Source organism: Streptomyces sp. NBC_00259, assembly GCF_036181745.1.
Taxonomy (GTDB): Bacteria; Actinomycetota; Actinomycetes; order Streptomycetales; family Streptomycetaceae; genus Streptomyces; species Streptomyces pratisoli.
On the sequence record NZ_CP108080.1, the window covers coordinates 569,711 to 627,381 of the forward strand.

Consider the following 57,671-nt stretch of genomic DNA (forward strand, 5'->3'; position numbering starts at 1 on the left):
CGCGCCCGGCGTCTTCGCCAGCTCGCCGAGCTCGGCGAGCGCGTCGCCGATGCGCCGGTCCTCGTCCAGGTACTCGGGGAAGCCGGAGATGATCCGTCCCGCCAGGGAGATGTCACGGGTCTCCACGGCGACTCCGGCCGTCGAGGCGTACGCCTGGACCACCGGCAGGAACGAATACGTCGCCAGGGCCGGGGCCTCGTCAGTGTGGGTGTAGATGATGGTCGAGTCAGTCACCGGTGCTCCGCTCTCCACGTCTGCAACATTGCTCGACATCAAGATATCTCGGTACGGCTCCCCTCTCGACAGGGCCCTGCCCCTCGGGCCGTGACCGGCTCAGCGCAGGCGATCGGTGAGCGGCAGGGACTGCTCGGACCAGACGGTCTTGCCTTCACGGGTGTAGCGGCTGCCCCAGCGGTGCGAGAGCTGGGCGACGAGATACAGGCCGCGGCCGCCCTCCTCCGACGTCCGCGCCCGGCGCATCCTCGGCTGGGTGTTGCTGGGGTCGGACACCTCGCACGTCAGGACATCCGTACGAATGAGCCGGAGCCGTACGGGACCACCGGCGTAGCGGATGGCGTTGGTGACCAGCTCACTGGCGACGAGTTCGGTGGTGAACGCCAGCTCGTCGAGCTCCCACCGGGACAGCTGCTCCAGCACGAGATGGCGCGCCCGGCCGACGAGCGCCGGGTCGGCTTCGAGCTGCCAGGTCGCGGTGGCGTCGGGGGGCACGACCCTGGTACGGCCCAGCAGGAGCGTGACGTCGTCGCTGAGCCGGCCCGGCGGCAGATCGCTGACGATGTCGTGGCGGGCCTGCCGCAGCGGCCGCTCCAGCACCTCGGCGCGCACCAGGCGGTCGGCCAGGTCCCGCATGCCCTCGTCGATGTCGCCCTCTCCGCGTTCGATCAGGCCGTCGGTGTAGAGGGCGAGGACGCTGCCCGGGGCCAGATCGCGTTCCGTCGTCTCGAACGGCCAGCCCCCGACCCCGAGCGGCGGTCCGGGGCTCAGCTCGACGTACTCCACCGTGCCGTCGGGGCCGACCACCGCGGGCGGGGGATGCCCGGCGCTCGCCATGACGCACTGCTGGGCGACCGGGTCGTAGACGACGTACAGACAGGTGGCGCCGGCCGGGCCGGACGGCACGGGGATGTCCCCGTCGCCGCTCTCCGCCTCCCAGGTGTCCGCCTCGGCGGACACCTGGAGGACCAGGTCGTCCAGGTGCACCAGGAGTTCCTCGGGTTCCAGGTCGAGGTCGGCCAGGGCGCGTACGGCACTGCGCAGGCGCCCCATCATCGCGGTGGCGTGCAGACCGTGACCGGCCACGTCCCCGACGACCAGGGCGACACGGGCCGACGACAGCGGGATGACGTCGAACCAGTCGCCGCCCACACCGCTGTCGGAGTCGGCGGGCAGATACGCGCCGGCGGTCTCCATTGCGGGCCTCTCCGAGGTCGCCGGCGGAAGGAGACTGCGCTGGAGCCCCAGGGCCGTGCGGCGTTCCTTGGTGAACCGGCGGGCGTTGTCCACGGCGAGCGCGGAGCGGTTGGCGATCTCCTCCAGGAGGTCCAGGTCGTCCTCGTCCAGGGCCGGACGGCTTCCGGTACGCCACAGCAGGAGGCGGCCGAACATGGTGCCGCGTGCGTACAGCGGCGCGGCCATCGCCGAGTGCGCGCCGGGTACGGCGCCTGCCCAGTCCGGGGGCGCGCCGGACGCCGTCGTCGGGGCGTCCTGGTCGAGCCTGATCAGCACGCCCTGGCCGTCCCGCGCGGGGACGTCCGGGGCTGAGGTGCCCTGAGCGAGGGTGTCCGGGGCTGAGGGGTCCACGTCCGGGGCGGGGCGGGTAGGGACGTCCGCGACATGGGCGGTGCCCGTGCGCAGGGCGCCGGAATCCGCTCCGGCGACGGCCATCCTCAGCAGCACGAGCGTGTGCCGCCCGTCCGCCGGCGGTTCGCCACCGGTCAGCACGGTCTCCGCGAGATCCACGGCGGCGCAGTCCCCGAACGCCGGCGCGAGGAGGCCGGCCAGATCCTCCACGGTGCGCATCACGGAGAGGGACCCGCTCATCGCTTCGGTGGCGCGGTAGAGGAGCTCCAGCCGGCCACTGGCCCGCACGTGGTCGGTGACATCGGTGAAGACGGTCGCCACACCCATCGGACGTCCCTCGGATCCCTGGAGCCGGAAGGCCGAGAGGGACAGTTCACGGCCGCCCCGGGGGTCGTCCAGGGTGCGGGCGACGACGTTGAAGGCGATCAGCGGAGTCCCGCTGCGCAGGACTTCTCCGAGCCGCTCGTCGATGGCCCGGGCGTCCTCGGCGCGCAGGAAGTCGTCCAGGCGCCGGCCCGCCAGATCGACGGGCACACCGGTGAACGGCAGCAGGTGCGAGTTGGTCCGCTGCAGCCGCAGGCTCCCGTCGAACACGGCCAGACCCACCCTGCCCTGCAGGAACAGCTCCTGGGTGAAGGCGTGGTCCTGCCGCCACTTGGCGATCAGGTCGGCGGGAGCGCCGATCACGAGGCAGCGTGCCGCGCTCTCGCGCCGGCCGTCGTGCAGCGGAAGGACGCGGAAGCCGATCGCCAGGTCACGTCCCGAGCCGTGCCGGAGGGTGGCCTGCCCCTCCCAGCCCTCCCGCGTCCTGCGGGCCAGTACGGCTCCCCAGCTGCTCGCGTCCGCCAGCAGGTCCCGGACCGGGCGGCCGCACACGTCGGTGGAGCGCCGCTCCAGCAGCGCTTCCGCAGCCGGCGTCCAGGCCAGGATCGTCCCGGCGTCGTCCAGCAGGGCCGCGGCCGTGTTGGCGACGGCGAAGGGGTAGTCCTGATCGGTTTCCATGGCGCGCATGCGGGCTCGTCCGTCCACCGTTCCAGCCGGTCTCATGATGGTCCACGTCCCTCACCGGGGCCAGGGGCGCTACGCCGACCGGTGCGGGAGACGTCTGGCGAGCAGCACCGCCACGTCGTCCTGCGCCGCGGCGGGCAGCAGCCGACCGATGACCCGGTCACAGATCTCGTCGAGCGGACGGTCGAGGTGCGTCAGGGCCCGGGCGAGCTGGCGCATGCCCTCGTCGACGTCCCTGTCGCGGGCCTCGATCAGACCGTCCGTGTAGAGCACCAGCAGTGCCCCGGGGGCCAGCGTCACGCGCTCGGTCCGGAACTCCGCACCGCCCGCGCCCAGGGGCGTGCCGGGAGGGCCGTGGAGGAACACGACCTCTCGCCCGGCGACGACGGCCGGGGGCGGATGCCCGGCCCGGGCGATCAGACAGTCGCCGGACGCCGGATCGTGGACGGCGTAGACACAGGTCGCCATCTCGTTCTCGCCGAGGTCGGCCACCGCCGCGTCGAGGGAGCACAGCATCTCGGCCGGGGGGATGTGGTGCCGTGCGAGCGTGCGCACCGCTGTGCGCAGCTGCCCCATGACGGCTGCCGCGTGGATTCCGTGGCCCATGACATCGCCGATCACCAGCCCGGTCCGGCCGTCGGGCAGCGCGATGACGTCGAACCAGTCGCCGCCGACCTCGTGGTCACTGGCGGGGAGGTAGCACCCGTTGAGCTCCAGGCCGGTCACCGCGGGCAGCGTGCTGTTCGTCAGGCTGCGCTGGAGGGTCAGGGCCGCCTCCCGCTGGCTGGTGTACATGAGGGCGTTGTCGATGTTCAGCGCCGCCCTGGCGACCAGCTCGTCGATGAGTACCCGGTCCTGTTCGTCGAACGGTTCACGGCCGTGGGTGCGTGTCAGTACGACCCCGCCGAGGACCTTGCCGCGGGCGAGGAGCGGGATGAGCCGGGCGCAGGCGATGCGGTCGGCGAAGTACGTACGCAGCGGCTCGCCCTGCGGACCGGGAAACAGGGTGGGCAGATCGCTCAGATAGAGGTTCAGGGGGCGTCCCTCGGCGATGACCCGCTGGTACACCGAGCCGATCGGCACCTGGAAGGTCATGCCCACGCCCAGTTTCGCGGTGGGGGCGTCCGGGTCGGGGAACACGGCGGCCATCCGGCGCACCACGCCCTGGCTGGACGCGGCGGCCTCGTCGGGGCCGAGCACTTCCTCCAGCAGCTGTACGTCGGCCGAGTCGGCCACCCGTGGCACGAGCATCTCCACCACCTCCTCGGCGGTCTGCCGCAGGTCCAGCGTCGTCCCGATGCGCGCTCCGGCCTCGGCCAGCACGGCGAAGCGCTCCTGGGCCCGGTCGGCCCGGGAGCGGGCCTCCTCCTGGTCGCTGATGTCGATCAGGGAGGCGATCAGTCCCAGGCTCCGGCCGGAGCCGTCGAGGAGCGGGGCGAAGGAGCAGGACCACATGCGGTCGCGCCCGGGATCGGCCGGCGTACGACCGGTGCCCCGGACGTCCACCACCGCCTCACCGTGGTCCAGGACGTCGCGCATGAGTGCTTCGAGTGCCTCGACGCTGACCCCCGGGACGACCTCGGTGGGCCGCTTGCCGAGGTGGTGGGCGGCGGGGACGCCGTTCATGCGGGCGAGCGCGTCGTTGACCCGCAGATAGCGCAGATCGGGCCCGAGGATGGCGAGCCCGATGGGTGACTGGGTGAAGAGGCCCTCCAGGGCGGCCAGTGAGGACCGCATGCTCCGCACCGCGGAGGTCTCCATGGCGATGACCATGACCCCCATGTCCCCCTGCGGATCCACGGAGGGGCAGATCCACATCTCCATCGGGACGAAGTGTCCGTCGCGGTGTCGCACCGGGAGCGTCCCGACCACCGCCTCACCCGCCAGGACCCGCTGCTCGAGCTGCACGGCCAGGTCCCAGTTGGCCTCCGGCACCAGGGCCGGGACGACGTGCCGGCCCAGCAACTCCTCCGGTGTGTGGCCGAGCAGGTCCTGGGCCGCGAGCGACCACTCCACGAGACGCCCCTGCCCATCGGTCCGCCAGAGCGCGACGGGGAGCAGTTCACGGAGCACACCCGCGTACCCGACCGCCGTCAGCGGCTGGTCCGGCAGTTCGCTCGTCGGCTCCTGAGTGTCCACGCAACGGCCTAACGCATCACCGGTGCAGCGATCGGGTGTATTTACTAAGAAATCACCTTATCCAAGGCACTGGCGTGGGCAACAAGAGCCCAGGGGTCACCGGCTCAGGGGGCACCGGCCCGGCCCTGCCGCCCGCCGCGGCGGGCGGCAGTGGGCCGCGCCCCTCGGCGCCGTCCCGGAGCAGGCCCGAGCCGCTCGCCGGTCACACCTTCTCGAAGACCATGCGCAGCGCCGTGTAGCGCCGCTCGCGCAGGAACTTCAGAGCCGTGCGCTGCTCCCTGATGATGTCGGAAACCGCGTTCGCGCCGATGAGTTCGGCGCCCCGGACGCGGTTGGCCTGCGCCCGCTCCAGCCAGGCACCGACGGTCGCCAGGCCGTCCTCCGGGTCGCTGCGCACCTCCATGACGCTGAACAGTCCCCGGCCGGCCTCGGTCAGCTCGGCCCGCGTCGGAAGGAAGCACTGGGGGAACACCTTGCGGGAGGCGTGCATGCCCTCGCGAAGGTTGTTGAAGCCGTCGTGAATGTCCTTCAGGCCGAGCCGGTTTCTGGCGGCGCCCGGCTCGGCCTGCGCGGCCAGCACCCGCGGCGGCAATACGAGGGACGAGAGCCAGCCACTGCCGTTCCAGGCGTTGGCCTGCAACGAAACCCGTCCGCCCGGTCGCAACCAGGAATGGCAGCGCTCGAAGAATGTGCGATAGCGGGCAATGCGCTTGCTCCGCCACATGGTGGTGCCCGCGAAATGCTCGATCGCCTCGATGGCGATAATGGCGTCGTAGGAGGCGTCCGGTTCGTGGTCGAACCAGTTCTCGACGCGGATTTCGCAGTTCGGCCATCCCTTGTCGCGGATCCAGGCCGCCTGCCCCGGACTCATCGTGAGGCCCACGACATGGCCCACCTGGTGGTTCTCCACCAGTCGCTGCATGAGGCTGCCCCAGCCGCAACCGACGTCGAGCACCCGCTCGGCACCTGTGGCCCGGGCGGCTTCGGCATGGTGGTCGAGTTTGCGCAACTGGGCCGATTCGAGCGTGTCCCCGTCCTCCCACATCGCGTAGGAGTAGACGAGTTCCGGGCCGAGGGTCAGCCGGTAGAATTCGCCCAGGAAATCGTACTGATGGCGGATCGCCTCGGACGAGGTGCCCTTGTAGACGGAAGTTCTTTTCGACCCGATCAACACACTCACCTGCCTGCCGATTCGGTGCGCGAGGTCTGAATGAGCATTCAGAGCCGGCGCTCAGAAAGCGCGCGCTATCCGCTCATATTAGCTGCGGGCAACGAATCGGGCACGCTGAGTTCCGAGGGGCTGCGGAAGGAAACCCACTCGACATCCGCCGATGCGGCGGCGCCGCGGGAATCCCCGGGTGGTCGGCAGGGAACGTGCTGTGTGCGGCGCACTCCGCCGTGGTATTCGGCGACGCCACGACGGAGTGCCGCCCGTCCCCCGTTGCTCGGCCTGCCGGCTTGCCTAGGGCTGCCGGTCGCTCGTGCGCTCGCCCTGCGGGGTCTGCCGCCTCGTCCTGAGCACATCTCCCGCGCCACCACGGGCCCGTCGGCGTCCGGTCATGTCCGGCTCGGCATCCATGATCTCCTGATCCAGCTCTTCCTCTGCCTTGAGTACGGGCCTCCCGTGCTGCCTGGCTCGCTTCATGGCGACCTCCTTCACGACGACGTCCGAGGGTCTCCGCCGTGGCTACCCGGTCCTGGCTCTCCCACTCGTCCGAGCGGCCGCCGGACGGGACGCCCGTCGGCGGGCACACCTCACCACCATTGTCGCGGCTTCCCGGCCGGTCGGCGGCCCCGAGGCGCCGTCGGTACGCTTTTACGCAGCACACGGCAGGAGAGCGATGACGGCACTCCCGAGCTCCGGAACCACGTCCGCCTGGGTGGTCGAGCGGCCCGCGCCGATCGCCTCAGGACCGTTGCGGTACGTCGAGCGGGCGACTCCCGGCCCCGGCCCGTACGACGTGCTGCTGAGCGTCCGGGCGTGCGGGGTGTGCCGGACCGACCTGCACCTGGCCGAGGGCGATCTGACGCCCCGTGAGCCACGCCGCACTCCGGGGCATGAGGTGGTCGGCGAGGTGATCGCCGCCGGACCGTCCGTCGAGGGTGTCGGCGTCGGCGACCGGGTGGGAGCCGCCTGGCTGGCGGGCACCTGCGGGCAGTGCCGCTACTGCCGTACGGGACGGGAGAACCTGTGCCCCGCCTCCCGTTACACCGGCTGGGACATCCACGGGGGCTTCGCCACCCACACGGTCGTGGACGCCCGGTACGTCTACCGCCTCCCGGACGGCTGGGACGACGAGGACACCGCTCCCCTGCTGTGCGCCGGCATCATCGGATACCGCGCTCTCGAGCGGGCCGAGCTGCCGGCGGGCGGCCGGCTGGGCATCTACGGTTTCGGCGCCTCCGCGCATCTGACCGCCCAACTCGCCATCTCCAGAGGCGCCGAGGTCCACGTCGTGACCCGGTCACCGCAGGCGCGGCAGCTGGCCCTGGAGCTCGGTGCCGCGTCCGCAGGGGCCGGCGCGCCGCCCCGGCCCCTGGACTCCGCGATCCTGTTCGCGCCGGCCGGGAGCCTGGTGCCGACGGCTCTGGAGGCCCTGGACCGGGGCGGCACCCTGGCGATCGCCGGTATCCACCTGAGCGACATCCCCGCACTCGACTACGACCGGCATCTGTTCCAGGAACGTTCCGTGCGCAGCGTCACCGCCAACACCCGTGAGGACGGCCGCGCCTTCCTCGCCGAGGCGGCGCGGCTGCGTCCCACCGTGCGGGTGGTGCGCTACCCGATGCGGCGGGCGGACCAGGCGCTGGCCGACCTCGCGGCCGGGCGGGTCACCGGGGTGGCGGTCCTCCTCCCGGAGCGACCTCGCGGTAGCGACGGTTGCCGAAACGGCAAGAAGCATTGCGCCACGGCACCTCCGGCATCGGCCGCGCGGACCGCATAGCCACGTCTCCCCGGGCGGGGATCCGTCAGCCCGGGGGCAGCGACTGCTCCGTCCAGATGGCCTTGCCCTCCTTGCAGTAGCGCGTACCCCAGCGCACGACGAGCTGCGCGACGATGAACAGGCCGCGGCCGCCCTCGTCGTCGTCGGCGCTGTGGCGCAGATGGGGGGCGGTGTGCCCCGCGTCCGCGACCTCGCACACCAGTGTGCGGTCGTGGATGAGCCGCAGGTGCAGCGGCCCCTCCGCGTGTCGGACGGCATTGGTGACCAGTTCGCTGGCAATCAGCTCGGTGGTGAACACCAGCTCGTCCAGCCCCCATTCGGTCAGCCGGCCCGCGACCAGCTCCCGCGCCCTCCCGGCGGCGACCGGTTCCGCCGGCAGGTGCCAGGCCGCGACCCTGCGGTCGTCGAGCTCCCGGGTGCGGACCAGCAGGAGAGCCGTGTCATCGGTGGTGGTGCCGCCCGGAAGCAGTTCGGAGACGACCCGGTCGCACAGGTCCTCCAGGGAATCCGTTCCCTCGCTGAGCACCCTGCCGAGCGTTTCCAGCCCTTTGTCGATGTCCCGGTCCCTGGCCTCGACCAGACCGTCGGTGAACAGGGCGAGCAGACTGCCCGCCGGCAGTTCGACGTCCAGGCACTCGAAGGGCAGCCCGCCCAGTCCCAGGGGTGGGCCGGCCGGCAGGTCGGGGAAGCTGACGCGACCGCCGGGTTCCACGACCGCCGGCGGCAGATGGCCCGCGCGGGCCATGGTGCAGCGCCGTGACACGGGATCGTAGACCGCGTAGAGGCAGGTGGCCCCGGCGGCGACGTCGTCGTCACCGGCGAGTGTGCCGAGGGCGTCCGCGTTGTCCTGCGCCGACTGCCCCACGAGGTCGTCGAGCAGCCTGAGGAGCTCGTCGGGCGGAATGTCCATGGGTGCGAGCGCCCGTACGGTCGTTCGCAGCCGCCCCATGGTGGCCGCCGCGTGCAGTCCGTGGCCCACCACGTCGCCGACGACGAGCCCGACGCGCGTTCCGGACAGCGGGATGACGTCGAACCAGTCGCCGCCGACACCGCTCAGATCGTCCGTGGGCAGATAGCGATGGGCCACCTCGACGGCCGAGTTCGAGGGCAGATGCTGCGGCAGGAGCTGCCGCTGGAGAGCCAGCGACGCGGAGCGTTCGCGGGTGTAGCGGCGGGCGTTGTCGATGGACACCGCGGCCCGTGCGACGAGCTCGTCCGCCACCGCGACCGCGTCGCGGCCGAAGATGCCGGTCCCGCCGCCACCGGGGCCCCGCACGAAGGTGACGATGCCCAGCGCGCCTCCCCCGGCGCGCAGCGGCACGACCAGGGTGTCGTCCTCCAGCACCAGCCCGCCCGAGGCGAGGCTGCGGTGCTGCGGCGAGCCGTACGGGTAGGTCACCGGTCCGGTCGCCCCGCTCGGCGCCCCCGGGGTGTGCGAGGTGTCGAGGAGGGCGGACGACCGGGAGGACGCGCGGATCAGTTCCGGGGCCTCCGGGCCCGTGACGTCCGGCAGCTCACCCTCCAGCACGGCCGGAGCGAGGTCGACCTGGACGAGGTCGGCGAACTCCGGCACCGCCACGTCCGCCAGCTCCTCGGCGGTGACGATCACATCCAGCGTGGATCCGACGCGGCGGCCGGCCTCGACCAGCAGATTCACCTGACGCTGCGCCTCGTAGCGGTCGGAGATGTCGAAGGCGTCCTCGCACACCCCGAAGACATGTCCGTCGGTGTCCTCCAGCCGGTAGTACGAACACGACCACAGGTGGACCTTCCCGGGGTCGCTGGGCTGCTCCCCGCGGAAGTGCAGATCGAGGAACGGCTCCCCGGTCTCGATGACCTGGCGCATGACCTCGTGGAGGGTCTCCGGATAGCCCGGTGTGACGAATCTGCCCCGGGGGTACAGGTCCTCGGCGAGCCTGCCCCGGACGTCCTCCAGGGGCAGCCCGAGTTCCACCTCGGAGGCGGCGTTGCACCACACGAGACGGAACGCCGTGTCGTATATGGCGAAGCCCAGGGGCGACTGGGTCGCCAGCCCCTGCAGCATCGCCAGCCGGGACTCCCAGTCCCTGAGCCGCTCGCGGTCGGCCGCCACGAGAACCTGCGCGGCCGGTCCCTCTCCGGAGAGCCGGCAGACGGCCGTGACCAGGTACAGACGGTGACCGTCGCGGTGGACGGCGAGGTGCAGATCGTGTTCGGGGAGGGGCACGATCGGCGGTTCCCCGCCGGCTCCGGCAGCGATCAGGCCGGCAGGCCAGACCTCGGCCGCGGGTGCCGCGACGGACGACAGGAACGCACCGACGGGCCGGCCGATCACCTCGTCCGGCGGGTAGCCGAGGAGCTCCTGCGCCGCAGGACTCCAGCCGATGACGACGTCCTGGCCGTCGAGTACGAACGTGGCCGCGCTCATGACATCGAGCGGGCCACGGAAATCGGCGTCCTCGGAAGCCTTCCTCACCTTGCTCATGGCGCCTCACCGGCCGCTTGGTCAGGTCCAGAATCCGCCCGGGGCTGACCCTGCGCAACCGATCGGACCTCCTGTGCGCGCGGCCCCGCCGTCTCCTGGCAGTACCGCCGTACCGCTCACAGCCCCGGTTGAATACACATCCAGGATGCAAGTTTGATAGCGTGCGGCTGTGCGATTGACGAAGTTCAGCGATCTGGCACTGCGCGCGGTCATGCGCCTGGCGGTCACGGGAGACGGCGAGTCCCTGACGACCCGCGAGGTGGCCGAGGCGATGAACGTGCCGTACACACACATGGCCAAGGCCGTGGCGCGACTGCAGCACCTCGGCGTCCTCGAGGCCCGGCGCGGACGTGGCGGCGGCCTGGAGCTGACCGGCCTCGGCCGCGGGGCCTCGGTCGGCTGGCTGCTGCGCGAGCTGGAGGGCGAGGAGGAGGTCGTGACCTGCGAAGGCGACGCCCCCTGCCCACTGCGCGGCGCCTGCCGGCTCCGCGGCGCCCTGCGCACGGCCCAGGAGGCGTTCTACAGCTCCCTGGACCCGCTGACCGTGGCCGACGTCGTGGACTCGCCCACCGGACCGGTACTGCTGACGCTCACCGGCCGCGGCGCCGCCTGACACCGCACCCCCGACCCGGCGATCCCGCTGCCCGGACCGCCCGGAAACGCGTTCCCATTAAATATGAAGATCACTTACCACTTTGGAGGCCGTCGTGCTCTCAGAGCAGTCCGTACCCGTCGTCCGCGCCACTCTGCCCGCCGTCGGAGCGGCACTCGGCGAGATCACCGACCGCTTCTACGCACGGCTGTTCTCGGCCCACCCCGAGCTGCTGCGCGATCTCTTCAACCGTGGCAACCAGGCCGACGGAACACAGAAGCAGGCCCTCGCCGGCGCGATAGCCGGCTTCGCCGGCATGCTGGTCGACCGCCCCGGCACCCGGCCGGACGCCATGCTCTCCCGGATCGCGCACAAGCACGCCTCCCTCGGCGTCACCTCCGAGCAGTACAAGACCGTCCAGCGGCACCTCTTCGACGCGATCGCCGAGGTCCTGGGCGATGCGGTGACGCCGGCCGTGGCCGCCGCCTGGGACGAGGTCTACTGGCTGATGGCCAATGCGCTGATCGCCCGGGAGGCACAGCTCTACGAGACGGCGGGCGTCGTCGAGGGCGACGTCTGGCGGCCCATGCTGGTGACCGGCCGCCACCGTGAGACCCCCGACGTCGTCTCCTTCACGCTCCGTGCGGCCGACGGCGGGCCGAACGGCCGCTTCCTGCCCGGACAGTACGTCGGCGTGCAGGCCGAACTGCCGGACGGGGCGCGACAGATCCGCCAGTACAGCCTCTCGCGGGGACCCGGTCGCGCGGAGTGGCGGATCAGCGTCAAGAGACTCCGGAGCGGTCCGGGACCGGAGGGCGAGGTGTCCTCCTGGCTGCACGCGAACCTCGGGGCCGGCCAGACGGTCATGGTGTCCGCCCCGTTCGGGGGCCTGACGCTGCCCGAGGGTGACGGCCCGCTGCTGCTCGCCTCCGCCGGCGTCGGCGTCACGCCGATGCTGTCCATGCTGGACGAACTGGCGACCACCGGGTCGGCCCGGCGGGTGATCGTGGCGCACGCCGACCGCTCCCCCGACGATCATGCCCATCGCGACGAACTCGCCCGGCTCGCAGCGGCGTTGCCGCACGGCGAATGCCATCTCTGGTACGAGGATCCGGACGGCTGCGCCCCCGGCGCGAGGGCCGGGCGGACGGATCTGGGCGCACTGGAACTTCCCGAGGGACTGACCGCGTATCTGTGCGGCCCTCTGCCCTACCTCCGGGCGGTCCGCGGTGACCTGCTGCACCACGGCGTACCGGCCGCCGACATCCACTACGAGGTCTTCGGTCCGGACCTCTGGCTGGGGCGGGAATGAACGTCGCAGGTCGTCCCAGGGTGGGTCAGGTGTGAGTTCCGTGCCCACGGGTGTCAGCATGGAGTCATGAGCAATGACGTTTTCTTCGACATCAGCATCGACGACGCGCCCGCCGGGCGGATCGTCTTCACCCTGTTCGACGACGTGGTCCCCAAGACCGCGAGGAACTTCCGCGAGCTCGCCACGGGCGAGCACGGCTACGGCTACGAGGGCTCCGGCTTCCACCGGGTCATCCCCGACTTCATGCTGCAGGGCGGTGACTTCACCGCCGGTAACGGCACGGGGGGCAAGAGCATCTACGGTGAGAAGTTCGCCGACGAGAACTTCCAGCTCAAGCACACCAAGCCGGGCCAGCTGTCCATGGCCAACGCGGGCCCGAACACGAACGGCTCGCAGTTCTTCATCACGACCATCGTCACCGACTGGCTGGACAACAAGCACGTCGTCTTCGGCGAGGTCGTGGAGGGCATGGACGTCGTGAAGCGCATCGAGTCCCTGGGCTCGCGCAGCGGCTCCACCAAGGCGAAGATCACGATCGCCAAGTCGGGCGTCGTCGAGAGCTGACCCCTCCGCGCGGTGCGCCGCGCTGCGTGAGCCGCCCCGGGCAGGCGGGCTGTCAGTCCGCGCCCGGGCCGGCCTGCGCCGGGAGCCCACCCCTCGCGTCCGTGTTCGCCAGAGCGTCATGCACGGCGTACGAGCCGGTCCCCGCCCCCGCGGCCGCGCGCACCCTGGTGCCGCCGTCGACGAGCAGGTCCGTACCGGTGACCCAGTCCGCGTCGTCGGACAGCAGCCAGAGCACCGCGCGCGCCACATCCTCCGGCTCGCCCATCCGGGCCAGCGGCAGGCTCCGCGCGATCCGCTCCTCGGCCCGCTCCCACACGAACCGCGCCATCTCGGTGCGCACCAGCCCGGGTGAGACCGCGTTCACCCGCACGCCGGGTGCCAGCTCACCGGCGAGCTGACGGGTCAGATGCAGCAGGGCCGCCTTGCTCGTGCCGTACGCGCCGACGTTCGGGCCGACGCCGTGCGTCCCCTCCGTGCAGATGTTGACCACCGCGCCGCCGTGCTCACGCATCCAGGCCCGCCAGGCGAGCTGGGTCAGGCGCAGCGGCGCCTCCACGTTCACCGCGAAGGCGTCGCGCCAGACGGCGGGATCGGCGTCCATCAGCGGGCCGAACGGGGCGTTGGTCGCGGCGTTGTTGACGAGCATGTCGAGCCGGCCGAACGCGCGTATCGCGCGCTGCGTGCACGCCACCAGGTGCGCGGGGTCCGCAACTGAGCCGGCGAGACCGACCGCCCGGATCCCCCCGGCCGTGAGCCGGTCGACGGCCGCGGCCACCCCCGCGGGGTCGCGTGCGGTGACGCAGACCATCGCCCCCGCCTCGCCCAGGGCCCGTGCCGTGGCGAGGCCGATCCCACGGGAGGCTCCGGTGACGAGGGCCGCCCGGCCGTCGAATGCGGATGATGACGTCATCCTCGTACGATCTCATGAGGACATGACGGTTCGTCAGGTATTGCCCGGACGGCCGCCACGCGGCATCGCCTCGTCGGACAGCGCCACCGGCCCGGGCACCTCGATTCCGGCCGGCGGGCGCCAGCCGCCCCACTCCTCCCACCAGCGCTCACCTCGCTCGATCAGACCGACCACCTCGGCCGCGGCGGCCCGCACCGACTCCGCCTCGCCGGGCCCGAACCCGCCCGTGCGGGCGCGCTCCTCGAAGTGGTCGACGTCCTTCCAGTCGTAGCGGGAGCCGTCGGCCGCGATCACCAGGTCGAGTTCCTGGTCCAGGGTGTCGAAACCCCTCTCCGTACGGCGCATGGGCTGCTGGAAGTTGACGTACCAGTCGTGCAGTTCGCCGTCCTTCAGCCGGGCCCACACGGAGTACCCGTCGCCGGCACGCTGGAGCTGCAGCACCCCTTCGGACTGCCAGGTGTGGTCGAAGTGGACCCATGGGTGCGGCCCCCAGGTGAAGTCGCCGCCGCCGAAGGTGAGCGGAGTGCCCGGTGCGAGGTAGCCGGCGAGGAGCACCCCGTCGTCGGCGACCACGCGCAGCGGGTACACCATCCACTCGCGCCCGTCGAGGATCTCTCGTCTGACGATGACGTCCATGCTGCGGAAGTGTGGCTCCATGCCGGGCCACCTTAGCCGCCGGCTTCCGCCTCCCCGGTCTCCCCGTCCGCCTGCCCGTCCGCCTGCCCGCGGGCCTCGCGGAGGGTCAGTGCCAGTTCGCCGTCCCTGACGTCCGCCAGGACCGTGTCGCCCGGATTGAGTGTGCCGTCGAGCAGCATGTTCGACAGACGGTTGTCGAGTTCCGTCTGGATGGTGCGGCGCAGCGGCCGGGCTCCGAACTCGGGGTGGTAGCCGCGATTGGCCAGCCATTCCTTGGCGGTCTCGGTGACCTCGAGGCCGATCTTCTGGGCGTGGAGCCTGCGCCTGCTGCGTTCCAGCAGGAGGTCGACGATCTGCACGAGATCCGCTCGGGTGAGGGCGTGGAAGACGATGATCTCGTCGATGCGGTTGAGGAACTCGGGCCGGAAGTGGGCCTGGAGTTCGGCCATCAACTCGTCCCTGATGTCGTCGACCGCGCCGTGGTGGTCCAGGATGCGCTTGGAGGCGATGTTGCTCGTCATGATGACCACGGAGTGGCGGAAGTCGACGGTGCGCCCCTGGGCGTCGGTGAGCCGCCCGTCGTCCAGCACCTGGAGCAGCAGGTTGAAGACGTCGGGGTGGGCCTTCTCGACCTCGTCGAACAGGACGACGCTGTACGGCTTGCGGCGCACGGCCTCCGTGAGCTGCCCGGCCTCCTCGTAGCCGACGTAGCCGGGCGGGGACCCGACGAGCCGGGAGACGGTGTGCTTCTCCTGGAACTCGCTCATGTCGAAGCGGATCATCCGGTCGGCGTTCCCGAAGAGCAGTTCCGCGAGCGCCTTGGCCAGTTCGGTCTTGCCCACGCCGGTGGGACCGAGGAAGAGGAAACTGCCGGTGGGACGGTCGGGGTCGCCCATGCCCGCCCTTCCGCGGCGTACGGCCTGGGCCACCGCCGTGACCGCCTCGTCCTGGCCGATCACGCGGGCGTGGAGGGCCTCTTCGAGCCTGGTGAGCCGTTCCCGCTCGGTCTGGGTGAGCTGGGTGACGGGGATGCCGGTGCGGGCGGAGAGCACGTCGGCGATGTCCTCGGCCGTGACACTGCCGGCCTGCTCACGTTCCTGCCCGGCGGCGGCGAGCTCCTGCTCCGCCTGCCGGACCTGCTCCTTGAGCCGGCCCGCGCGTTCGTAGTCCTCGGTGCTGACGGCTTCGTCCTTCTCCCGGCGCAGCTTGGTGAGACGGTCCTCGAGCTCCGCGGTCCCGGACGGGCCGCCGAGGCCGCGCAGCCCCACCCGGGCTCCGGCCTGGTCCATGAGGTCGATGGCCTTGTCGGGCAGGAAGCGGTCGGTGATGTAGCGGTCGGAGAGGGCGGCCGCGGCGTCCAGGGCCTCGTCCGTGAACCGGACCTGGTGGTGGGCCTCGTAGGAGTCGCGGAGCCCGTTCAGGATCTCGACGGTCTCGTCCACCGTGGGTTCGGGCACCATGACCGGCTGGAAGCGGCGTTCGAGGGCGGCGTCCTTCTCGATGTACCTGCGGTACTCGTCGATGGTGGTGGCACCGACGACGCTGAGGTCCCCGCGGGCGAGCGCCGGTTTGAGGATGTTCCCGGCGTCCATGGCGCCCTCGCCGCCACCGCCCGCGCCGACGACCGTGTGCAGTTCGTCGATGAACAGGATGATGCTCTTGTCGGCCTCGGTGACCTCGTCGATGACCTTCTTCAGGCGTTCCTCGAACTCGCCCCGGTACTTGGACCCGGCGACCAGGCCGGCCAGATCGAGGCCCACCACGCGGCGGTCCCGCAGCGCCTTGGGCACCTCCCCGGCCACGATGCGTTGTGCGAGACCCTCGACGATGGCGGTCTTGCCGACGCCGGGATCGCCGATCAGTACGGGGTTGTTCTTGGTGCGCCGGGAGAGGACCTCCACGGTCTGCTCGATCTCCTCCGCCCGGCCGACGACGGGATCGAGCCGCCCACCCCGGGCCTCCGCGGTGAGGTCACGCCCGTACTCGTCCAGGGTCGGGGTGCCGCTCCGGCCGCCGGCCGCCGCCTCCCGTCCACCGCCCCGGGTGCCTCCCGCGCCGGTCAGCGCGCCGGGCGACGCACCCTCGGACTGCAGTGCGCCCGCGAGACCGGCACGGGGGTCGTCCGTCAGCGCGGCGAGGATGTGCTCCGGGCCGATGTACGAGGCACCGGCCGCCTGGGAGCGCGCGTGGGCGGCGAGCAGGGCGCGTTTCGCACCGGGGGTGAGCGCGGGATCACCGCCACCCGTGCCGGTGGGAAGGGCCGCCTCCAGACTCCCGGCCAGATGGTCGGGATCCACCCCGGCCTGCTCCAGCAGTTGCCGGGAGGCCGGCACCTGTGTGGCGGCCCACAGCAGGTGCACGGTGTCGAGGTCGGCGCCGTCCTCGGCCGCCCGGCCGCCGGCCGCGGCCAGCAGCTCGTGCGAGGAATCGCTGAGGAGGCGGCCTATGGGCACGCGCTGGACGGCGGGCGGGGAGGCCGCCGGGCTCATGCCGAAGAAGCGGTCGAAGAAATCGGAGAACGGGTCGCCGGACCCGAAGGGCGAGGTCGTCACAGGGATCATCCCGTCCGGCGGGCGGCACAACGGACGCGGCAGCCTGCCGTAGTCGATTTGCCCGTACACGTACACGCCCATTGTTCGCCGGGTCGTCGCGGCCTGCGACCGCAGAGCCGCCCGGGCCCTCGGGGCCGGAACCGCGCCCGCCGGCCGGGGGCGGCAGAGCCCTACTCCGCCGCTCTTCGCCGCACCCGGGCCAGTGTGGACTCGCGGACGACCAGCTCCGGCTGGAGCACGATCCGCCGGTGACGGTGTCCGGCCGCCGCCTCCTCGTCGGTCTCCTCGATGAGGAGTTCCGCGGCCGTACGGCCCATCCGGAAAGAGGGCTGGCGGACCGAGGTGAGCGGGACGGCGGCCGCGGAGGCGAACTCGATGTCGTCGTAGCCGACCAGGGCGATGTCCTCCGGGATGCGCACGCCCGCGCCGTAGAGGGTCTGCAGGACGCCGAGGGCGAGCAGGTCGTTGGCGCAGAACACCGCCGTCGGCCGCGGGGACATGCCCAGCAGCCGCGCCCCCGCGTCCCGCCCGGCCGACACGTCCAGCCGCTCCGCCTCGATGTGCCGCAGCCGCTCCTCGGCCGGCAGTCCGGCCTCCGTCAGGGCCTGGAGGGCTCCGGTGCGACGGTCCCGGCACTGGGCCAGGTGCATGGGCCCGCTGATGTAGGCCACGCTGCTGTGGCCGCATTCGACGAGGTGGCGTACGGCGAGCGCGCCTCCGGTCACGTCGTCGACCGACACCGAGCAGGCGTCGGTCCGCGGCACGTCGTGATCGACGAAGACGTGCGGGATGCCGTGCCGCCGGAAGTTCGCCAGATTGACGCCCGTGGCGTCGGCGGGCGTGACGAGGACACCGCGCACCCGCTGCTCGGCGAAGAGCGAGAGATAGTCGGCTTCCTCGCCCGGGCTCTGGGCGCTGTTGCACAGCATCACCCCGAGTCCCGCGGCGCGCGCCGCCCGCTCGGCGCCGGTCGCGACCTCCACGAAGAAGGGGTTCGCCATGTCGAGGACCAGCATCGCGATGATCCGGCTCCGGCCCGCGCGCAGTTGGCGCGCCGTCTCGCTGCGCACGTAGCCGAGCCGCTCGATCACGGCGAGCACCCGCTCGCGGGTCTCCTCGGCGACCATGTCCGGCCGGTTGATCACGTTCGACACCGTGCCGACCGACACCTTGGCCTGTCGCGCCACGTCCTTGATGCCCACCATGCGTGCCACGAGCTCCGACCGTCCGCCTTTCCGCGGTCCGCCGGGGCCGCCGCCTCATGCTACGCAGGAATGCTGCTCGCGGGAGTTGCGAGCCGCACACCACGAGCCGAGGACCACGATTCGCGCACCACGTGCCGCGGGCTACGGACCACCTGCTGCGGACCACGTACTACGTGGCCGTGCGGCCGCCCGCCCGGCTGAGGCTGCTTCCCCTCACGACGAGTTCCGGCTGCAGGACGATCCGCCGGTGCTCGTGGTCCGTGACGTTCTCGTCCGTCTCCTCGATGAGCAGGTCCGCGGCCGTACGGCCCATCCGGAAGGCGGGCTGGCGCACCGACGTGAGGGGCACGGCGGCCGCCGAGGCGAACTCGATGTCGTCGTAGCCGACCAGCGCGATCTCCTCGGGCACGCTCACCCCGGCCCCGTACAGGGCCTGGAGGACCCCGAGGGCGAGCAGGTCGTTGGCGCAGAACACCGCCGTGGGCCGCGGGGACATGCCCAGCAGCCGCGCCCCCGCGTCCCGCCCGGCCGACACGTCCAGCCGCCCGGCCTCGATGTGCCGCAGCCGGTCCTCGGGGACGCCGGCCTCGGTCAGCGCGATCAGTGCTCCCGTACGGCGGTCCTGGCACTGGGCGAGATGCATGGGACCGCTGATGTACGTGACGTCCTGGTGGCCCTGTTCGACGAGATGGCGTACCGCCAGCGTGCCGCCCGTGATGTCGTCCACCGACACGGAACAGCCCTCGGCGCTGGGCAGGACCCGGTCGACGAGGACGAACGGGATGCCATGGCGGCGGAAGTTCTCCAGATTGCGGCCGGTGGTGTCCGCGGGCGTCACCAGCACACCGCGCACCCGCTGTTCGGTGAACAGCCCCAGGTACTCCGCCTCCTCGCCCGGGCTCTGCGCGCTGTTGCACAGCATCACCCCGAGCCCGGCCTCCCGCGCCGCCCGCTCCGCGCCGGACGCCACGTCCACGAAGAAGGGGTTGGCCATGTCGAGGACCAGCAGCGCGATGATCCGGCTGCGGCCGGCCCGCAACTGCCGGGCGGACTCGCTGCGTACATAGCCGAGCCGCTCGATGGTGGAGCGGACGCGGTCCCGGGTCGCCGCCGAGACCGAGTCGGGGCGGTTGATCACGTTCGAGACGGTGCCGACCGAGACCCCGGCCGCCCGGGCCACGTCCTTGATGCCCACCGGGTGGGCCATCGACGGCACCCCGGTGGTGGCCCCGGTGGTGGCGGGGCTGTGTGGGTTCATGGGCGTTCCCTCCCAGTCGCGGTGGAGCACGTCGGTCAGTCCAGGTGGAACACTTCGGTCAGCGGCCTCATCGCCTCGTCCGGCGTGGCGCCGTCCAGTGCCTCGAAGAAGCCGGCCATCTCCGCCTGCCAGCGGGCGTTGACGTCGGTGGCGCCCATGGCGGCCTGCGCGGCCGCGAAGTCCTCGGTCTCCAGATAGCCGACGAGCAGGCCGTCGTCCCGGAGGAAGAGGGAGTAGTTGTGCCAGCCGGCGGCGGAGAGTGCCGCGAGCATCCCGGGCCATACGGCCGCGTGACGCTCGCGGTACTCCTCCAGCCGCTCCTGCCGCACCTTCAGCAGAAAGCAGACGCGCTGCATCGATGAACCTCGGGACCTCAGAAGTCGAAGTCGTCGATGTTGTTCTTGTCGAAGACGGTCGGCGGGCCGAGGATGATCTCGCCGTCCTTGCCGATGGTGTACTCGCCGAGGTCGCCGGCCGTGAACTTCTCGCCCTCCGCGCCGGTGATCTGGCCCGAGACGAGCGCGGCGGCCACGTACGCACCGAGGCGGCCGAGCTTCTTCGGGTCCCACAGCGCGAACTGCTCGACGGTGCCGTCCTTGACGTACGCGCGCATCTGGTTCGGCGTGCCGAGGCCGTTGATGACGACCTTGCCCTTGTAGCTGGAGCCGCTGACGTAGCGGGAAGCGGCGGCGATGCCGACGGTGGTGGGCGAGATGATGCCCTTCAGGTTCGGGTACGCCTTCAGCAGGCCCTGGGTCTCCTGGAAGGACTTCTGGTCGTCGTCGTCACCGTAGGCGACCTTGACCAGCTTCATCTCCTTGTACTCGGGCTTCTTCAGCTCGTCCTTCATGAACTCGATCCAGGTGTTCTGGTTCGTCGCGTTCTGGGTGGCCGAGAGGACCGCGATCTCGCCCTTGTGGCCGAGCTGCTTGGCGATGTTCTGGATCTGGCTGCGGCCGATCTCCTCGGAGCCGGCCTGGTTGATGAAGGCGTCACGGCACTCGGGGGCGGTGTCCGAGTCGTAGGTGACGACCTTGATGTCCTGGGCGAGCGCCTGCTTCAGGGAGCCGCAGACCGAGTTCGGGTCGTTGGCCGCGATCAGGATCGCGTCCTGGCGCTGCTGGACCAGCGTGTTGATGTACGAGACCTGGGACGAGGCCTTGGCGTCGGAGGAGCCGACCTCCTTGCCGGTGGACCCGAGCTCCTTGACGGTGTCGATGCCGGAGCCGTCGAGGATGGTGAAGTACGGGTTGTTGATCTGCTTGGGCAGGAAGGCGATCTTCAGGTTCTTCTTCAGCGGGGCGTCGGGGTCGGCCGTGGCGTTCGCGGCCTTCTCCTTCGTCTCGTTCGCGGCGTCGTTCTTGGTGGTGCCCGAGCAGCCGGCCAGCGTGACGGCCAGGGCGCAGGCCGCCGCGGTGGCGGTGAGGGTGGCACGGCGGCGCGTGCGGGAGTACGCAGACATGGTGACGTCCCTTTCGGAGGGCAGGAGTTGAGGGTGGGGCAGGGAGAACCGAGGGGTGTTATGCGGAGGCCGTCGCGGCGCGCCGGTGGCGGCGCTCGGAGAGGGTGGCGACGATCCGTGGGGTGAGGACGGAGGCGACGAGCAGCAGACCGGTGACGATCACCTGGATCTCGCTGGACACGTCGTTGAGGGTGAGCAGGTTGCCGAGCAGACCGATGAGCAGCACTCCGGCGAGGGCGCCGCCGAGCGTGCCCCTGCCGCCGTCGAAGTCGATGCCACCGAGCAGCACGGAGGCGATGACGACGAGTTCGAGGCCGATCCCGTTGTCGGCGCGGGCACTGCCGTACCGCAGGGTGTAGACGATCCCGGCGAACGAGGCGACGAAGCCGGCGAGGACGAAGAGCACCAGCTTGATGCGCTTGACCCGGATGCCCGCGAACCAGGCCGCGTCCTCCTGGGCGCCGAGCGCGTACAGCGACCGTCCGAAGGCGGTGCAGTGCAGCACCACCGCGGTGATCACGGCCAGGACGCCGAACAGGGCGACGGGGTACGGGATGAAGGTCCCCGGCACGGTCTCGGTGTACGTCGCCCACTGGGAGTACGTCTCGGGGAAGTCGGCGACCGCCTTGTCCCCGAGGACGACCGAGGCGAGGCCCCGGTAGAGGGTGAGCGTGCCGATGGTGACGGCGAGCGAGGGCAGGCCGACACGGGTGACGAGCCAGCCGTTGAGGAGGCCGCCGAGCGCGCCCACGAGCAGGCACAGCGGCACGATCATCTCGAAGGCCCAGCCGGCCTCCCACAGCGCGCCGGCGAGCGCGCTGGACAGACCCAGCATGGAGGCCACGGACAGGTCGACCTGTCCGGCGACGACCAGCAGGGTCATCGGCAGGGCGATGAGGGCGATCTCGGCGGTGTCGTTGAGGGCGGCCGAGAGGTTGACGGTGTCCGCGAAACCCTCCGTGGTACCGGCTCCGGCGAGGAAGACGGCGACCACGAGCACACCGACGACGGTGTCCCAACGCAGGTACTTGGCGAAGGCGGTCATCGCCGGCTCCTCTTCCTCAGCGCGCTGGTGGTGCGCAGGTTCACGATGCGGTCGGTGGTGATGGCCGCGAGCAGCAGCACACCCGTGATGGCCTGCTGCCAGAAGGAGTCCACCTTCAGGACGACGAGAGCGCTGCCGATGGTGGTGAGCAGCAGCGCGCCGAGCGCCGCGCCCCAGACCGTGCCGACGCCGCCGGTGATGGCGACGCCGCCCACGACGACCGCACTGACGACGTTCAGCTCCCAGCCGCCCGCCGCGTCGGCGACGACGGTGCCGAAGCGGGCGAGCCACAGGGCCCCGGCGAAGCCGGCGATCGCGCCGGAGAAGGCGTACGCGGCGAGCACGCGGCGGCGGATGGGGATGCCGGCGAGCCGCGCCGCCTCGGGGCTGGACCCGATCGCGTACAGCTCCCGGCCGCTGCGGTAGCTGCGCAGGTAGTAGGCGGTGCCGGCGAGGACGGCGGCGGAGATCAGCGGCAGGTACGGGATGCCGAGGACGCTCCCGCTGCCGAGGGCGAGCACGTCGTCGGGGACGTCGGCGGCGTTGATCTGCTCACCGTGCGCCCAGGCGTGGTCGATGCCCTGGATGACGTAGAGCATGCCGAGGGTGACGACCAGCGCGGGCACCCGGCCGAAGCTGACCAGGAGTCCGCTGACCAGTCCGCACAGGACGCCGAGTCCGATGCCGAGCAGGACGACGGTGAGCGCGCCGTGGTCGGTGCCCGAGACGAAGGTGCCGCAGGCGAAGGCGGAGAGTCCGACGACGGAGCCGACGGAGAGGTCGATGTTGCGGGTGATGACGACGACGGCCTGGCCGGCGACGAGCAGCACCAGGATCGAGGAGTTGAGCAGCAGGTCCTTGATGCCCTGGTCGTCCAGGAAGGAAGGGTTGGCGGCCCAGGTGGCGAGGATCAGTGCCACGAGTGCGCCGCCGATGCTCAGCTCGCGGGCGCGGAAGACCAGGTCCATGAGCGAACGCGCCGAGCGGTCCGTCTCCGGCGCGGCAGGCGGGGTTTCCAGGGTGGCCGTCACGCCGCTGTCCTTTCGTATGAGCCGCCGCGGGGGCGGGTGCGGGGGCCGGCGGGGAGGTCGCCCGCGGCCGGGCGGGCCCGGCGGGGGCCGGGCGCGCCCGTCATGCCGCCCTCCCGGCACCGCTGCGGCCGGTCGCCGCGGCCATGACCGTCTCCTCGCTCGCCTCGTCGCGCGGGATCTCCGCGACGAGCCGGCCCTCGTGCATCACCAGCACCCGGTCGGCCATGCCGAGGACCTCGGGCAGGTCGGAGGAGACCATCAGCACGGCGAGCCCCTCGGCGGCGAGCGAGGAGAGCAGCCGGTGCACCTCGGCCTTGGTGCCGACGTCGATGCCGCGTGTGGGCTCGTCGACGATGAGCACCGTCGGGTCGGTGGCCAGCCACTTGGCGAGGACCACCTTCTGCTGATTGCCGCCGGAGAGCACGCCGACCGCGTCGCCGAGCGTGTTGTACTTCAGCTGGAGCTTCACGGCCCAGTCGGTGGCCCGGGCCCGCTCCAGAGCGCGGCGGACCAGGCCGCCGCTGCCGAGGCTGCCGAGCCCGGTGAGTCCGATGTTGCGCTCGATGGACGCCTCCATCACGAGCCCGCGCTGGCGCCGGTCCTCCGGTACGAGGGCGACTCCGGCGGCCATCGCGGCGGTCGGTGAACCGGCGCGCAGCGCCGTGCCGTTCACGTGCACCTCGCCCGCGTCGGCGCGGTCCACGCCGAAGACGGCCTGGACGACCTCGGAGCGGCCGGCGCCGACGAGTCCGGCGAGGGCGACGATCTCGCCGCGGCGGACCTCGAACGACACGTCCCGGAAGACGCCTTCGCGGGTGAGCCGGCGTACCGACAGCGCGGTCTCGCCGACGGTGGTGGCCTGCTTGGGGTAGAGCTCGTCCAGGTCGCGGCCGACCATGCGGCGCACGAGGTCGTCCTCGGCGAGTCCTTCGAGTGGTTCGGAGGCGACCCAGCGGCCGTCGCGCAGCGTCGTGACGCGCTGGCAGAGCTGGAAGATCTCCTCCAGCCGGTGCGAGATGAACAGGACGGCGGCGCCGGCGGCGCGCAGCGTCCTGACGACCGAGAACAGCCGGGCGGTCTCGCTGCCGGTGAGCGCCGCGGTGGGCTCGTCCATGATCAGGACACGGGCGTCGAAGGAGAGCGCCTTGGCGATCTCGACGATCTGCTGGTCGGCGATGGACAGCCCGCGGGCGAGCCGGCCGGGGTCGAGGTCGACGCCGAGCCGGGCCATCAGGGTCGCGGTCGCGTCGTGGACGGACCTGCGGTCGATCCGGCCGAGGGAGAGCCGCGGCTGGCGGCCCATGAAGATGTTCTCGGCGATCGAGAGGTCGGGGAAGAGCGTGGGCTCCTGGTAGATGACCGCGATGCCGGCGTCGCGGGCGTCGGCAGGGCCGCGGAAGACGACCGGCTCGCCGTCGAGCAGCACCTGACCGGAGTCGGGGCGGTGCACCCCGGCCAGGGTCTTGATGAGGGTCGACTTGCCCGCGCCGTTCTCGCCCGCGAGCGCATGGACCTCGCCCGGGAGCAGTTGCAGGGAGACGTCCTGCAGGGCCCGTACGGCGCCGAAGGACTTGGACACGTCCGTCAGGGCCAGAACGGGGGCCGGGCCCGTGTCGGGCTGGTTCATGGATGCTCCGTGGAAGGTGCGCCGTGAAGGCGCCGTGAAAGGTTTCAATCGAGTTTCACGGAAGCTAGACGTGCAACACCCGCGGCGTCAATGGGTCAGTTCATGAAATTTTCTCGGCCTACTCGCTCTCTTGACAGTCCTGTTGGGCGGTCATAGCTTCACGTCGATGAAACGATTCACACGTCCGCTCGGCCCCCAGGAGAGCTGATCCATGTCCGGTGTATCCGCCGTGTCCGCCGCCAAGGCGGCTCTCAAGACCCAGGCCATCGAGACCCCGTCGTGGGCGTACGCCAATTCCGGCACGCGCTTCAAGGTGTTCGCGCAGCCCGGAGTGCCGCGAACCCCGCGCGAGAAGCTCGACGACGCCGCGCGCGTCCACGAGCACACCGGCGTGGCCCCGACCGTCGCCCTGCACATCCCGTGGGACGCGGTCGACGGCTCCGATGGATACGCAGAGCTCGCCAAGTACGCCGAGGAGCGCGGCCTCGGGCTCGGCGCGATCAACTCCAACGTCTTCCAGGACGACGACTACAAGCTCGGCTCGGTCACCCACCCCGACCCGGCCGTGCGCCGCAAGGCCCTCGGGCATCTGCTGGAGTGCGTCGACATCATGGACGCGACCGGCTCGCGCGATCTGAAGCTGTGGTTCTCCGACGGCACCAACTACCCGGGTCAGGACGACATCCGGGCCCGCCAGGACCGGCTCGCCGAGGCGCTGGCCGCCGTCTACGAGCGCCTCGGCGACAACCAGCGGATGCTGCTGGAGTACAAGTTCTTCGAGCCGGCGTTCTACGCCACCGACGTCCCGGACTGGGGCACGGCGTACGCGCACTGCCTCAAGCTCGGCCCCAAGGCCCAGGTCGTCGTCGACACCGGCCACCACGCGCCCGGCACCAACATCGAGTTCATCGTCGCGCTGCTGCTGCGCGAGGGGAAGCTCGGCGGCTTCGACTTCAACTCCCGCTTCTACGCGGACGACGACCTGATGGTCGGCGCGGCCGACCCGTTCCAGCTGTTCCGGATCATGTACGAGGTGATCCGGGGCAGCGGCTTCGGGCCGGACGTGGCTTTCATGCTCGACCAGTGCCACAACATCGAGGCGAAGATCCCGGCGATCATCCGCTCGGTGATGAACGTCCAGGAGGCGACGGCGAAGGCCCTCCTCGTCGACGGCGACGCCCTCGCCGCCGCCCAGCGCTCCGGGGACGTCCTCGCGGCCAACGCGGTGCTGATGGACGCCTACAACACGGACGTACGCCCGATGCTCGCCGAGGTCCGCGAGGAAATCGGCATCGACCCGGACCCGATGGCGGCGTACGCCCGCTCCGGCTGGGCCCAGAAGATCGTCGACGAGCGCGTCGGCGGCACCCAGGCGGGCTGGGGGGCGTGACCCCGGCGCCGGACCCGCTACGACCCGACGAGGCATGATCCCGCCCGGAATCGAAGGAAACAGGGAATGACGGACGCAACTCACGAGCGCGTATCCGAGCTGCTCGCCCGCTCGCACGGACTGGGCGCCGACCCCCGGAACACCAACTACGCCGGCGGCAACACGTCGGCCAAGGGCACCGACACCGACCCCGTGACCGGGCAGGACATCGAGCTGATGTGGGTCAAGGGCTCCGGGGGCGACCTCGGGACGCTCACCGCCGGCGGGCTCGCCGCGCTCCGGCTCGACCGGCTGCGCGCGCTCACCGGGGTGTACCCGGGCGTGGACCGCGAGGACGAGATGGTCGCGGCCTTCGACTACTGCCTGCACGGCAAGGGCGGTGCCGCGCCGTCCATCGACACCGCGATGCACGGCCTCGTCGAGGCCGCCCACGTCGACCACCTGCACCCCGACTCGGGCATCGCGCTCGCCTGCGCCGCCGACGGCGAGGCGCTCACCAAGGAGTGCTTCGGCAACCAGGTCGTGTGGGTGCCGTGGCGCCGCCCCGGCTTCCAGCTCGGCCTGGACATCGCGGCCGTCAAGGCGGCCAACCCTGAGGCGATCGGCTGCATCCTCGGCGGGCACGGCATCACCGCCTGGGGCGACACGTCCGAGGAGTGCGAGCGCAACTCGCTGCACATCATCCGCACCGCCGAGGCGTTCCTCGCCGACCGCGGCAAGGCCGAGCCGTTCGGGCCCGTACTCGACGGGTACGGGCCGCTACCGGATGCCGAGCGCAAGGCCCGCGCCGCCGCGCTCGCGCCCGTCGTGCGGGGCCTCGCCTCCACCGACCGACCGCAGGTGGGCCACTTCACCGACGCGGACGTCGTCCTCGACTTCCTGGCGCGCGCCGAGCACCCGCGGCTGGCCGCGCTCGGCACCTCCTGCCCCGACCACTTCCTGCGCACGAAGGTCCGTCCGCTCGTCCTCGACCTGCCGGCCGGTGCCCCGCTGGAGGAGGCGGTCGCCCGCCTGAAGGAGCTGCACGGCGCCTACCGCGAGGACTATCGCGGCTACTACGAGCGGCACGCCGACGCCGACTCGCCCGCGATGCGCGGCGCCGACCCGGCGATCGTGCTCGTGCCGGGCGTCGGCATGTTCAGCTTCGGCAAGGACAAGCAGACCGCGCGCGTCGCGGGCGAGTTCTACGTCAACGCGATCAACGTGATGCGCGGCGCCGAGGCCGTCTCCTCGTACGCACCCATCGAGGAAGCGGAGAAGTTCCGCATCGAGTACTGGGAGCTGGAGGAGGCCAAGCTCCGCCGCATGCCCGCGCCGAAGCCGCTCGCGACCCGGGTCGCGCTCGTGACGGGGGCCGGCTCCGGCATCGGCAGGGCCATCGCTCACCGGCTGGTCGCCGAGGGTGCGTGCGTGGTCGTGGCCGACATGAACGCGGACGGCGCGGCCGCCGTCGCGGAGGAGCTCGGCGGCCCCGACAAGGCGGTCCCGGTGACGGTCGACGTCACCTCCGAGGAGCAGATCGTGGCAGCGTTCGCCGCGGCCTCGCTCGCCTTCGGCGGCGTCGACCTGGTCGTCAACAACGCCGGGATCTCCATCTCCAAGCCGCTCCTGGAGACGACGGCGAAGGACTGGGACCTCCAGCACGACATCATGGCCCGCGGCTCCTTCCTGGTCTCGCGCGACGCGGCCCGGGTGATGACCGCGCAGGGCTTCGGCGGCGACATCGTCTACATCGCTTCCAAGAACGGTGTCTTCGCGGGCCCGAACAACATCGCGTACGGCGCCACCAAGGCCGACCAGGCGCACCAGGTCCGGCTGCTCGCCGCCGAACTGGGCGAGCACGGCATCCGCGTCAACGGCGTCAATCCGGACGGGGTGGTGCGCGGCTCGGGCATCTTCGCGGGCGGCTGGGGCGCGAAGCGGGCGGCGGTGTACGGCGTGGAGGAGGAGAAGCTCGGCGAGTTCTACGCCCAGCGGACCCTGCTCAAGCGGGAGGTCCTCCCGGAGCACGTCGCGGGCGCGGTCTTCGCCCTGACGGGCGGCGACCTGAGCCACACGACCGGCCTCCACGTCCCGGTGGACGCGGGCGTCGCGGCGGCGTTCCTCCGCTGACGCCGCGCGGGCCGCGGCGACGCGAGTCGCCGGCGGCACCCGACGCCCCTTCGCGTTGTGGGCATGCGTTCCGCCCCGCGGAACGCATGCCCACACCCTTATAAGGACTCACGACGTGTCACCATCCACACCCACTCCCCTTCCCTTCGCCGCCGTCGACCTCGGTGCCTCCAGCGGACGCGTCATGGTCGGGCACGTCGGGCCCGGGACGCTCGGCCTCACCGAGGTGCACCGGTTCCCCAACACGCCCGTACGCGTCGGCGGCACGCTGCACTGGGACGTCCTCGCTCTGTACCGCGGGGTGCTCGACGGGCTGCGGGCCGCGGGCCGGGCCACCGGGGGGCGGCTCGCGAGCGTGGGCGTCGACTCGTGGGCCGTGGACTACGGCCTCCTCGACGCCGACGGCGCCCTCATCGGCAACCCCGTGCACTACCGGGACACCCGCACCGAGGCCGTCATCGCGAAGGTCGCCGAGACGCTGCCCCCCTCCGACCTCTACGCGGCCACGGGGCTCCAGTACCTCCCCTTCAACACCGTCTACCAGCTGGTCGCGGCGCAGGGCACCGCCGCGCTCGCCGCCGCCCGGGGCCTTCTCCTCATCCCGGACCTGATCGCGTACTGGCTGACCGGCGAGGCCGGTACCGAGCTCACCAACGCCTCCACCACCCAGCTGATGGACCCGCGCACCCGCGACTGGGCCCGGCCCGTCGCCGACACTCTCGGGATCGACCTCTCGCTCTTCCCGCCGCTGCGCCGGCCCGGCGACCCGGCCGGGGCGCTGCTGCCCGAGGTCCTCACGGAGACGGGCCTGACCGGACCGGTGCCCGTGACCGCCGTCGGGTCGCACGACACCGCGTCCGCCGTGGCGGGCGTGCCCGCGCGTGGGGAGCGCTTCGCGTACATCGCCACCGGCACCTGGTCCCTGGCCGGGCTCGAACTCGACGCGCCCGTCCTCACCGAGGACAGCCGGCGCGCCAACTTCACCAACGAGCTCGGTGTGGACGGCACCGTCCGCTACCTCCGCAACATCATGGGCCTGTGGCTGCTCCAGGAGTGCCTGCGCGACTGGGAGGCGCGGGGGCAGACGGTGGAGCTCGGGGAGCTGCTGCGCCGCGCCGCCTCGTGTGCGCCCCTGCGCTCGGTCGTCGACGCGGGCGATCCCGCATTCATCGCCCCCGGCCGGATGCCGGAGCGGATCGCCGAGGCATGCCGTGGTTCCGGCCAGCCCGTGCCGCGTGACGCGGCCGAGACGACCCGCTGTGTGCTGGACTCGCTCGCCCTGGCCCACCGACGCGCGCTGATGGACGCCCAGCGGCTCTCCGGCCGGGCGGTCGACACCGTGCACATCGTCGGCGGCGGCGCGCACAACGAGCTGCTGTGCCGGCTGACGGCCGACGCCTGCGGACTGCCCGTGGTCGCCGGCCCCGCCGAGGCCGCCGCATTGGGCAACATCCTCGTACAGGCCCGCACGGCAGGCACAGTCATCGGAGGTCTGCGTGAATCGCGGCAGCTCCTGTGTGAGACTCAGGGCCTACGACACCACGTACCCTCGGGAGACATCCGAGCATGGGAGCGGGCCGAGGCCCGTCTCGCCAAGGAGGAACAGCCATGCGGGTAGCGCTCTTCGTCACCTGCGTCAACGACACGCTCTTCCCGCGGACCGGGCGGGCGGTCGTCACCCTGCTGGAGCGCCTCGGCGTCGAGGTGGACTTCCCGCCGGCGCAGACCTGTTGCGGGCAGCCGCAGTTCAACACCGGCTACCGGCACGAGACCGAGCCCCTGGTGCGCCGCTACGCCGCCGCGTTCGACGACTACGAGTACGTCGTCACCCCGTCCGGCTCCTGCGCGGCCATGGTGCGCGACAACTACCCGCGCATCGGCGCCAAGGCGGCCGCCGAGGGCCGGGGCCAGGAGCTCACCGAAGCCGCGGCGAGCGCGGTCCCCAAGACGTACGAGCTGACCGAGTTCCTGGTCGATGTGCTGCAGGTGACGGACGTCGGCGCGTACTACCCGCACACCGTCACCTACCACCCGACGTGCCACGGCCTGCGGATGCTCGGTCTCGGCGACCGGCCGCGGCGGCTGCTGGAGCATGTCAAGGGCCTTGAGCTGCGCGAGCTGCCGGGCGCCGAGGAGTGCTGCGGCTTCGGCGGCACGTTCGCCGTCAAGAACGCCGCCGTGTCGGCGGCGATGGGCGCCGACAAGGCCCGGAGCATCGACTCCACGGGCGCCGAGGCCGTGTGCACGGTCGACAACTCCTGCCAGATGCACATCGGCGGTACGCTCGCCCGGCTCGGCTCGCCGGTGCGTCCGGTCCACATCGCCGAGATCCTGGCCGGCACGGAAGAGGACACCCGATGAGCGGCGGTACGTACCTCGGCATGCCCGCCTTTCCGAAGGCCGCGTCCGAGTCCACGCAGAACCTCACCCTCCGCGGCAATCTGCGCCACGCCACGCACACCATCCGCGACAAGCGCGCCAAGGCCGTCGCCGAACTCGACGACTGGGCGGGGCTGCGCGCCGCCGGTGCGGCGATCAAGAACCGTACGCTGCGCCACCTGGACCACTATCTGGAGCAGGTGGAGGCGGCGGTGACGGCGGCCGGGGGCCAGGTCCACTGGGCGGCCGACGCCGCCGAGGCCAACCGGATCGTCACCGGACTCGTCCGGGCCACCGGAGAGACCGAGGTCGTCAAGGTCAAGTCCATGGCCACCCAGGAGATCGGCCTCAACGACGCCCTCGCCGAGGCCGGCATCACGGCCTGTGAGACCGATCTCGCGGAGCTGATCGTGCAGTTGGGCGACGATCTGCCGTCGCACATCCTGGTCCCGGCGATCCACCGCAACCGCTCCGAGATCCGCGACATCTTCCGCGAGAAGATGGCGGACTGGGGCCGCCCCGCCCCCGACGGTCTGACGGACACACCGCGCGAACTGGCCGAGGCGGCCCGGCTGCATCTGCGGGAGAAGTTCCTGCGCGCGAAGGTCGCGATCTCGGGCGCCAACTTCATGGTCGCCGAGACCGGGACGCTGGTCGTGGTCGAATCCGAGGGCAACGGCCGGATGTGCCTGACCCTGCCCGAGACGCTGATCTCCGTCGTCGGCATCGAGAAGGTGGTGCCGACCTGGCAGGACCTGGAGGTCTTCCTCCAGCTCCTGCCCCGTTCGTCCACGGCCGAGCGGATGAACCCGTACACGAGCATGTGGACGGGTACGACGGACGGCGACGGCCCGCGGACCTTTCATCTGGTCCTCCTCGACAACGGCCGCACCGACACCCTCGCCGACACCGTGGGCCGCCAGGCACTGCGCTGCATCCGCTGCTCGGCCTGCCTCAACGTGTGCCCGGTGTACGAGCGGGCCGGCGGGCACGCGTACGGGTCCGCCTATCCCGGCCCGATCGGCGCGATCCTCACGCCCCAACTGCGCGGCACGGACAGCGAGCTGGACGCCTCGCTGCCCTACGCCTCGACGCTGTGCGGTGCCTGCTACGAGGTGTGCCCGGTCGCCATCGACATCCCCGAAGTGCTGGTGCACCTACGGGAACGGGTCGTCGAGGGCGGCGAGGTGACGCGCAACGGCAGGAAGGTCACCATCCGCCCGGCCAAGGGGCACGCGGCCGAACGGGCCGCGATGCGCGCGGCCCGCTGGACGCTGGACCACCCGGGCGCGCTGCGCAGGCTCCAGCGCCTCGCCTCCCGCACGCGCCGGCTGCATCCCCGGCGTCTGCCGGGTCCCGGCCGGGCCTGGACGGACACGCGGACGGTGCCGGAGGTGCCGGCCGAGTCGTTCCGGGACTGGTGGCAGCGCACGCGCGGTGGCGAAGGGAGCGGCAAGTGAGCAGCAGGGACACGGTCCTCGGCAGGGTGCGGCGCGCCCTGGCGGACGTGCCGCGCGAGGAGCGCCCGGACGACGTGCCGGTCGTCCGCGACTATCTCCAGGTCCACGGGGAGCGCACGCCCGCCCGGACGGCGGACCTGCTCGCCGAGAACCTGGCCGACTACCGGGCGCTCGTGCACCGCTGTTCCCCCGGCGACGTGCCGGGCCTGATCGCCCGGCTGCTGGCCGACCGCGGGGCCCGTACGGTCGTGGTGCCGGAGGGCCTGCCCGCGGAATGGCTCGCGGAGGCGACGGGCGTCGAACTCGTCCCGGACACCCCGGAGTCGACCCCCGCCGAACTCGACGCGAAGGACAGCGTGGTCACCGGCTGCGCGGTGGCCATCGCCGAGACCGGCACGATCGTCCTCGACGGCGGCTCCGCCCAGGGCCGGCGCCGGATCACCCTCGTCCCGGACCACCACATCTGCGTCGTACGCGCCCCCGAACAGGTCGTCGCCTCGGTCCCCCAGGGCCTGTCCCGCCTGGATCCGACGCGCCCCCTGACCTGGATCAGCGGCCCTTCGGCGACGAGCGACATCGAACTGGACCGGGTGGAGGGGGTCCACGGGCCCCGGACACTCGAGGTGATCCTGGTCGAGGGCTGACGCCCCGCTCGCGCGCAGCGCTGGACCAGGGCGCGAGATCCATTACGGCGCTGGCCCGCTCAAGGCCCTCAACCCTGTCTGCATACCCACCCCACGCGACGGCTTGCTCACCGGCCGCCGGGGACATCCGCTGCGTTGATGAGCTCGATCCAAGAACCCTCATCCCGACGAGCTGTCCCGCGACTGAAGCGGTGGAACCTGGCGCTCACCCGGCACGATAGTTCTCGGCGAATCTACCGCCCACCCGAGGAACCGGAACGGCGGGCTGGAGCGAACCAACGGACCGTCGCAGACCATCGAGGTCGGTCTCGCCTCGTGTGGCGGCTGAGCGGTGCGGCTGAATGCACTGGCGTGTGAATGCCGTCGTTCGTGACCGCGAGATGCCTGCCCATCAGGTTGAGGAGCGTGAAAGCGAAAAGCGCATTCGCGCCTGGGCCGCCGTGAGTTGCTCACCGCGGCTCTGCGTTTGCTTGAGGTCATGAGCATACGTACCCCGAGCCCAGGAGCCCTTGATAGTCTGAGAAGATCAACACTCGAGACTCGTCCGGGAGATGTGATGTCGCCAGAGACCCACGAAGATTCACGTTCGTTTTCGCCCGCCACGCAGATAATGGGATACATTCTGGGAGCTGCATGGTTCGCGTTCCTGGCCCTCTCCGACAGCGACCGAGCGACCTGGCTGCGAGCCGTGTACGGCTTCGCATCACTCGTGTTCGCTGCAGGTGTCGGAGCGTCCGTCATCGGCTTGCGTCGCCGCAAGCAGCCCGCTGAGCAGGGGCAGCAGCGGGCCTAAGGCGCCCATGCCGCCTAGCATTCACACGGGCGGCCGTACACGTGCCCCATCGATGTATCTCCGCCTCAGACAGAGGCGGAGATCGGCCTTCAATCCGGCGAATGACGCGGACAGCCAAGACCATGAATCGGTGGCTACAGGAAACTGCGAAGACTTCGGGGGACTCCCACCGAGATCAAAGTTGAGTAAGCAGCAATATAGCCAGAATACCTGTCCATGCTGCGCTCGTCCGTACGATCCGGTGTTGGCCGCAGAGTTGACGCCCCGCTCCACCGCTCATGGAGGGCATGAATTGGATGAAGCTCGCAAGGGCGCCCAAGGTGAGCCCTCCGAACCCAACAGTCCAGAGCACTGACGGCACGTTAAGCCAGCTACCCAGACGCCATCCAAGCCAAAGCGAGACGGCACCGAAGATGACGTGGATGCAAAGAAGAACAAACCACTTCCACCGAACTCTGGGACGACGCCACAGCCTGGCTGCAAGCAATGGGACAGGCGCTCCCGACGTGGCCAGGATCGTGCCGAGAACGGCTGGGATGTCAACTGGTTCGCGACCTGGTGTCGGCAGGCCGAGCAGGCGCTCGCCGATGGCGTCGACAGGCCGGTCCGTGTTGGACAGCAGAACGACTCCTCGCTGCGTGGCACGGTCGAAGCCCATGTAGGACGTGAAACCACCAGTGGCCCCGTTGTGCCAGGTGATCTCGTGGCCTCGGGTGGCACTGGTGAGCCAGCCCATGCCGGTGCGGCTTCCCGGGGACGCGTTGTGTACTGGCACGGCAGCCCTGACACCAGGTGCTGTCTTCTCCATCACTGCGCGGAGGAACAGACCGAGATCGTTCGCCGTAGTCCAGATATCGCCGGCCGGGGTGTAACCGGAGGCGAACCAATGGTCGGTTAGGGCCCCATTTGACTGCTGGCCGTGAGCGGAGTTCCGAGGGAGCGGATCGCCTCTCTCCACGATGCGTGAGTCTCGCATGTTCAAGGGCTTGAGCAGGTAGGCGGAAAGGAGCTGGGAGTAGCTCAGATCAGTGTAGTGAGATACCACGTTACCGGCGAGTGCCGGTCCGAGGTTGGAATAGCGATAGGCGCCGATGCTTCCCGCCGATGCGTCTTCTCCTGCTCTGAGGACATCATCACCTCCCAATCCACGATAGGGGTCTTTCCCGAACAGGAGCATCTTCAGGTTGCGGACTGACATGTCGAGGTCGTCCGGCATCTTGTCCAGTCCTGACCGATGCGTGGCGAGGTCTCGCAAAGTAGATTGCGCGACCACTGGATCGGAGAAGCGACTGTCGGGCAAGTAGCGTTCAAGGGGCGAGTTGAGATCGATGATCTTTTGATCCTCGAGTTCAGCCAAGAGCATCCCGGTCATGGGTTTCCCGATGCTACCGCCTTCGAACACCGTTGACGCGTCCACCGTGCGGCGCGCGGGGTTGCCGGAGTCTCCCAGCCCGGCGAAGGTCAGACGACCCCGGTCGATAAGTACGGCGGAGATGCCCCGGTAGCCACGACCGTCGCCTGCCGCGTGGCGAACTCGTTCCGCCAGAGAGGCGTCGCCTGTCGTCGAGCTCCCCAGTCCGGGGGGCGCGGGAGCCAAGAATGCCCCCGCGCCAACACAGATGACGAGCACCAGCATGATTCCAACGATCCTCGCGCACAGTCCCGTGGCAGACAGGGGCCCTGATTCACTTGCCATAGCACGGTTCTGTGTCTGAATTTCCGTCACTTCGATGCAAGCACATTCGCGGGAGGAGCTCCAGGCGATGCCCCGGAGTTGTCCTGGCGCGGAGAGGGCGACCCGGGCGATGCCGTGTCCGAATCGTTCAGCCGGTTGCGCCTCACAAATTGCGCGAGACGTAGGTAGTGGACGTCTTCCATGATGATCAGTTCGATTGCCACAACCGTGAGCGAGAAGTTGATGAGCCCGGCCATGTGGAAAGCGATACCAAGATGCATGGCGATGCCGCCGGCCACCGCAACCATCCGCAGCTTACGATTCAGAAGGAGAAACGTGAAGGCCAATTGGAAGAAAACGGTTGCGTAGGTTATGGCGACAACCAGCGTGGCGTTCTCATAGATGAGTCTGTTTACGCCAGGCCACCCGAACTCGTTCGTTCTCAGAATGTAGTACAGCGCGGTGCCATTTTGCCACCGCTCCCCCTGCACTTTATACATACCGGAGACCAGATAGACAGTACAGATCTGCAGGATCACGGCAAGTACGCCGGCATTGTGAAGAACAGAGCCGACCCGGTAGGTGAATTCCTTACGCCCCTCTTGCCTACCCTTTCCAGCGCGGGCGTCGAGTGAAAACCGAGCTCCGGAATCGATGAACACAAAGAACACCAGGATGATCGCCGTGATATTGTCGCCGCCGTCAAGCAGGACGGGATTCCTCTGATGGAGGGACCACAGGAACACGTAGTGAAGTACGTTCGTGGCCCGCGTTTTCCACCCCAGCATGAACAACAGTGCGGAAAGCATGCCGAGATGGAAGATGATCTCAAACCAAGTGTGAGACTTGCTCACCGAGTAGAGAGAGAACCCCTGCATTCCATCGATGGCCGTGAAGTTCTGCCACGGCCATGTTCCATCCGGACCCCAAAGGTAAGCACGCTCCGCGTAGTCGCGTAGGTAAAAATAGAACCCGAGCCCACCAAGTATCACTCGCGCCAGTGAACTTCCTATGAGAGCGTGACGGTACGAGCTCCAGAAGTTCACCTGCCCGTTGATCCACAGCCCGATTCGCTCAGGGAATGAGGTTCCTGAGTGTTTGATTGCAGAATTCATCGCGAGACCTTAAGCGGTTTCATCCATGCAAGATCGTAATAAGTCACCTTGCCTTTGTTGTCCCTTTCCGTGCGCTCCGAGAAGCGAGGAAACTGGTTGACAACAATGCGGATCTGTACGGAATGAATGTCATCGCCCCACAAGGCCTTCGCCTCCGAGCTTGCCACACCCCTCGCATAGAGAAGTGCGCTGTCGCGGCCCGCCAGCTCGCCTGGCGCGAGGGGTGGATCAGGATCCTTCTTCTGAGATTTCAGTTGATTCTTGTGACGTAGTTCATCCAGCTCCGGATCGCGCCACCCTTCAATCCTTTGCCTAACAGCGGGCGCCAATCGCTCGACGCGTGAAGGCCAGAACCTCTGACCCTGCAGCTTGTCAATGTGTGGCGTGGTCACATCTGCCCATTGCGTGGTTTCCAGGGAACCGTTCGGAGTCACACGCTTCACACGGACGAGGAACCCCGAGTCCTCCGCTACCGGGTCAGGCGCGAAAAGATGCCAGTCCTGTTGGAAGTACGGTGTCATGTAAGCACGAATTTTGTCATCGTGCTTCTCCCGAATCGGATTGAAGGGCATGTGATGCAAGGCAGTCATGCCAAAGTGAAAGGCGACGAAAGCCACAGACAGAACCGCGATTACGTAAAGAGTTATCCGGCGGCCCGTCGTCAGTTTCGAGAGATGCGTGTGCTCTGGTTCCGGCATTGCCATTTCCCCCGTGCGGCGGATGCGGAGAGAGTCCGCACCCGCCGCATGATGCGCTTATGAATCAGTCGAACGAACGCGAGAGATCCAGTTCATTCTGAATGTCGACGCCAGAGTCGCCTCGCCTGAACTGCTTACCCTTACGCTGCGGAATAGCGTTCGACGCCTTGAGGTAATCCCAGGCCGCACTGCCCGCGGCAGAACCTGCAGCCTTCTTGAGCAGAGAAGTCCAAGAACGCTGAGCTTGGGAATTGATATCCGTAACCTTCTCCGGGCCGACACCTGCCTCGGCGAACGCCACGGCTGTCGATTCGTTCGGCTTGACGTCGGAGTCTGCAGATGCAGATGAAGCAAAGACGATGCCGATGGTCAGGCCGGCAACGCCTGCGGTGAGTGCGCGGTACTTACGCACAGAACCCCCTATGACTTTCTCAAATATCCGCCACCTTGGGCGTGAGCTTGATGATCATACATGCGAATTCCGCGTCGACTGCGGGCGGTGATTCAGGCCACAGGTGCACTGATAAAGGAATCAACTATTCCGCATGATTGACGCGGGGCTCCGTTAGGCTGGCGACGGCCCTGATTCAATGCGCATGCGTTACCGTCAAGGACAAGATCACACCAGGTGGGCGGCCTGAAGAAGGCACCGATCGGCGCTGGCCCGCCAGCACCCGCCTGTCCTGCACGTCAGAGCGCACGGGCCTCCACAGCGGTTCTGGACCGCTCACCACCCCGGCGATGCCACGGACATGCCCCAACGGTCCCGCTGCCACATGAGCTTCGTGGTGAACCGGGCAATGAGGCCCCGACTTGAGATCGAGGTCTCATTGCGTTGTCGTAGCTCCCGGCCACGCCCTGCGTGCGTGTCAGCTGCCGGCCGGCGGTGTCACCGTGGAGCGGAACGTCCATGTCCCGGAGCCGACTTCGTACACGGCCACACCGTCCTGCGTCCGTACGAGGCGCGCGTCCCGCGCCGCGTGGACGGTGCCGGAGGTGACCGGGACGCGGATCTCGGCGGTCGTTCCGGCCGGGACGGTGGTGTCGAGGCGGTAGGCGGAACCGTCGCGCTTCCAGCTCGTGCGGACCGTGCCGTACGGGGTGGTGTACGAGCCCGAGGCCGAGGTCAGATCGCCCACGACCGCCGGGGCGATGAGGAGTTCGCGGTAGCCGACGGAGCCCGGCCGCTGCTGGATGCCGGCGAGGCGGCCGGTGAACCAGGAGTCGATGGCGCCAAGCATGAAGTGGTTCTGCGACTGGCCGGGACCGCCGTCCCAGGTCTCGCCCAGGGTCGTGTTGCCGGCGAGGACCTGGTAGCCGTAGCTCGGGCTGGTGGTCTGCGTGGCGATCTTGTAGACGATGTCGTCACGGCCCGACTCGGACAGCACGCGCAGGGCGGCGGGCAGGGAGATCTCGCCCAGGACGAGGTGGTGGTCGGCGGCCACCACGGAAGCAGTGAAGTGGCCGAGCAGACGGTCGCGTTCGCCGGCCGGGACGGCCCCCATGTCGAGGGCGAGAGCCTCCGCGCCCTGGCCTCCGCCGCCGAAGGTGCCGACGGCCGGGTCGTAGTACTTGTCCGAGAGCGCCTTGGCGCTGTCGTCCGCCTTCTCTCGGTAGAGCGCCGCGTCGGCGTCCTCTCCGAGAACGTCGGCGATCCGGCTCAGGCCGTCGACGACGCGCCAGTAGCCGTAGGTGCCCGCGACGGCGCGCGGGAAGGTGCGGTCGGGGGTGATCCAGTCGCCGAGGCCGTAGTCGAGGATGCCGCCGGAGACCTTCTGCTCCAGGAAGGTCACGTACTGCTTCATCCGCGGGTAGTACGTGCGCAGCGTCTCCTCGTCGCCGTACGTCGTGTAGAGCTGCCACGGCACGAGGACGAACGCGCCGCCCCAGTTGGCGTCGTTGCGGTAACCGCCGGAGAGTTCGACGTAGTCGGGGACGGTGCTCGGGACCAGCCCTTCCGGCGTCTGGGCGTCGGCCATGTCGCGCACGATCTTGCGGAGGTAGGCGCGCATGTCGTAGTTGGCGGCCAGGGTGGGGAAGACGAGCTGGTTCTGCTCCAGCCAGCCGAGCTTCTCGCGGCTGGGGCAGTCGGTGAGGACGCTCATCATGTTGCCCTCGACGGCGCGGCGGATGAGCCCGTGGATGCCGTTGACGAGCTGGTTGGAGCTGGTGAAGCCCCCTGCCGATGAGTTGTCGGCGTGCAGGACCTTTCCGCGCACGGAGACGGTGGCGCCGGCGGGCAGGCCCTTCAGCTCCAGGTAGCGGAAGCCGTGGTAGCTGAAGGTGGGGTGCCAGGTCTCCGCCCGGCCGTCGCCCTTGGTCGTGTAGCTGTCCCACAGAGGTGCGCCGACGTTGCTGATGGACTGGAAGGCGTGGCCGTCCTTCAGGCTCTCGGCCGGATGAATGCGCACGGTCGTGCCGGCGGGTGCGGTGACGGTGATCTCCGGCCAGCCGGCGATGTTGCGGCCGAGGTCGAAGACGCGGCTGCCCTCTGCGCCCGCCACCTCGGTTCCCTTCAGCGTCTCGATGACGCGGACGGGTTCGGTCTCGCGGGCGCTCAGCGCGGCCGGTTCCTCCGTGCCGCCGGGCCGGCCGAGTGCGACGGCCGCCGGCCAGGCGGAGCGGTCGCGGCCCGGCTCGTCCCAGCCGGGTATCTCGCGGCGGGCGTCGTAGTCCTCGCCGCCGTACCAGTTGGACGAGGTGGTCGGGCCGAGGGTGGTGCGCCAGTCGGAGCCGGTGGTGACGCGGCGCACGCTGCCGTCGTCCAGGGTGATCTCCAGTTGGGCGACGAGCTTGGGGTCGCTGAAGTTGCCGTACCACTTGCGGTAGCGGTCGGCGGTGCTGACCACGTTGGAGGCGCCGTTGCCGAGCGCGACGGCGAGGGTGTTGCCGCCGCGCCGCAGCCGGTCGGTGACGTCGTACGTGGCGTACTGGACCCGGTCGGCGAAGTCGGTGTTGGCGGGCTCCAGCACGGCGTCGCCGACGGGCTCCCCGTTGATGCGGGCATCGTGGATGCCGAGGCCCGCCAGGTAGAGACGGGCGCTGCGGGTGCCCTTGGGAAGGGTGAAGTCCTTGGCGAACAGCGGCAGTCCGGCGGGGAGGTAGGGCTCGGGGGTCTGCCGGCCGCTGACCTCGGCCGCCTTCGTCCACGGTCCTTCGGGCACGTCGGCCGTGGAGACGCTGTAGTCGACGGGGAAGTTGGGCACCTGCCCGTCGGCGGTGAGGACGTCGGCGCGCGGGTAGAGCAGCACCTGGTCGAAGGTCTTGGCCGCCTTCATGTCGAGCGTGAGCGTGACCGGCGACCCGGGGCCGCCGTGCTTCAGGCTCGCGTAGCCCGCGGACCGGTCGAGAGCGCTGTTGGTCACTCCGTCGACGGCGAGCGCGGGCTCCCAGATCTTGCGGACGGTGTCGGTCTCGGAGGCGGTGACGGCGGCGCCCTTCGCGAGGTTGACGTCCGCGGCAGCGGAGTCGCGCACCTCGATCTCGCCGAGCTGGAGGCGCCACTCCCCCTCCAGCGGCAGCCCGAGCTCGGTGACGTCGAGCCGGACGTAACGGGCCGTCGTCCTCGGCAGTGTGACGACGACGGGCTCGTTCTCGTGCCTGCTCAGCCGCCACGCGTCGTGGGTGATCCACTGGGCGGTCCAGTCCTCGGCGCGGGTCAGGCCCGTCTCGAAGACGCAGATGTCGCTCCACTCGGAGGCGCGGGCACCGGACCACAGCTGAACGCGCCAGTAGACGCGGTCGCGCGAGCCGAGCGCCTTGCCCGCGTAGACGGTGCGCGGCTCGGCGGAGCCGACCTTGCCCGAGTCCCAGAGGTCGGGGCGGCCGTGCTCCAGCCGGTCGCGGCTGGTGGCGGCCTGGATGCGGTAGGCGCTCTGGACGACGCCCCGGCCGTGCCCGGTCGGCTGCCAGGTCAGGTCGGGCGTGGTGTCGTCGATGCCGAGGGCGCTGCGCAGGTGCTGGGTCTGGAGCCTGGTGGCCTCGGCGACGGCGCCGCCCCATGCGGCGGCGGGGAGCGCGGAGGGTACGACGGTGACGAGCGCGGTCAGCCCGGTGGCGAGGACGAGCGCGGGTCTGGCGAGTGAACTCATGCCGGTCTCCATGGGGGTCAGTGCAGGTCGGTGGTCAGCGGGCGGCGCGGGCGCAGGACCACCGGGCCCAGCAGCCCGGACGGCAGTGGCTTGTTGCGCTCGTTGGAGAGGGTGTTGGAGACGCGGACGGCGATGCGGTTGGCGCCGGGGCGCAGGGCTTCGGTGACGTCCACGACGTACGGGGTCCACAGGGCCGGCGGCAGGGTGGTGCCGTTGACCGTGACCTCGGCGACCTCGCGCACGGTGCCGAGGTCCAGGTGGAGCCGGCGTCCGGCGAGCGTGGCCGGGGAGAGCTCGATGTCCTTGGTGTAGGTGGCGCTGCCGGAGAAGAGCCGGGCGATGTCGCTCCAGCTGCCGAGCGGCCGTACGACGGGCTGGGCGCCCTCCTGGTGGAGGGTCAGGGTCCAGTCCCCGTCGAGCGGTATCGGCTCCAGGGGGTCGGTGACGCGGGCGGTGCCGCGGTAGGTCCGGCGGCCGTCGGTGCCGGTCAGGGGCCAGCTGCCGGGGGCCTCGGCGACGGCCTCCACGCGGAGCCCGTCACGGCGGGCGGTGACGGCGGTGACGGGCAGGGTCCCGGCGTCGGTGAGGTGCGGTCGGGGGTGGGCCGCGTGGCGCAGGACGACGCCCACCGTCCGGTACGGGCCGAGCTTCAGCGGTACGCGTACGTCGCCCCGCTCCGTGCGGTACACGGGCGCGGGCACGGCCGTGCCGTCCTCCGGGTCCCACCACTCGGGGGTGCCGCGGGTCGGCAGCGTCGCCCAGGTGTCGACGGGCGTCGCGCTCTCGTTGTTGAACAGGAACGCCAGGTCGCCGCCGCGGGTGGTGCGCAGGACGCGGACGGCGGGTGCGGCCGGTTCGAGCCGGGCCGCGGCGAACTCCCGTGTGGCCGCGGCGAGTTCGGCGACGGCGGAGACGCGGAGGGCACGACGGTGCTCGAAGAGGGCGTCCAGGGCGCGCCGCAGGGCGTCGTCGCGGCCGTTCGCCTCGCGCTGCGGCAGGGCGCCGACGGCCACGACCGTGCCTCCGGCGCGGGCGAACCGGGCCAGCGTGCCGGCGGCCTCCGCCTCCAGGACCGGGGTCTCGGGCAGCACCACCAGGTCGTAGCGCGCCCGGCCGACGGAGAGCCGGCCGTCGTGGACGCGGGCGGGGAGCAGCAGCTCGCGGTCGTCCGCGAGCGCGCCCTCGTGGAGGAGGTCGAAGTCGACCTGGGCGCTCTCCAGCGCGTAGGCCGCGTCGGCGAACGGGCCGTCGACCTCGCCCTGCCGCTGGGTGCCGGTGAGCTGCTCGGCGGCGCGCTGCGGCTGGAGAAGTGCGGTGCGGGCGGCCGAGGTGCCGCGGGCCAGCTCCATGGTGCGGCCGATCCAGTCGGCGATCGGGCGCATCGCCCACCACCAGGGCGCGCGGGGACCGAACGGCGGCGGGAAGTAGACCTTCGCCTCGTTGGTCCACAGTGCGTGCAGCACCGTGAGGTTGGTGCCGCGCGTCGCGAACGCGCCGATGAGCGCGTGCACGAACTCGGGCGCCACCTGCCAGCCCATGTTGCCGAACGCCTCCGTCAGCGCCCGCTCGCGGCCGGTCTGGTGGGCCACCGACGCCGCGTTGCGCGGGTCCATGGTGGGCTCGCCGGCCACGTACTCGCCGGTGATGACGTCGCCGCCGGGCACCTGCGCCCACTGGTTGGCCTTGTGCAGATCGCCGGTGGAGAGGATGCGCTTGGAGGGGCCGGTCTCGTCGTAGAGCGGGTTGGTGACGAGGCGGACGCGCCGGTCGGCGTACCAGTGGGCCTGCTTCTCGAAGTACTTGGAGAAGCGGTTTGACACGGCCCGCCAGTAGCGGCCGCGCAGGATCTGGCCCGCCGCGCCGAGGTCGTCGAAGGTGCTGGCGTAGGCCTTGCCGGGCTCGGCGCCGACCTCGCGCAGGGCGGCGGCGAGCGTGGGCGACCAGGGCAGGCGCTTGAAGGGGTGCGGTCCGGCGGAGGCGATGAACGGCTCGTCGTCCCAGAAGCCGGGCACGACGGTGCCGAAGTAGCGGCCGAAGCGGCGGTGGTACTCACCGGGCACCATGTCGAGCAGCAGCTCGACCGGCTCGTCGTCGAGGAGGTCGAGATAGGCGCGGGTGTAGCCCTGGGTGTCGTCGGAGAGGACCGCGCCGCCGAAGAGGTCGATCTGCCAGCGGCCTTCGGGGACCTGCCAGGAGCGCCCGGCCGCCAGGTCGCCGGTGAGCTCGACCAGTTCCGCGGCGTCGGCGCGGCCGGCGGGGCGGGCGGTCGCGGCGATGGGCGCGGCGGCGGCGCCGGGGAGGGGCCGGGTACGGAAGTCACCGGCGGATGCCGGGTCGTCGTAGGCGGAGGCGTACAGGGCGTTGCCGTCGGCGGCGGTGACGGTCAGGTCCTCCCACAGGGACCGCTGCACGTCGACGGCGCGGACGCCGACGCCGCCGCGCGGGTGGGCGTCGTCGGTGACGGTGCCCTTGTCCTTGCCGTCGAGGGTGACGGAAAGCGTGGAACCGCGCACCGTGACGGCGAAGGTGTGGAACTTGGTGCGGTTGAAGCCGTCGGTGCGGCTGCTCCTGGCCAGCTCCTGGGCGCTGCCGCCGGTCAGCCGGGAGACGGTGACGACGCCGGTCTGGTCGAACTCCACCGCGTAGCCGTCGGTGCCCGAAGCGGATGCGCGGACGACGAGCCCGACGGAGCCGGTCTCGGTCTTGGCGTTGGCAGTGACGTCGTAGTCCGTCCAGTCGTCTCCCCCGCGCAGCACGGCGGCTCCGGCGAGCACCGCCGCGTCGGCGACGAGCCGGCCGGCGGAGATCCCGGCGCCGGTGGTCTCCCGCAGGTCGATGCGGGCGGGGCCCTCGACGACCGCCGTGGACCGCCACAGGCCCTTCAGCCGAAGTTCCGGGCGGGGGGTGTAGGTGCGGGCCCCGACGGTGCCGCCCTCGGCGACGAGGTAGGCGGCGCGTCCGCTGGGGAAGTGGTTGTCGTTGAAGATCCACACCCGCATGCCGGTGCGCTCGGCCTCCTCCAGGACATGGCCGACGACGTCGAACCACTCCTGGGAGAAGAACACCGGTTTCATGTCCTCGTTGTCGTACGGGAAGAGGACGACCTCGTACATCCCCTTGTCGCGCAGGTCCGCGAGCTGGGTGTCGATCAGCTCGTGGGTGACGGGGCCGTTCCAGTACCAGTAGACGGTGGGTCGGCTGTCGCGGCGCGGGTCGGTGAAGGCGGCGGGGCTGAAGCCGGCGCCGTGCGCGGGGGAACCCGCGAACGCGGAGCCGGCCGGGAGCACCCCGCCGATCGCGGCGGCGGCCACCCCCGCGGCGGCGACGAAGCCCCGTCTGGACAGCTCGGACTCGGGCATGGGCAAGGGCATGGGCATGGGAGGGCTCGCTCCTCAGCGGCAGGTGAAGGGGATACGGGACTCAGACGCGCGCCAGGGCGCCGATCTCCGCCGGGGACAGGGCACGGTTGAACACGCGGAAGTCGTGGACCGCGCCGTGCAGGTACGGGTGCGTGGCGTTCTGCGAACGCCCCAGGTAGTTGCGGGTGGTGGCGCCGAGCAGCAGCGGGCTCATCACCAGCGCGTCGTTGCGGCCGGCCTCGGCCCCGTCGACGTACAGCACTCCGGTGCCGCCGCCCGTACGGACCTGGTCGAGCTCGGCTCCACCGCCCGCGAGCGTCAGCGTGACATGGGTCCAGCGCCCCTGCGGCAGCGGTCCTGGAGCGTCGATGACGTCCTCGCCGTCCATGCCGGAGATCTTCAGCGCGGCGCGGGCCCTGCCCGAGCCGGTCCGCGGGGTCAGGAAGACGTACGTGCTCTTGTGGAAGCCGAGGTCGAAGACCCGGGCAGAGTTGGTGAGCGTGTCCACGCGCACCCAGGCGGTCAGGGTCAGCTCGCTCAGCCCGGTGATCAGACCGGGCGGCAGCGCCACGTGCCCGTCCACACCGTCGAGTTCGACGCCGTCCGACGCCCACCGTGCGCCCCCGGCCAGGGTCGCGGCCGGGAACGTCCCGGTGGCGTCCGCGCCGCTGCCGCCGTCGAGCGTGAACCGGGCGGTCTCGCGGGCCGGGCGGGGGCGCGGCGGCACGGCGAAGTACACGTTGTAGCGCTGGTGGTGGACCCGGTGGAACGGCAGCAGCGGCACCTGGACACCCTCGGCCACGGCCGTGAACTCCACCTGGTCGCCCGGCACTCGGCGCAGTGAGGCCGGGTCGAGGGCGGGGATCGTGGGCGACTCGACGTCGCCGTACGCCCCGGCCAGCACCACGGGCCCGTACGTCACCGCCTGGACCTGCGGGTTGTCGGGCGCGGGGCGGCGGGTCAGCGCCATCGGGAGGGTGAGCTCGACGGTGTCGCCGGTGCGCCAGTGGCGTTCGAGGGTCGGATAGCGGCCGGGCCGGGTGTCCGCGTGTGCCGCCCGGCCGTTCACGCGTACGGACGCCTTCTCGTCGAGCCAGCCGGGGACGCGCACCTTCAGCGCGAAGCGGCCGCCGCCCGCAGTGACGGTGAGGCGGATCCGCTCCTCGTCGGGGTAGCGCGTCTCCTGCCGTAGCGTCACGCCGTTCCAGCGGACCTCGGAGGGGATGAAGAGGTTGACGTACAGGGCGTCGCGCGTGTGGGCGTAGATGGTGTCCGCGAACTTCGTCTGGGTCTCCAGCGCCGTGCCGTGGTCGCAGGAGAAGTTGTCGTAGTCGCCGCTGTAGCTGCCGGGCGCGGAGCCGAGGCCACCCTTGGGCTGCCGCTGGGAGCCGGCCCACAGGCCGGTGTAGTACGTGACGTGGCCATGGGGCGAGTCGGGGTCCTGCTCGCCCAGCATCTGGTTGAGCAGGGTCCACTCGTAGTGGTCCATGTACGCGGCCGTGCCCGGGTCGTGCAGGAAGAGCTGCCGGCCGAGCTTGAGCATGTTGTAGCTGTTGCAGTTCTCGCAGGTGTCCTCGGAGAGCCGGCTCACGATCTCGCCGGGCGGGCCGAAGAACTCCTGGTTGGAGTTGCCGCCGATGACGTACGAGTGGTCGCGTACGACCGTGTGCCAGAAGTACTCGGCGAGGCGCAGGTAACGCTCCTCGCCGGTGGCCTCGTATGCGTGGACCGCGCCGACGATCTTGGGGATCTCGGTGTTGGCGTGCCGTCCGGCGAGCTCGTCGCGGCCCTCGGCCAGCGGCCCGAGGACCTCCTCGTGGTCGAAGCGGCGGGCGGTGCGCAGCGGTACGGGGTCGCCGGTGGCCAGGTGCAGGCGGGTGAGCACGTCGTTCATGCCGCCGAACTCGACCTTGAGCGCCGACTGCATCGTCTCGTACGGGAGCGCGGCGGTGCGCCGCTCGGCCCAGGCTGCCATTCCGTTCAGCACGTCCAGGGCCTGGGCGCTGCCGACGAGTTGATGGCAGTCGAGCAGCCCGGCCATGATCTTGTGGAGCGTGTAGTACGGCGCCCAGGGCTTGCCGCCCGCCTCGAGCTGGTCGAAGACCTGCTCGGGGAAGGCCGAGAGATAGCCGGGAGCGAACCCGGCGGCCGGCGAGGCCGCCTGGCACTCGGCGAGGGCGGCGACGATCAGTCGGGCCTTGGCCGCGTACGCCTCGTCGCCGGTGTTGGCGTGGGCGAGGGCCAGGCCGGAGAGGAGATGGCCCGTGGTGTGGCCGCGCAGCAGCAGCGTCGGTGACTCCCAGCCGCCGCAGGGTTCGGCGGTGGAGGGCAGGCCCACGTTGATGCGGAAGGTGTGCAGCAACCGGTCGGCGTCGACGAACAGCATGTAGGCGCAGGTCCGGCGCATGTTGGCGCGGAACGGGCTGTCGAGGAGCGTGACCGAGCGAAGCGGGAACGGGTGCAGCGCCGGGCGGCGGGGCGCCTTCATGGCGGCGGCCGCGACGGCTGCGTCAGCCGGGGCGACGGGTGCGGCGGCAGGTGCGCCGGTGGCCGTGCCACCGGGCTCCAGGGCCAGAGCCGTGGTGACCGCACCTGTACCCACCATGAAGTGACGCCGCGTCAGCGGGTTTCGGGGCATCGGGATGGAGCTCCTTCAGGCAACGTGATTGAAACGTTTCGGAGAGCTGACGGCCACTCTGGGGCCACGCGGTGAGCGCGGTCAAGATGCCTGCCTGAAGGGAAAATCAACGGCTAGGCGTTCAACCTCTTGCTCCGACCCGCCCGCGCCCGTATGTTTCCGCCAGATCTCTTGAATCGTTCAAATCACAAGTGCACCCGACACTGCACAGCAAGGGGGCGGGCATGAGCCTGCGGCGGAGAGCGCTGCTGAAGATGGGGGCCGCGGCAGGCGCGGCCGCGGCCCTGCCCTGGGGCACCACCCCGGAGGCTGCGGCCGCGGCGCCGGCGTCCGGGCACGGCACGGGCGCGGGAGGCGGCCTCCCGCGCGCCTTCGCCGACCCGCGCCCCGAGGTCCGCCCCAGGTTCCGCTGGTGGTGGCCCGACGCCCTCGTCGACACCGCCGAGATCGAGCGCGAGATCGACCAGATCGCCGCCGCCGGCTTCGGCGGTGTCGAGATAGCCGCCGTCACGCACAGCATGCGGGGCGGCGCGACGATCGACCCGGTCCGCTACGGCTGGGGCACCCCCGCCTGGGTCGGGGCGGTCGAGGCAGCGCTGCGCCGGGCGAAGAAGCGGGACGTCACCGTCGACCTGACCCTCGGGCCCGCGTGGCCGAACTCCGTTCCCTCCATCACGCCCGACAGCCCCGCCGCCGTGAAGGAACTCGCCCACGGCACCCTCACCCTCCCCGCCGGCCGGCGCCACACCGGCCCGCCCCCGGCCCCCGGCACAGCGCCCGCCGAAGGCGTCACCCAGCAGGAGCTGAAGCTCGTCCAGGCGATCCGGATCACCGACGCCACGGCCGAGCCCATGCTGCTGGACCACACCACCGTCACCGACATCACCGGCGCCGTGACCGGCGGCGAGCTCGACTGGACGGCACCCGACGACGACGGCGCCTGGCTCGTCATCGCCTACTGGGAGCGCGGCTCCGGCCAGCGCCCCGAAGGCCCGCACCACACCGACCCGCTCTCCTACGTCATCGACCACTTCAGCGCGGACGGCACCCGCGCCGCCATCGCGTTCTGGGAGCGCCATCTCCTGCCGCCGAGCACCCGCAAGCTGCTCCGCGAGACGGGCGGCGCCCTTTTCGAGGACTCCATCGAGCTCGAGACCGACGAGACGATGTGGACGCCCGCACTGCCGGTCGAGTTCGAGAAGCGCATGGGGTACTCGCTGCTGCCCTACCTCGCGACCGTCGTCGAACGCGACGAGGACCCCGTCCATGCCTTCGGTCCGGAGATCGACAAGGCCGTCCGCCGCGACGTCATCGAGGTCCTCACCGAGCTGTACGTCGAGCACCACCTGAAGCCGTTCCAGGACTGGGCGCACCGGCTCGGCCTCCAGCTGCGCGTCCAGCCGTACGGCCCGGGCACCGACTCCATCTGGTCGGCCGCGGTGCTCGACGTCTCCGAGGGCGAGTCGCTCGGCTTCAAGAACCCCGACGACTTCCGCTGCCTGGCAGGTGGGCGCGACATGGGCGGCAAGCACGTCCTCTCCAACGAGGCCGGCGCGACGGCCGGCGGCGCCTACGCCACGGCGTGGGACGCGACGCTGAAGAAGCTCGTCACCCAGTACGCGGCCGGCGTCAACCAGGCCTACTTCCACGGCTTCGCCTACGCCGAGGCGCCCGGCGCCGCCTGGCCCGGCTTCGCCGCGTTCTCCCCGTACAACGGCGGCGGCGGGTACGGCGAGGCATGGGGGCCGCGGCAGCCCACCTGGGGCCATGTGCCGGACATCGCGCGGTACTTGGGCCGCACCCAGCAGATCCTGCAGACCGGCGTCAACCGGGCGGACATCGGCATCCTGCGGCAGAAGGGCCCCGCCGGGACCGGTCTCGGCGCGCCGTGGTTCACCGCGGAGGGCGTGCCCGTCGGCTGGACGCATCTGTTCCTCAGCCCGCGGCTGCTCGACCTGCCGTCCGCGAAGGTACGGGGCGGGCGGCTCGCCCCGGACGGCCCGGCGTTCAAGGCGCTCGTCGTCGAGGGCGACGTGCTGAGCGGCAGGGACCGCACGATGCAGCTGGACGTAGCCGAGAAGCTCATCGGCTACGCGCAGGCCGGGCTGCGGATCGTCGTCATCGGCGACTGGTCGGACGCGCGCGTGCCGGGCCTGCCCGGGCCCGGCGACAACGAGCGGCTGCGCGCTCTGCTCGCCGAGCTGTTCGCGCTGCCGGCGGTGCGGGTGGTCGCGGACCGGCCCTATGTGCCGGACGCCATCGCGGCGCTGGGGCTGCGGCGCGACGTCGAGTACGCCCAGCGCTCGTGGCTGGTGCACGCCCATCGTGCCGACGAGGACGCCGACTACTTCTTCTTCGCCGTGGACGCGGTGACCAAGGGCGCGTCCACCACGCGGGTCGACCACGACGTCAGCCTCGCGGCGCGCTGGCACGACGCGGTGCCGTACCGCCTCGACGCGTGGACCGGATCGGTGGAGCCGGTGCCGCTGTACTCCCGTACCGAGGACGGGCGGGTGCGGCTGCGGATCACGCTGGAGCCGGGGGCGACCACGATCGTCGCCCTGGTGCGGCCGGGCCGAGGGGCCGACGGGTTCTCCCGGCACGCGACGCACAGCGAGGCCGCGGAGGTCCGCCGGGGTGCGGGCGGTCGCCTGGAGATCCGCGACACGCGGCCCGGCACCTACCGGACCACCCTCCAGGACGGCCGGACCGCCGAGACGGGCCTGGGCGGCATGCCCGAGTCGATGTCGCTCACCCGCTGGGACCTGACGGTCGAGGACTGGCAGCCGGGCGCCCGCCCGTCCGGGACGCTGAAGTCCCGCCGCGAGTTCACACTGGACGCGCTGGCGCCGTGGCCCATCGTCCCGGGTCTGGAGGACGTCTCCGGCATCGGCCGCTACCGCACGACGGTGCGACTCGACGCGCCGTGGACGGGCGGGTACGGGGCGTACCTCGAACTGGGCGAGGTCTTCGACACTTTCCGTGTCACCATCAACGGCCACCGGCTGCCGCCGGCGGACCAGTTGACCCCACGGGTCGACGTCGGACCGTACCTGCTGCGCGGGAACAACACCGTCGAGGTCGAGGTGGCGACGACGCTGCTGAACCGTCTCCGGGTGGCGAACGCCCCGGTCTTCGGCGGCGGGAAGCGGCAGAACTACGGTCTGGTGGGACCGGTGCGGCTGGTTCCGTACGGGAGGGCGGCCGTCGGACGCTGACGGCCGCGTCGGCGCCCCGCCGCCGGTGCGGCGCGTCTGCGGTGTGGCGCGCAGGGCCGCGGCCGGCCAGTCGTGGCGTAGGGGCGTTACGCCGTCGACCGCGGCCGCACCTGCCGGTACCGGTCGGCCCGCACGTCCACCGTGTTCTCCGGACGGGCCGGTACCTGCGCGCGCCGGTCCGGGGCGCCGGTGCCGAGCAGCCGGTCGCGTACCGCCGCCGCCCCGGGCGCCTGCGGCGGGTCACCGCGCTCGCGCGCCTCGCAGGCCGTGCCCGCGACCTTCCTGGCGAACCACATCTGCGCACCGGGTGCACGGCCGGGTCCCGCCTCGGGCCGGCCGGCCGGTGGCGGGAAGCGGCTGTCGGACCGGTAACGGATGGTGCGCGCAGCGACACCGGTACGTCGGGACGGCTCACCGATCGTGAGCAGGGAGGCACTGTCGTCGGTCGTGAGCGCGGTTCCGGACCTTTGAGCGGCTGGAGACTCACCCCCGAGCGCCGAGCCTCCGTCACTCTGCGTGACAACCCCCGGCGTGGCCCGGGCCGTCGGAGTAGCGTGGGAACTCCAGTCTTGCGCGTCCAGGTTCGCGAAGCGTGGCGATGAGGGGCTGTCGTGTCTACGTCAAGTCATGCGGTGTTCGGTGCTCCCTGCTGGGTGAGCCTCATGGCTCGTGACCTGCCTGCCGCAGAGGACTTCTACGCGGCGGTGCTCGGCTGGGTCTTCCGGCCCACCCGGCTGGGCGAGGAGTTCTCCGTCGCGTTCCTCGACGGGACTCCGGTCGCCGGTATGGGGGCGCTCGCCCACAGTCTCAAGGCGCCGGTGGCGTGGACGCCGTACTTCGCCGTCGACGACGCGGACGCCGCGGCGTCCCGGATCTGCGAGCGCAGCGCCACCGTCGCGGTCGGTCCGCTCAGTTTCGGCACCGGGCGGGCCGCGCTGGCCTCGGACCGGGACGGTGCCGTCTTCGGCATCTGGCAGGGCCAGGCCATTCCCGACTGGAGCGTGGGCACCGACAAGGCGCCGGCCTGGCTGGAACTGCGCACCCGGGACGCCTTCGACGCGGCGATCTTCTACGCCGAGGTGCTCGACTGGGCCTGCGGCCAGGCCGGTTGCTGCCAGGTGGCCTACGAGGACGACCACGTCGTGCTCCGCCACTACGGCAACACCGTCGCCCGCATCACCGGCGGTGCGATCGGGGAGGCTCCCGACCCGCAGGTCCGGCCCCGCTGGCATGTGTACTTCTACGTGCCCGACGTCGAGTTCGCCGTCCGCACGGCGGTCAAACTCGGCGGCAGCACGGTCTCGCCGACGGAACCGTCCGACGCCGATGCCTGGGTCACCCTGAGCGACCCCGACGGCGGGCTCTTCACCGTCACCTCGCGCGATCCGGCCGCGCCGCCGGCCGGGCCCGGGCAGTCGGCCGAGCAGCCCAGCCGCTCCTGACGACGGCCTCGCGGACATCCTGGCCGACGAGCGACGGCCCGGTGCGCCAGGTGCCGCCGCCGATGGGGCACCGGCGTCCTGACGCACCGGACCGAAGCAGCGGCCGGGCGGCTGCGGTGGGCGGCAGAGGTCACCCCGCAGCGGTGTCGGGGATCCACGAGCCGTGGATCATGGCGGGGACCCGGCGCGGCAGATGGACGGTGGCCACCGGCGGCAGTGACAGGTCCGAGGCGTCCAGGACGAGCATCCTGGACGCGTCGGCGTTCAGGTCGCTGACGACGGTCAGCAGATACCCGGCGTCCTCGTCGGTCGCGCCCGCGGCCGGGACGAAGACTGCCTCGCTGGGGAGCTGACCGTTGCCCACGGGGAGCAACTGGCGCTTCCCGGTACGCCGGTCGTACTTGACCAGGGTGTGGTTGCCGACGCCGCGGTCGTCGGGGAAGGACAGCGCGTACTGGTAGCGGTGCTCGCGGCCGGTGTACGCCTCGTTGATCGTCGGGAACTCCACGGTCAGGTCGTCGATCTGCTCCTCGGCGACCCGGCCGGCCGTCAGGTCGACCGTCCATCGCCGGGTGCGGGAGCCGGAGTTGGGCTCGGCGCCGCGGTCGGGGGCGCCGACCCACCAGTTCCAGGAGCGCTGCCAGCCGTCACGGCCCACCGCGGGGCCCTCGATGACGATACGGCCCTGTGCGTCCTCGTACGCGTTGGCGAAGTGCATCCCGAATCCAGGCAGGATGTCGAACCAACGGACCCGCGACGCCCCTCCGTTCCTCCTGGGCATGACGCCGATCCGCGCCTGCTGGACGTCGCTCCAGGCGTACGGGATGCCGGAGTGCTCGCCCGGGTCGAAGGTGACCGATCCCTCCAGGAACACCACGTGGTGCTCGGTGATGACGAAGTCGTGCTTCAGCGCGGCGCCGGCTCCCGGGACTTCCTGGCTCTGCAGGACCTGCCCGTCCGGCGAGGCGACGTGGTGGATCAGGAAGGGCGAGGAGGCGAAGAAGTGGAGTTCACCGGTTTCCGGATCCTCCTTGGGGTGGGCGGTCATCGCGGAGGTCAGCCTGCCGCCGAAGTCGTACGCGCCCACGGTCTCCAGGTCGCCGGTGAGCTCGACCAGTTCCGCGGCGTCGGCGCGGCCGGCGGGGCGGGCGGTCGCGGCGATGGGCGCGGCGGCGGCGGTCAGCTGGACGAAGGCGATGCCCAGACCGAGCCCGATGAGGACACTGGGGCCGAGCAGGTCTCCGAGGAAGCTGCCCCGGGCGGAGATGCGGGTGAGCCAGAGCAGTCCGGCGGACTGAGCCAGCAGTCCCGCGGCGAGTGTGAGGTGCGGGCCGAGCCTGCGGGCGAGTCGCGGTGCGGCCCATGAGCCGAGCATGTTCGCGACGGCCAGCGGCAGTTGGGACACTCCGGCTTCCAACGGACCCGCACCCAGCACCTGCTGCTGGTGGAGGGGGAGGAAGAAGAACAGTCCGACCCATACGGCGCCGAGCAGCGCCATGACCAGGTTGGCCGGTGCGACCGGGCCCTGGGCGAACAGCCGTGGTGGCACCAGGGGTTCTCGGTGGCGGCGCTCGATCAGTACGAGGAGGACGAGCAAGGCGGCGGCCACCGCCAGGGAACCCAGCACCGGCGGAGCGCCCCACCCTGCGCTGCGGGCGGTCGTGAGGCCGTGGACGAGGGCGACGAGTCCGGCGGTGACGGCGAGCGCGCCGGCGATGTCGAGGGGGCGTCGGGCCTCACGGGACGGAGGAGCGACCGCGGGCACCAGGGCGACGGTCGCGGCGAGGACGACGACAGCGCCGAGCCCGGCCGCGTGGAAGACCCAGGACCATCCCAGGCCTTCGGTGAGTACGCCGCCGGCCAGGACGCCGGCCGCTCCCCCGGCACCGGAGACCGCTCCCCACACCCCCAGGGCTCCGCCGCGCCGGGGTCCCGGCGGGAAGAGCCGCATGACCAGGGAGAGCGCGGCGGGCGCCACCGCGGCGGCCCCCACGCCCTGCAGAGTGCGTGCGGTGAGCAGCGTCCAGGGCGCGGTGGCCAGGCCCGCCCCGAACGAGGCGGCCGCGAAGAGCGCGAGTCCCGCGAGCAGGACCCGGCGCCTTCCGAGGAGATCGGCGGCCCGTCCGCCCAGCAGGAGCAGCGCCCCGAAGGCGAGCCCGTAGGAGTTCACGACCCAGGACAGGCCGCTGCCGGTCAGGCCGATGCCGTCACGGATCGCGGGAAGGGCGACGTTGACGACGGACGTGCTCAGTGTGACCACGAACTGGGCGCCGGCCAGGGCCGCCAGCGCGAGGCCGGGCCGTGTGCCCGGCGGGCCCCCGGTCTTCGCAGCTGACCCGAGCCGGCTTCTGGACATTAGAACGCTCTTCCATGTGTGGTTAACCACTCACTAATCAGGGACAAGAAACGGCGGCCGTCGGACGCAGCGGTCCGCCGGCCGCCCTCGGGCCGGGCGGCGGTCAGTAGTGCGTGATACCCGCGGCCAGCGTGCGCGTCCACGGCGCGTCGACCGATCCCACGTCGATCGAGACCAGCAGGTGACAGAGCATGCCGACGGCGAAGAACTCCTGGATCTGCTGCTCACCGCCGCCGGACGCACCACGGACGTACTCGACCGTACGGGCGTATCCCGCCCGCACCGCGTCACGGATCGCGGGCTCGGAGACGGCCGCCGCCTGGGCGTGCAGCTGCACCAGCATCAGGTCGTTGTCGCTGATCAGACGGGCGTACGCGTCTCCCATCGAGGCGAGCACCGCTTCGGGCGCGCTGCTCTTGGCCTCCGCGGCGCCGCCCTCCAGGGCCGCCCGCACCCTGACGAAGCAGTGCTCGACGACCGCGACGAAGAGGGACTCCTTGTTGGGGAACAGCCGGTAGACGTACGCCTGGGAGATCCCGGCCGCCTTGGCCACTTCCGTGGTCGTGGTGCCGAAGTACCCCCGAGCCGCGAAGGCGCCGATGGCGGTGCGCAGCACCGTCTCCCGGCGCTCCTCGGCTGTGGACAGTTGGCGTTGCCGTTCCGTGTTCATGTGAGTACTCAACCACTCACTCTTTGGGCTGTCAACCCGCACCGCGCCCACGCCCTCCCGGGCAGCCATCGGCCGACGCCGTCACCGAGCGGCGTTTTCTCATACATTGGGAGATATGTCGTTCCCACGGCCTGGTCGTGCCGTTGCCACCGCCACAGCGGTGGCAGCGCTCGCCGGTCTCGCCGCCTGCGGGACCGTCGGCGAGGCGGGCGACGACCCGGACCCGAGCGGCTCCGGCAAGGACAGCTTCACGATCGGGCTGTTGCTTCCCGATACGCACACCGCTCGCTGGGCGACCGCCGACAATCCCCTGATCATGAAGCGGATCAAGGAACTGTGCCCGGGCTGCAAGGTGACGCACGCCTACGCCTCGGCGGACGTGGCCACCCAGCAGCAGCAGATCGAATCCATGATCGCGAACGGCGCCAAGGTCCTGATCCTCGATCCCGTCGACGACAAGGCGCTGCGCTCCTCGATCGCCCGGGCCCGGGACGCGGACGTCCCGGTGGTCTCGTACGACCGTCTCGCCGAGGGACCCATCGCGGCCTACTCCAGCTACGACTCCGAGGAGATCGGACGGATCCAGGCCCAGGAGCTGCTCAAGGCGATGGGGCCCAAGGCGCGCGACGGACAGATCGTGATGATGAACGGTGATCCCACCGATCCCAACACCCGGGCGCTGGTGAAGGGCGCGCGCTCCGTCCTCGACGGCAAGGTCAAGATCGGGCGGTCATACTACACCGCCGGCTGGATACCGGAGAACGCGTTCAGGAACATGTCCGCCGCCATCGCGGAGCTGGGCGCGGACAGGATCGACGGGGTCCTGGCGGCCAACGACGGGCTGGCGGGAGGCGTGGTCACCGCGCTCAAGGCCGCCGACATGAAACCCCTGCCGCCCGTGACGGGTCAAGACGCCGACCTCTCGGCGATACGACGCATCCTCAAGGGCGAGCAGTACGTCACCGTCTACAAGTCCTTCGAGGCAGAGGCCAACGCCGCCGCGGAGATGGCCGTCGCACTGGGCCGCGGCGAGAAGCTCGACTCCATCGCCAAGGATCGCGTCAGCAATGACACGAGCGATGACATCCCGGCCGTTCTCGGCCCGCTCGTCCCCGTGACCCGCGACAACATCGAGGAGACGGTCGTCAAGAGCGGCCTCTACACGGTCGACCAGATCTGCACCCCGGCGGTCGCGATCGACTGCCGGGAAGCCGGACTCAGCCCCTAGCGGGCCCCACCGAACGGCCGGTCCCACCGACGGCCGGTCCCACCGAACGCTCACCGGACGGCAGGCCCCACCGACCAGGGGGACACACCGAACGAACCGGACCCACCAGGGGCGGGACGCGCGAAGGAGGTGGTTCATGTGGCGAGCACACCTCTGCTGGCGCTGCGTGGAATCTGCAAACGGTTCGGCGTCGTCTGGGCCCTCTCGGACGTCGAGCTGGAGATCCACGCCGGGGAGGTCGTCGCGCTGGTGGGCGACAACGGCGCGGGCAAGTCCACCCTGGTCAAGGTGATCACCGGCGCCGGGCCCGCCGACGAGGGCATGATCGAGTGGAACGGCCGCCCCGTGCGGATCTCGCGCCCCCGTGACGCCCAGAGCCTGGGAATCACCAGCGTCTACCAGGACCTCGCGCTGTGCGAGACCCTCGATGTCGTCGGCAACCTCTTCCTCGGCCATGAGATCGGCAGGTCCGGAGTCCTCGACGAGGTGGCCATGGAGCGCCGGGCCCGGGAACTGGACCTGCTCGACACCCTCTCCCTGCGGATCCCGAGCGTCCGCGTCCCCGTCGCCTCCCTCTCCGCGGGCCAGCGCCAGACCGTCGCGATCGCGCGCGCCCTCCTCAGCGAGCCCAAGATGCTCATCCTCGACGAACCCACCGCCGCACTGGGTGTCCGGCAGACCACCCACTTCCTCGATCTGATCGACGGGCTGCGGGAACGCGGGCTCGGCGTCCTCCTCGTCAGCCACAACCTCGGGGACGTCAAGGCCGTCGCGGACCATGTCGCGGTGCTCCACCTCGGCCGCAACAACGGCTTCTTCAGCGTGCCGACCACGTCCCAGGAGCAGATCGTCTCCTCCATCACCGGTGCCACCGACAACGCCGTCACCCATCGTGCGGTCCGGGCCTGGGAGGGAGCGGTGTGAAGAAAACTCGAGCGTCCGAACAGGCCGAACCCACCAGGGCGGGCGGCGACTCGGCCCGTGCCGGAACACCCGCTGCCGACGTCGACCGCAGGAGGACGAGCGAAGGGGGCATCCGGGGCTATCTCAGGGACTTCACCCGCACACTGCGCAGCGGTGAACTCGGATCGCTTCCCGGCATCATCGGCCTGATCGTGATCTGGGCCGTCTTCCAGGGCCTCCACCCTCAGTTCCTCTCACCGCGCAATCTGTCCAACCTCAGCGTGGACATCGTCGGCACGGGCATGATCGCGCTCGGCATCGTCTTCGTCCTGCTGCTCGGCGAGGTGGACCTGTCGGTCGGGTCGGTCAGCGGGCTCACGGCGGCGGTCTTCGCCGTACTGAACGTGAGCAACGGGCTTCCCGAGTGGCTGGCGATCCTCGCCGCCCTGGTCGTCGGAGCGGCGATCGGGGCCTTTCAGGGCTTCTTCGCGGCCAGGATCGGCGTACCGGCGTTCGTCGTCACCCTGGCGGGACTGCTGGCCTGGAACGGCCTCATGCTCTACGTGCTGGGCGCGAGCGGCACCATCAACCTCCATGAAGAGGGCCTGGTTCACGCGCTCACCAGCTACTACTTCCACGACCCGGCCGTGGCGTACGGACTGGCGGCCCTCAGCGTGGGCGCCTTCTTCGTCGCGTCGTACCGCGACGCCTGCCGCCGCAGGTCCGCCGGCGTGCTGTCCCTGCCGGTCGCCGTGATCGCCCTGCGCACCGGCGCGGTCGCGCTGGCCGCGTTCGCCGCCGCGTACGTACTGAACCGGTTCGAGGGCCTGCCGCTCGCCCTGCTGATCTTCCTGGTGTTCGTCGTCGGCCTCAACTTCCTCCTTCGCCGCACGTTCTACGGACGGAAGATCGTCTCCATCGGCGGCGGC

41 protein-coding genes (2 of these 41 running past the window's edge) are annotated in these 57,671 nt (G+C 70.9%); 15 read left to right on the top strand and 26 right to left on the bottom strand.

The window, feature by feature from the left end:
• The 5 genes from OG766_RS02535 to OG766_RS02555 form a co-directional block, all read right to left on the bottom strand.
• On the bottom strand, positions 1-234 hold the 5' end (the start) of the coding sequence (locus OG766_RS02535) for an NADP-dependent isocitrate dehydrogenase (protein ID WP_266376900.1). Its footprint begins 1,986 nt before the window's first position; 234 of the gene's 2,220 nt are visible here — the first part of the coding sequence; the start codon lies at positions 232-234; the stop codon falls past the left edge of the window.
• Positions 235-333: 99 nt separating this feature from the next.
• Positions 334-2,832 (bottom strand): ATP-binding SpoIIE family protein phosphatase, encoded by a 2,499-nt coding sequence (locus tag OG766_RS02540; protein ID WP_328724446.1) that lies wholly within the window; start codon positions 2,830-2,832, stop codon positions 334-336.
• A gap of 69 nt (positions 2,833-2,901) precedes the next feature.
• A complete protein-coding gene (locus tag OG766_RS02545) occupies positions 2,902-4,968 on the bottom strand; it encodes a SpoIIE family protein phosphatase (RefSeq protein WP_328724447.1) in 2,067 nt (688 codons plus the stop codon).
• Between the two features lie 202 nt (positions 4,969-5,170).
• Positions 5,171-6,148, bottom strand: coding sequence for an SAM-dependent methyltransferase (locus OG766_RS02550; RefSeq protein ID WP_266376893.1), 978 nt, complete (start codon positions 6,146-6,148; stop codon positions 5,171-5,173).
• 282 nt (positions 6,149-6,430) lie between these two features.
• The gene (locus OG766_RS02555; RefSeq protein ID WP_266376889.1) at positions 6,431-6,613 is read right to left on the bottom strand and encodes a hypothetical protein; all 183 of its coding nucleotides are present in this window, start codon (positions 6,611-6,613) and stop codon (positions 6,431-6,433) included.
• Positions 6,614-6,809: 196 nt separating this feature from the next.
• On the opposite strand from OG766_RS02555, the gene OG766_RS02560 reads away from it, so the two are divergent.
• On the top strand, positions 6,810-7,913 hold the full coding sequence (locus OG766_RS02560; protein ID WP_328724448.1) for a zinc-binding alcohol dehydrogenase family protein: 1,104 nt from the start codon (positions 6,810-6,812) through the stop codon (positions 7,911-7,913).
• A gap of 25 nt (positions 7,914-7,938) precedes the next feature.
• Here OG766_RS02560 and OG766_RS02565 read toward each other — a convergent pair whose 3' ends face one another.
• Positions 7,939-10,377 (bottom strand): SpoIIE family protein phosphatase, encoded by a 2,439-nt coding sequence (locus OG766_RS02565; RefSeq protein WP_266376883.1) that lies wholly within the window; start codon positions 10,375-10,377, stop codon positions 7,939-7,941.
• 169 nt (positions 10,378-10,546) lie between these two features.
• On the opposite strand from OG766_RS02565, the gene OG766_RS02570 reads away from it, so the two are divergent.
• From OG766_RS02570 to OG766_RS02580, 3 genes are all read left to right on the top strand, one after another.
• Positions 10,547-10,990 carry an RrF2 family transcriptional regulator gene (locus OG766_RS02570; RefSeq protein ID WP_266376880.1) on the top strand — a complete coding sequence of 148 codons (444 nt, stop codon included), beginning with the start codon at positions 10,547-10,549 and terminating at the stop codon, positions 10,988-10,990.
• Positions 10,991-11,084: 94 nt separating this feature from the next.
• Positions 11,085-12,281, top strand: coding sequence for a globin domain-containing protein (locus OG766_RS02575; protein ID WP_328724449.1), 1,197 nt, complete (start codon positions 11,085-11,087; stop codon positions 12,279-12,281).
• Between the two features lie 66 nt (positions 12,282-12,347).
• Complete coding sequence (locus OG766_RS02580) at positions 12,348-12,845, top strand: peptidylprolyl isomerase (protein WP_266376876.1); 498 nt, start codon at positions 12,348-12,350, stop codon at positions 12,843-12,845.
• Positions 12,846-12,897: 52 nt separating this feature from the next.
• On the opposite strand, the gene OG766_RS02585 is transcribed toward OG766_RS02580, so the two are convergent.
• The 10 genes from OG766_RS02585 to OG766_RS02630 all read right to left on the bottom strand — a co-directional run bounded on the left by OG766_RS02585 (position 12,898) and on the right by OG766_RS02630 (position 24,571).
• On the bottom strand, positions 12,898-13,755 hold the full coding sequence (locus OG766_RS02585) for an SDR family oxidoreductase (protein WP_328724450.1): 858 nt from the start codon (positions 13,753-13,755) through the stop codon (positions 12,898-12,900).
• Between the two features lie 33 nt (positions 13,756-13,788).
• Positions 13,789-14,412 carry a DUF402 domain-containing protein gene (locus OG766_RS02590; protein WP_266376872.1) on the bottom strand — a complete coding sequence of 208 codons (624 nt, stop codon included), beginning with the start codon at positions 14,410-14,412 and terminating at the stop codon, positions 13,789-13,791.
• An 11-nt stretch (positions 14,413-14,423) separates the two neighbouring features.
• The gene (locus tag OG766_RS02595) at positions 14,424-16,952 is read right to left on the bottom strand and encodes an ATP-dependent Clp protease ATP-binding subunit (RefSeq protein ID WP_323137278.1); all 2,529 of its coding nucleotides are present in this window, start codon (positions 16,950-16,952) and stop codon (positions 14,424-14,426) included.
• 161 nt (positions 16,953-17,113) lie between these two features.
• Positions 17,114-18,148 (bottom strand): LacI family DNA-binding transcriptional regulator, encoded by a 1,035-nt coding sequence (locus tag OG766_RS02600; RefSeq protein WP_266378342.1) that lies wholly within the window; start codon positions 18,146-18,148, stop codon positions 17,114-17,116.
• 169 nt (positions 18,149-18,317) lie between these two features.
• Positions 18,318-19,355: a LacI family DNA-binding transcriptional regulator gene (locus OG766_RS02605; protein WP_266378339.1), complete on the bottom strand. Its 1,038-nt coding sequence runs from the start codon at positions 19,353-19,355 to the stop codon at positions 18,318-18,320.
• A gap of 86 nt (positions 19,356-19,441) precedes the next feature.
• Positions 19,442-19,762: an L-rhamnose mutarotase gene (locus OG766_RS02610; protein WP_266376870.1), complete on the bottom strand. Its 321-nt coding sequence runs from the start codon at positions 19,760-19,762 to the stop codon at positions 19,442-19,444.
• A 17-nt stretch (positions 19,763-19,779) separates the two neighbouring features.
• Entirely contained in the window at positions 19,780-20,868 is a 1,089-nt protein-coding gene (gene rhaS / locus OG766_RS02615; protein WP_266376867.1) for a rhamnose ABC transporter substrate-binding protein, read from the bottom strand.
• A gap of 58 nt (positions 20,869-20,926) precedes the next feature.
• Positions 20,927-21,913: an ABC transporter permease gene (locus tag OG766_RS02620; protein ID WP_266376864.1), complete on the bottom strand. Its 987-nt coding sequence runs from the start codon at positions 21,911-21,913 to the stop codon at positions 20,927-20,929.
• Complete coding sequence (locus OG766_RS02625; protein ID WP_423247160.1) at positions 21,910-22,881, bottom strand: ABC transporter permease; 972 nt, start codon at positions 22,879-22,881, stop codon at positions 21,910-21,912. Before OG766_RS02625 ends, OG766_RS02620 begins: the two co-directional genes overlap by 4 nt.
• A 163-nt stretch (positions 22,882-23,044) precedes the next feature.
• The gene (locus tag OG766_RS02630; protein ID WP_328724451.1) at positions 23,045-24,571 is read right to left on the bottom strand and encodes a sugar ABC transporter ATP-binding protein; all 1,527 of its coding nucleotides are present in this window, start codon (positions 24,569-24,571) and stop codon (positions 23,045-23,047) included.
• Positions 24,572-24,782: 211 nt separating this feature from the next.
• Here OG766_RS02630 and rhaI point away from each other — a divergent pair, with 211 nt between their 5' ends.
• The 6 genes from rhaI to OG766_RS02660 all read left to right on the top strand — a co-directional run bounded on the left by rhaI (position 24,783) and on the right by OG766_RS02660 (position 32,556).
• The gene (gene rhaI / locus OG766_RS02635; RefSeq protein ID WP_266376856.1) at positions 24,783-25,961 is read left to right on the top strand and encodes an L-rhamnose isomerase; all 1,179 of its coding nucleotides are present in this window, start codon (positions 24,783-24,785) and stop codon (positions 25,959-25,961) included.
• Between the two features lie 66 nt (positions 25,962-26,027).
• Entirely contained in the window at positions 26,028-28,073 is a 2,046-nt protein-coding gene (locus OG766_RS02640; protein WP_328724452.1) for a bifunctional aldolase/short-chain dehydrogenase, read from the top strand.
• A 115-nt stretch (positions 28,074-28,188) separates the two neighbouring features.
• Entirely contained in the window at positions 28,189-29,691 is a 1,503-nt protein-coding gene (locus OG766_RS02645) for a rhamnulokinase (protein WP_266376850.1), read from the top strand.
• A complete protein-coding gene (locus OG766_RS02650; RefSeq protein ID WP_328724453.1) occupies positions 29,682-30,434 on the top strand; it encodes a (Fe-S)-binding protein in 753 nt (250 codons plus the stop codon). Before OG766_RS02645 ends, OG766_RS02650 begins: the two co-directional genes overlap by 10 nt.
• The gene (locus tag OG766_RS02655) at positions 30,431-31,912 is read left to right on the top strand and encodes a lactate utilization protein B (RefSeq protein WP_266376844.1); all 1,482 of its coding nucleotides are present in this window, start codon (positions 30,431-30,433) and stop codon (positions 31,910-31,912) included. The genes OG766_RS02650 and OG766_RS02655 overlap by 4 nt, the downstream gene beginning before the upstream one ends.
• Complete coding sequence (locus OG766_RS02660; protein ID WP_328724454.1) at positions 31,909-32,556, top strand: LutC/YkgG family protein; 648 nt, start codon at positions 31,909-31,911, stop codon at positions 32,554-32,556. The genes OG766_RS02655 and OG766_RS02660 overlap by 4 nt, the downstream gene beginning before the upstream one ends.
• Positions 32,557-33,524: 968 nt before the next feature.
• On the opposite strand, the gene OG766_RS02665 is transcribed toward OG766_RS02660, so the two are convergent.
• The 7 genes from OG766_RS02665 to OG766_RS02695 all read right to left on the bottom strand — a co-directional run bounded on the left by OG766_RS02665 (position 33,525) and on the right by OG766_RS02695 (position 46,925).
• Complete coding sequence (locus OG766_RS02665) at positions 33,525-34,985, bottom strand: serine hydrolase domain-containing protein (protein ID WP_328724455.1); 1,461 nt, start codon at positions 34,983-34,985, stop codon at positions 33,525-33,527.
• 86 nt (positions 34,986-35,071) lie between these two features.
• Positions 35,072-36,139, bottom strand: coding sequence for an HTTM domain-containing protein (locus OG766_RS02670; RefSeq protein ID WP_328724456.1), 1,068 nt, complete (start codon positions 36,137-36,139; stop codon positions 35,072-35,074).
• On the bottom strand, positions 36,136-36,837 hold the full coding sequence (locus OG766_RS02675) for a DUF5819 family protein (RefSeq protein ID WP_328724457.1): 702 nt from the start codon (positions 36,835-36,837) through the stop codon (positions 36,136-36,138). The genes OG766_RS02670 and OG766_RS02675 overlap by 4 nt, the downstream gene beginning before the upstream one ends.
• 64 nt (positions 36,838-36,901) lie before the next feature.
• Positions 36,902-37,249, bottom strand: a complete 348-nt coding sequence (locus OG766_RS02680; RefSeq protein WP_328724458.1) for a hypothetical protein — start codon at positions 37,247-37,249, stop codon at positions 36,902-36,904.
• Positions 37,250-37,706: 457 nt separating this feature from the next.
• Positions 37,707-40,928, bottom strand: coding sequence for a family 78 glycoside hydrolase catalytic domain (locus OG766_RS02685; protein WP_328724459.1), 3,222 nt, complete (start codon positions 40,926-40,928; stop codon positions 37,707-37,709).
• Between the two features lie 17 nt (positions 40,929-40,945).
• A complete protein-coding gene (locus OG766_RS02690) occupies positions 40,946-44,305 on the bottom strand; it encodes a glycosylhydrolase-like jelly roll fold domain-containing protein (protein WP_328724460.1) in 3,360 nt (1,119 codons plus the stop codon).
• Between the two features lie 43 nt (positions 44,306-44,348).
• Complete coding sequence (locus OG766_RS02695) at positions 44,349-46,925, bottom strand: glycoside hydrolase family 127 protein (RefSeq protein ID WP_328724461.1); 2,577 nt, start codon at positions 46,923-46,925, stop codon at positions 44,349-44,351.
• A 224-nt stretch (positions 46,926-47,149) separates the two neighbouring features.
• On the opposite strand from OG766_RS02695, the gene OG766_RS02700 reads away from it, so the two are divergent.
• Positions 47,150-50,143 carry a glycosyl hydrolase gene (locus OG766_RS02700; protein ID WP_328724462.1) on the top strand — a complete coding sequence of 998 codons (2,994 nt, stop codon included), beginning with the start codon at positions 47,150-47,152 and terminating at the stop codon, positions 50,141-50,143.
• An 86-nt stretch (positions 50,144-50,229) separates the two neighbouring features.
• Here OG766_RS02700 and OG766_RS02705 read toward each other — a convergent pair whose 3' ends face one another.
• Positions 50,230-50,439, bottom strand: coding sequence for a hypothetical protein (locus OG766_RS02705; RefSeq protein ID WP_266376808.1), 210 nt, complete (start codon positions 50,437-50,439; stop codon positions 50,230-50,232).
• Between the two features lie 366 nt (positions 50,440-50,805).
• Here OG766_RS02705 and OG766_RS02710 point away from each other — a divergent pair, with 366 nt between their 5' ends.
• The gene (locus OG766_RS02710; RefSeq protein ID WP_266376807.1) at positions 50,806-51,585 is read left to right on the top strand and encodes a VOC family protein; all 780 of its coding nucleotides are present in this window, start codon (positions 50,806-50,808) and stop codon (positions 51,583-51,585) included.
• A 130-nt stretch (positions 51,586-51,715) separates the two neighbouring features.
• On the opposite strand, the gene OG766_RS02715 is transcribed toward OG766_RS02710, so the two are convergent.
• A complete protein-coding gene (locus OG766_RS02715; protein ID WP_328724463.1) occupies positions 51,716-53,941 on the bottom strand; it encodes an MFS transporter in 2,226 nt (741 codons plus the stop codon).
• Positions 53,942-54,044: 103 nt separating this feature from the next.
• Positions 54,045-54,611, bottom strand: coding sequence for a TetR/AcrR family transcriptional regulator (locus tag OG766_RS02720; RefSeq protein WP_266376803.1), 567 nt, complete (start codon positions 54,609-54,611; stop codon positions 54,045-54,047).
• Positions 54,612-54,726: 115 nt separating this feature from the next.
• On the opposite strand from OG766_RS02720, the gene OG766_RS02725 reads away from it, so the two are divergent.
• From OG766_RS02725 to OG766_RS02735, 3 genes are all read left to right on the top strand, one after another.
• Entirely contained in the window at positions 54,727-55,839 is a 1,113-nt protein-coding gene (locus OG766_RS02725; protein ID WP_328724464.1) for a sugar ABC transporter substrate-binding protein, read from the top strand.
• A gap of 129 nt (positions 55,840-55,968) precedes the next feature.
• Complete coding sequence (locus OG766_RS02730) at positions 55,969-56,763, top strand: ATP-binding cassette domain-containing protein (RefSeq protein WP_266376797.1); 795 nt, start codon at positions 55,969-55,971, stop codon at positions 56,761-56,763.
• Positions 56,760-57,671, top strand: the 5' portion of a protein-coding gene (locus tag OG766_RS02735; RefSeq protein ID WP_266376795.1) for a sugar ABC transporter permease. It continues 381 nt past the right edge of the window; only the first 912 of its 1,293 coding nucleotides appear in the window; it begins with the start codon at positions 56,760-56,762; the stop codon falls past the right edge of the window. Before OG766_RS02730 ends, OG766_RS02735 begins: the two co-directional genes overlap by 4 nt.

Coding starts and splice junctions, on each gene's coding strand:
- OG766_RS02540 (WP_328724446.1), bottom strand. CDS start 2,832: ATGCGCGCCATGGAAACCGATCAGGACTACCCCTTCGCCGTCGCCAAC.
- OG766_RS02555 (WP_266376889.1), bottom strand. CDS start 6,613: ATGAAGCGAGCCAGGCAGCACGGGAGGCCCGTACTCAAGGCAGAGGAA.
- OG766_RS02560 (WP_328724448.1), top strand. CDS start 6,810: ATGACGGCACTCCCGAGCTCCGGAACCACGTCCGCCTGGGTGGTCGAG.
- OG766_RS02565 (WP_266376883.1), bottom strand. CDS start 10,377: ATGAGCAAGGTGAGGAAGGCTTCCGAGGACGCCGATTTCCGTGGCCCG.
- OG766_RS02580 (WP_266376876.1), top strand. CDS start 12,348: ATGAGCAATGACGTTTTCTTCGACATCAGCATCGACGACGCGCCCGCC.
- OG766_RS02585 (WP_328724450.1), bottom strand. CDS start 13,755: ATGACGTCATCATCCGCATTCGACGGCCGGGCGGCCCTCGTCACCGGA.
- OG766_RS02590 (WP_266376872.1), bottom strand. CDS start 14,412: ATGGAGCCACACTTCCGCAGCATGGACGTCATCGTCAGACGAGAGATC.
- OG766_RS02595 (WP_323137278.1), bottom strand. CDS start 16,952: ATGATCCCTGTGACGACCTCGCCCTTCGGGTCCGGCGACCCGTTCTCC.
- OG766_RS02600 (WP_266378342.1), bottom strand. CDS start 18,148: ATGGTGGGCATCAAGGACGTGGCGCGACAGGCCAAGGTGTCGGTCGGC.
- OG766_RS02605 (WP_266378339.1), bottom strand. CDS start 19,355: ATGGCCCACCCGGTGGGCATCAAGGACGTGGCCCGGGCGGCCGGGGTC.
- OG766_RS02610 (WP_266376870.1), bottom strand. CDS start 19,762: ATGCAGCGCGTCTGCTTTCTGCTGAAGGTGCGGCAGGAGCGGCTGGAG.
- rhaS (WP_266376867.1), bottom strand. CDS start 20,868: ATGTCTGCGTACTCCCGCACGCGCCGCCGTGCCACCCTCACCGCCACC.
- OG766_RS02620 (WP_266376864.1), bottom strand. CDS start 21,913: ATGACCGCCTTCGCCAAGTACCTGCGTTGGGACACCGTCGTCGGTGTG.
- OG766_RS02625 (WP_423247160.1), bottom strand. CDS start 22,881: ATGGACCTGGTCTTCCGCGCCCGCGAGCTGAGCATCGGCGGCGCACTC.
- OG766_RS02630 (WP_328724451.1), bottom strand. CDS start 24,571: ATGAACCAGCCCGACACGGGCCCGGCCCCCGTTCTGGCCCTGACGGAC.
- rhaI (WP_266376856.1), top strand. CDS start 24,783: ATGTCCGGTGTATCCGCCGTGTCCGCCGCCAAGGCGGCTCTCAAGACC.
- OG766_RS02640 (WP_328724452.1), top strand. CDS start 26,028: ATGACGGACGCAACTCACGAGCGCGTATCCGAGCTGCTCGCCCGCTCG.
- OG766_RS02650 (WP_328724453.1), top strand. CDS start 29,682: ATGCGGGTAGCGCTCTTCGTCACCTGCGTCAACGACACGCTCTTCCCG.
- OG766_RS02655 (WP_266376844.1), top strand. CDS start 30,431: ATGAGCGGCGGTACGTACCTCGGCATGCCCGCCTTTCCGAAGGCCGCG.
- OG766_RS02665 (WP_328724455.1), bottom strand. CDS start 34,985: ATGCTGGTGCTCGTCATCTGTGTTGGCGCGGGGGCATTCTTGGCTCCC.
- OG766_RS02670 (WP_328724456.1), bottom strand. CDS start 36,139: ATGAATTCTGCAATCAAACACTCAGGAACCTCATTCCCTGAGCGAATC.
- OG766_RS02675 (WP_328724457.1), bottom strand. CDS start 36,837: ATGCCGGAACCAGAGCACACGCATCTCTCGAAACTGACGACGGGCCGC.
- OG766_RS02685 (WP_328724459.1), bottom strand. CDS start 40,928: ATGAGTTCACTCGCCAGACCCGCGCTCGTCCTCGCCACCGGGCTGACC.
- OG766_RS02690 (WP_328724460.1), bottom strand. CDS start 44,305: ATGCCCATGCCCTTGCCCATGCCCGAGTCCGAGCTGTCCAGACGGGGC.
- OG766_RS02695 (WP_328724461.1), bottom strand. CDS start 46,925: ATGCCCCGAAACCCGCTGACGCGGCGTCACTTCATGGTGGGTACAGGT.
- OG766_RS02700 (WP_328724462.1), top strand. CDS start 47,150: ATGAGCCTGCGGCGGAGAGCGCTGCTGAAGATGGGGGCCGCGGCAGGC.
- OG766_RS02705 (WP_266376808.1), bottom strand. CDS start 50,439: ATGTGGTTCGCCAGGAAGGTCGCGGGCACGGCCTGCGAGGCGCGCGAG.
- OG766_RS02710 (WP_266376807.1), top strand. CDS start 50,806: ATGGCTCGTGACCTGCCTGCCGCAGAGGACTTCTACGCGGCGGTGCTC.
- OG766_RS02715 (WP_328724463.1), bottom strand. CDS start 53,941: ATGTCCAGAAGCCGGCTCGGGTCAGCTGCGAAGACCGGGGGCCCGCCG.
- OG766_RS02720 (WP_266376803.1), bottom strand. CDS start 54,611: ATGAACACGGAACGGCAACGCCAACTGTCCACAGCCGAGGAGCGCCGG.
- OG766_RS02725 (WP_328724464.1), top strand. CDS start 54,727: ATGTCGTTCCCACGGCCTGGTCGTGCCGTTGCCACCGCCACAGCGGTG.